This window comes from Acinetobacter sp. 251-1, assembly GCF_030329305.1.
Taxonomy (GTDB): Bacteria; Pseudomonadota; Gammaproteobacteria; order Pseudomonadales; family Moraxellaceae; genus Acinetobacter; species Acinetobacter piscicola_A.
The window spans coordinates 2,050-57,900 of sequence record NZ_JACANS010000021.1 but is presented as its reverse complement, the minus strand read 5'-3'; the positions used below and the strand labels follow the sequence as shown (position 1 = coordinate 57,900).

55 protein-coding genes are annotated in these 55,851 nt (G+C 38.0%); 41 read left to right on the top strand and 14 right to left on the bottom strand.

Annotated features, from left to right (window positions below; all coding sequences use genetic code 11):
* Positions 1-250: 250 nt before the first annotated feature.
* Positions 251-646 carry a hypothetical protein gene (locus tag HX129_RS15450; RefSeq protein WP_286436329.1) on the top strand — a complete coding sequence of 132 codons (396 nt, stop codon included), beginning with the start codon at positions 251-253 and terminating at the stop codon, positions 644-646.
* 340 nt (positions 647-986) lie between these two features.
* Here the strand turns inward: HX129_RS15450 and HX129_RS15445 are convergent, their stop codons facing one another.
* The 4 genes from HX129_RS15445 to HX129_RS15430 form a co-directional block, all read right to left on the bottom strand.
* The gene (locus HX129_RS15445) at positions 987-1,730 is read right to left on the bottom strand and encodes an amino acid ABC transporter ATP-binding protein (protein WP_174492124.1); all 744 of its coding nucleotides are present in this window, start codon (positions 1,728-1,730) and stop codon (positions 987-989) included.
* A gap of 11 nt (positions 1,731-1,741) precedes the next feature.
* Positions 1,742-2,419, bottom strand: coding sequence for an amino acid ABC transporter permease (locus tag HX129_RS15440; protein ID WP_130075045.1), 678 nt, complete (start codon positions 2,417-2,419; stop codon positions 1,742-1,744).
* A 2-nt stretch (positions 2,420-2,421) separates the two neighbouring features.
* Entirely contained in the window at positions 2,422-3,264 is an 843-nt protein-coding gene (locus HX129_RS15435) for an amino acid ABC transporter permease (protein ID WP_286435118.1), read from the bottom strand.
* Positions 3,265-3,355: 91 nt separating this feature from the next.
* On the bottom strand, positions 3,356-4,255 hold the full coding sequence (locus tag HX129_RS15430) for an amino acid ABC transporter substrate-binding protein (protein WP_286435119.1): 900 nt from the start codon (positions 4,253-4,255) through the stop codon (positions 3,356-3,358).
* 426 nt (positions 4,256-4,681) lie between these two features.
* Here HX129_RS15430 and HX129_RS15425 point away from each other — a divergent pair, with 426 nt between their 5' ends.
* The 7 genes from HX129_RS15425 (at position 4,682) to hisC (ending at position 11,829) form a co-directional block, all read left to right on the top strand.
* Complete coding sequence (locus HX129_RS15425) at positions 4,682-6,130, top strand: RNA polymerase factor sigma-54 (RefSeq protein WP_130075048.1); 1,449 nt, start codon at positions 4,682-4,684, stop codon at positions 6,128-6,130.
* A gap of 191 nt (positions 6,131-6,321) precedes the next feature.
* Positions 6,322-6,660 (top strand): ribosome hibernation-promoting factor, HPF/YfiA family, encoded by a 339-nt coding sequence (gene hpf / locus HX129_RS15420; protein WP_130075049.1) that lies wholly within the window; start codon positions 6,322-6,324, stop codon positions 6,658-6,660.
* A gap of 143 nt (positions 6,661-6,803) precedes the next feature.
* Complete coding sequence (gene ibaG, locus HX129_RS15415) at positions 6,804-7,055, top strand: BolA family iron metabolism protein IbaG (RefSeq protein ID WP_111859958.1); 252 nt, start codon at positions 6,804-6,806, stop codon at positions 7,053-7,055.
* Positions 7,056-7,061: 6 nt separating this feature from the next.
* On the top strand, positions 7,062-8,321 hold the full coding sequence (murA, locus tag HX129_RS15410; RefSeq protein WP_130075050.1) for a UDP-N-acetylglucosamine 1-carboxyvinyltransferase: 1,260 nt from the start codon (positions 7,062-7,064) through the stop codon (positions 8,319-8,321).
* Positions 8,322-8,325: 4 nt separating this feature from the next.
* The gene (hisG, locus tag HX129_RS15405) at positions 8,326-9,027 is read left to right on the top strand and encodes an ATP phosphoribosyltransferase (protein ID WP_130075051.1); all 702 of its coding nucleotides are present in this window, start codon (positions 8,326-8,328) and stop codon (positions 9,025-9,027) included.
* A gap of 320 nt (positions 9,028-9,347) precedes the next feature.
* Positions 9,348-10,637 (top strand): histidinol dehydrogenase, encoded by a 1,290-nt coding sequence (hisD, locus tag HX129_RS15400; RefSeq protein ID WP_286435120.1) that lies wholly within the window; start codon positions 9,348-9,350, stop codon positions 10,635-10,637.
* Between the two features lie 94 nt (positions 10,638-10,731).
* Positions 10,732-11,829: a histidinol-phosphate transaminase gene (gene hisC / locus HX129_RS15395; RefSeq protein ID WP_130075053.1), complete on the top strand. Its 1,098-nt coding sequence runs from the start codon at positions 10,732-10,734 to the stop codon at positions 11,827-11,829.
* Positions 11,830-11,894: 65 nt separating this feature from the next.
* On the opposite strand, the gene HX129_RS15390 is transcribed toward hisC, so the two are convergent.
* Positions 11,895-13,253 (bottom strand): anthranilate synthase component I family protein, encoded by a 1,359-nt coding sequence (locus tag HX129_RS15390; RefSeq protein WP_286435121.1) that lies wholly within the window; start codon positions 13,251-13,253, stop codon positions 11,895-11,897.
* Between the two features lie 248 nt (positions 13,254-13,501).
* Here HX129_RS15390 and filA point away from each other — a divergent pair, with 248 nt between their 5' ends.
* The 6 genes from filA (at position 13,502) to filF (ending at position 21,633) form a co-directional block, all read left to right on the top strand.
* Positions 13,502-14,422, top strand: coding sequence for a putative pilus system protein FilA (gene filA, locus HX129_RS15385; RefSeq protein WP_286436328.1), 921 nt, complete (start codon positions 13,502-13,504; stop codon positions 14,420-14,422).
* Between the two features lie 199 nt (positions 14,423-14,621).
* Positions 14,622-15,455: a putative pilus system C39 family peptidase FilB gene (filB, locus tag HX129_RS15380; protein WP_130075056.1), complete on the top strand. Its 834-nt coding sequence runs from the start codon at positions 14,622-14,624 to the stop codon at positions 15,453-15,455.
* Positions 15,456-15,503: 48 nt separating this feature from the next.
* Positions 15,504-16,718, top strand: coding sequence for a putative pilus system protein FilC (gene filC / locus HX129_RS15375; RefSeq protein ID WP_286435123.1), 1,215 nt, complete (start codon positions 15,504-15,506; stop codon positions 16,716-16,718).
* A 12-nt stretch (positions 16,719-16,730) separates the two neighbouring features.
* Positions 16,731-18,395: a putative pilus system OmpP1/FadL family transporter FilD gene (gene filD / locus HX129_RS15370; protein WP_130075057.1), complete on the top strand. Its 1,665-nt coding sequence runs from the start codon at positions 16,731-16,733 to the stop codon at positions 18,393-18,395.
* Between the two features lie 28 nt (positions 18,396-18,423).
* Positions 18,424-19,671 carry a putative pilus assembly protein FilE gene (gene filE / locus HX129_RS15365; protein WP_286435124.1) on the top strand — a complete coding sequence of 416 codons (1,248 nt, stop codon included), beginning with the start codon at positions 18,424-18,426 and terminating at the stop codon, positions 19,669-19,671.
* A 12-nt stretch (positions 19,672-19,683) separates the two neighbouring features.
* Positions 19,684-21,633 carry a putative pilus system protein FilF gene (gene filF, locus HX129_RS15360; RefSeq protein WP_286435125.1) on the top strand — a complete coding sequence of 650 codons (1,950 nt, stop codon included), beginning with the start codon at positions 19,684-19,686 and terminating at the stop codon, positions 21,631-21,633.
* A 71-nt stretch (positions 21,634-21,704) separates the two neighbouring features.
* Here filF and HX129_RS15355 read toward each other — a convergent pair whose 3' ends face one another.
* A complete protein-coding gene (locus HX129_RS15355; protein ID WP_286435143.1) occupies positions 21,705-22,253 on the bottom strand; it encodes an NUDIX hydrolase in 549 nt (182 codons plus the stop codon).
* 126 nt (positions 22,254-22,379) lie between these two features.
* Between HX129_RS15355 and HX129_RS15350 the strand changes: the two genes are divergently transcribed.
* The 9 genes from HX129_RS15350 (at position 22,380) to HX129_RS15310 (ending at position 30,811) form a co-directional block, all read left to right on the top strand.
* The gene (locus HX129_RS15350) at positions 22,380-22,994 is read left to right on the top strand and encodes a CoA pyrophosphatase (protein ID WP_174492135.1); all 615 of its coding nucleotides are present in this window, start codon (positions 22,380-22,382) and stop codon (positions 22,992-22,994) included.
* Positions 22,995-23,032: 38 nt separating this feature from the next.
* Positions 23,033-23,563, top strand: a complete 531-nt coding sequence (locus HX129_RS15345) for a gamma carbonic anhydrase family protein (RefSeq protein WP_286435126.1) — start codon at positions 23,033-23,035, stop codon at positions 23,561-23,563.
* 141 nt (positions 23,564-23,704) lie between these two features.
* Positions 23,705-24,370, top strand: coding sequence for a tRNA (adenosine(37)-N6)-threonylcarbamoyltransferase complex dimerization subunit type 1 TsaB (gene tsaB / locus HX129_RS15340; protein ID WP_130075062.1), 666 nt, complete (start codon positions 23,705-23,707; stop codon positions 24,368-24,370).
* Between the two features lie 15 nt (positions 24,371-24,385).
* The gene (locus HX129_RS15335) at positions 24,386-25,210 is read left to right on the top strand and encodes an undecaprenyl-diphosphate phosphatase (protein ID WP_130075063.1); all 825 of its coding nucleotides are present in this window, start codon (positions 24,386-24,388) and stop codon (positions 25,208-25,210) included.
* The gene (locus tag HX129_RS15330; protein WP_286435127.1) at positions 25,204-26,010 is read left to right on the top strand and encodes a class I SAM-dependent methyltransferase; all 807 of its coding nucleotides are present in this window, start codon (positions 25,204-25,206) and stop codon (positions 26,008-26,010) included. The genes HX129_RS15335 and HX129_RS15330 overlap by 7 nt, the downstream gene beginning before the upstream one ends.
* 133 nt (positions 26,011-26,143) lie before the next feature.
* Positions 26,144-27,586 (top strand): C13 family peptidase, encoded by a 1,443-nt coding sequence (locus HX129_RS15325; RefSeq protein ID WP_130075065.1) that lies wholly within the window; start codon positions 26,144-26,146, stop codon positions 27,584-27,586.
* Positions 27,587-27,596: 10 nt separating this feature from the next.
* Positions 27,597-28,430 (top strand): S-formylglutathione hydrolase, encoded by an 834-nt coding sequence (gene fghA / locus HX129_RS15320; RefSeq protein ID WP_180045840.1) that lies wholly within the window; start codon positions 27,597-27,599, stop codon positions 28,428-28,430.
* 162 nt (positions 28,431-28,592) lie between these two features.
* Positions 28,593-29,696: a YjgN family protein gene (locus HX129_RS15315; RefSeq protein WP_180045838.1), complete on the top strand. Its 1,104-nt coding sequence runs from the start codon at positions 28,593-28,595 to the stop codon at positions 29,694-29,696.
* Between the two features lie 20 nt (positions 29,697-29,716).
* On the top strand, positions 29,717-30,811 hold the full coding sequence (locus tag HX129_RS15310; RefSeq protein WP_286435128.1) for a M48 family metallopeptidase: 1,095 nt from the start codon (positions 29,717-29,719) through the stop codon (positions 30,809-30,811).
* Between the two features lie 49 nt (positions 30,812-30,860).
* On the opposite strand, the gene HX129_RS15305 is transcribed toward HX129_RS15310, so the two are convergent.
* Positions 30,861-31,139, bottom strand: a complete 279-nt coding sequence (locus HX129_RS15305; RefSeq protein ID WP_286435129.1) for a DUF2218 domain-containing protein — start codon at positions 31,137-31,139, stop codon at positions 30,861-30,863.
* A 190-nt stretch (positions 31,140-31,329) separates the two neighbouring features.
* Here HX129_RS15305 and rpe point away from each other — a divergent pair, with 190 nt between their 5' ends.
* The 10 genes from rpe to HX129_RS15255 all read left to right on the top strand — a co-directional run bounded on the left by rpe (position 31,330) and on the right by HX129_RS15255 (position 40,166).
* Positions 31,330-32,016 carry a ribulose-phosphate 3-epimerase gene (gene rpe, locus HX129_RS15300; RefSeq protein ID WP_130075070.1) on the top strand — a complete coding sequence of 229 codons (687 nt, stop codon included), beginning with the start codon at positions 31,330-31,332 and terminating at the stop codon, positions 32,014-32,016.
* Positions 32,017-32,506: 490 nt separating this feature from the next.
* On the top strand, positions 32,507-32,914 hold the full coding sequence (locus HX129_RS15295) for a hypothetical protein (protein ID WP_228257108.1): 408 nt from the start codon (positions 32,507-32,509) through the stop codon (positions 32,912-32,914).
* A 54-nt stretch (positions 32,915-32,968) separates the two neighbouring features.
* The gene (locus HX129_RS15290; RefSeq protein WP_286435130.1) at positions 32,969-34,852 is read left to right on the top strand and encodes a copper resistance system multicopper oxidase; all 1,884 of its coding nucleotides are present in this window, start codon (positions 32,969-32,971) and stop codon (positions 34,850-34,852) included.
* Positions 34,839-35,792: a copper resistance protein B gene (locus tag HX129_RS15285; protein WP_286435131.1), complete on the top strand. Its 954-nt coding sequence runs from the start codon at positions 34,839-34,841 to the stop codon at positions 35,790-35,792. The genes HX129_RS15290 and HX129_RS15285 overlap by 14 nt, the downstream gene beginning before the upstream one ends.
* A gap of 236 nt (positions 35,793-36,028) precedes the next feature.
* Positions 36,029-36,346, top strand: coding sequence for a quaternary ammonium compound efflux SMR transporter SugE (gene sugE, locus HX129_RS15280; RefSeq protein WP_130075073.1), 318 nt, complete (start codon positions 36,029-36,031; stop codon positions 36,344-36,346).
* A gap of 84 nt (positions 36,347-36,430) precedes the next feature.
* Positions 36,431-36,748 (top strand): quaternary ammonium compound efflux SMR transporter SugE, encoded by a 318-nt coding sequence (gene sugE / locus HX129_RS15275; protein ID WP_130075074.1) that lies wholly within the window; start codon positions 36,431-36,433, stop codon positions 36,746-36,748.
* A gap of 25 nt (positions 36,749-36,773) precedes the next feature.
* Complete coding sequence (locus HX129_RS15270) at positions 36,774-37,253, top strand: methylated-DNA--[protein]-cysteine S-methyltransferase (protein ID WP_174492146.1); 480 nt, start codon at positions 36,774-36,776, stop codon at positions 37,251-37,253.
* A 16-nt stretch (positions 37,254-37,269) separates the two neighbouring features.
* Positions 37,270-38,085, top strand: coding sequence for a hypothetical protein (locus HX129_RS15265; RefSeq protein ID WP_174492147.1), 816 nt, complete (start codon positions 37,270-37,272; stop codon positions 38,083-38,085).
* A 65-nt stretch (positions 38,086-38,150) separates the two neighbouring features.
* Positions 38,151-38,813 (top strand): nuclease-related domain-containing protein, encoded by a 663-nt coding sequence (locus tag HX129_RS15260; RefSeq protein WP_286435132.1) that lies wholly within the window; start codon positions 38,151-38,153, stop codon positions 38,811-38,813.
* 186 nt (positions 38,814-38,999) lie between these two features.
* Complete coding sequence (locus tag HX129_RS15255; protein WP_286435133.1) at positions 39,000-40,166, top strand: GGDEF domain-containing protein; 1,167 nt, start codon at positions 39,000-39,002, stop codon at positions 40,164-40,166.
* A 64-nt stretch (positions 40,167-40,230) separates the two neighbouring features.
* Here HX129_RS15255 and HX129_RS15250 read toward each other — a convergent pair whose 3' ends face one another.
* Positions 40,231-40,998, bottom strand: coding sequence for a hydroxymethylpyrimidine/phosphomethylpyrimidine kinase (locus tag HX129_RS15250; RefSeq protein WP_286435134.1), 768 nt, complete (start codon positions 40,996-40,998; stop codon positions 40,231-40,233).
* Positions 40,999-41,099: 101 nt separating this feature from the next.
* Between HX129_RS15250 and HX129_RS15245 the strand changes: the two genes are divergently transcribed.
* Positions 41,100-41,756 carry an HAD-IA family hydrolase gene (locus tag HX129_RS15245; protein WP_174492151.1) on the top strand — a complete coding sequence of 219 codons (657 nt, stop codon included), beginning with the start codon at positions 41,100-41,102 and terminating at the stop codon, positions 41,754-41,756.
* A gap of 78 nt (positions 41,757-41,834) precedes the next feature.
* Here the strand turns inward: HX129_RS15245 and HX129_RS15240 are convergent, their stop codons facing one another.
* Entirely contained in the window at positions 41,835-42,581 is a 747-nt protein-coding gene (locus HX129_RS15240) for a sporulation protein (RefSeq protein ID WP_180045819.1), read from the bottom strand.
* A 132-nt stretch (positions 42,582-42,713) separates the two neighbouring features.
* Between HX129_RS15240 and HX129_RS15235 the strand changes: the two genes are divergently transcribed.
* The 4 genes from HX129_RS15235 to HX129_RS15220 all read left to right on the top strand — a co-directional run bounded on the left by HX129_RS15235 (position 42,714) and on the right by HX129_RS15220 (position 46,978).
* The gene (locus tag HX129_RS15235) at positions 42,714-44,045 is read left to right on the top strand and encodes a hypothetical protein (protein ID WP_286435135.1); all 1,332 of its coding nucleotides are present in this window, start codon (positions 42,714-42,716) and stop codon (positions 44,043-44,045) included.
* Between the two features lie 30 nt (positions 44,046-44,075).
* Positions 44,076-45,191, top strand: coding sequence for an acyltransferase family protein (locus HX129_RS15230; protein WP_286435136.1), 1,116 nt, complete (start codon positions 44,076-44,078; stop codon positions 45,189-45,191).
* Between the two features lie 369 nt (positions 45,192-45,560).
* Positions 45,561-46,007, top strand: a complete 447-nt coding sequence (locus HX129_RS15225) for an ABZJ_00895 family protein (protein WP_286435137.1) — start codon at positions 45,561-45,563, stop codon at positions 46,005-46,007.
* 77 nt (positions 46,008-46,084) lie between these two features.
* Positions 46,085-46,978, top strand: coding sequence for a TIGR01777 family oxidoreductase (locus HX129_RS15220; protein ID WP_286435138.1), 894 nt, complete (start codon positions 46,085-46,087; stop codon positions 46,976-46,978).
* 13 nt (positions 46,979-46,991) lie between these two features.
* Here HX129_RS15220 and thiO read toward each other — a convergent pair whose 3' ends face one another.
* Complete coding sequence (thiO, locus tag HX129_RS15215) at positions 46,992-48,107, bottom strand: glycine oxidase ThiO (RefSeq protein WP_286436327.1); 1,116 nt, start codon at positions 48,105-48,107, stop codon at positions 46,992-46,994.
* Positions 48,108-48,377: 270 nt separating this feature from the next.
* A complete protein-coding gene (gene hemB / locus HX129_RS15210; RefSeq protein ID WP_130075088.1) occupies positions 48,378-49,391 on the bottom strand; it encodes a porphobilinogen synthase in 1,014 nt (337 codons plus the stop codon).
* A gap of 103 nt (positions 49,392-49,494) precedes the next feature.
* Between hemB and HX129_RS15205 the strand changes: the two genes are divergently transcribed.
* The 3 genes from HX129_RS15205 (at position 49,495) to HX129_RS15195 (ending at position 53,020) form a co-directional block, all read left to right on the top strand.
* Entirely contained in the window at positions 49,495-50,025 is a 531-nt protein-coding gene (locus tag HX129_RS15205) for a thioesterase family protein (protein ID WP_130075089.1), read from the top strand.
* Positions 50,026-50,332: 307 nt separating this feature from the next.
* Entirely contained in the window at positions 50,333-51,487 is a 1,155-nt protein-coding gene (locus HX129_RS15200; RefSeq protein ID WP_286435140.1) for an HlyD family secretion protein, read from the top strand.
* Positions 51,488-51,493: 6 nt separating this feature from the next.
* Positions 51,494-53,020 (top strand): DHA2 family efflux MFS transporter permease subunit, encoded by a 1,527-nt coding sequence (locus HX129_RS15195; protein ID WP_180045805.1) that lies wholly within the window; start codon positions 51,494-51,496, stop codon positions 53,018-53,020.
* Between the two features lie 106 nt (positions 53,021-53,126).
* Here HX129_RS15195 and HX129_RS15190 read toward each other — a convergent pair whose 3' ends face one another.
* From HX129_RS15190 to HX129_RS15180, 3 genes are all read right to left on the bottom strand, one after another.
* The gene (locus tag HX129_RS15190) at positions 53,127-53,765 is read right to left on the bottom strand and encodes a 3-oxoacid CoA-transferase subunit B (protein WP_130075092.1); all 639 of its coding nucleotides are present in this window, start codon (positions 53,763-53,765) and stop codon (positions 53,127-53,129) included.
* A gap of 3 nt (positions 53,766-53,768) precedes the next feature.
* Entirely contained in the window at positions 53,769-54,473 is a 705-nt protein-coding gene (locus tag HX129_RS15185) for a CoA transferase subunit A (protein WP_286435141.1), read from the bottom strand.
* Positions 54,474-54,611: 138 nt separating this feature from the next.
* Positions 54,612-55,493, bottom strand: a complete 882-nt coding sequence (locus HX129_RS15180) for a LysR family transcriptional regulator (protein WP_286435142.1) — start codon at positions 55,491-55,493, stop codon at positions 54,612-54,614.
* Positions 55,494-55,851: the final 358 nt, after the last annotated feature.

Genomic DNA, 55,851 nt, shown 5'->3' with positions numbered 1-55,851 from the left:
TAGCGCTGATGGTAGTGTGGGATTACCCATGTGAGAGTAAGTCATCGCCAGCTTTTAAATTCAAAACACCCTCAACCGAAAGGTTGGGGGTGTTTTTTATTGTTGTGAGGTTTAAGGCAAATTAATCAAAAATATGTAGTATATGCTTAGAACTATATTAATGATTTATTATTTTTTGTTGTCTAGTATTTGTTGTGTAAAAAATAATCAACAAGAATTTGAGAATACTAAAATATATCAAGGTGAATATATGAATGAACAAAAAAATGAAATAATGACTGTACAAATGTTTTTAGAAACAGTAAAAAATAGAATCCTAAATAGGGATGAACAGCATGATTTTCTTGCTGAAGCAAAATCAGTTAACATGACTGATGGTGGATTTTGGTATGAATATACAGAAACACTTAGATCATTACCTCCTTCCAATAATATGGATTTAAGACCAAATGGTTCTTTAATGGCGGCAGAATATGCATCTAGCCGTTGTTATGAGCTTATGCCGAATATTCCTGGTGCATTGGCTGAAAGAATCTTAGTTTTGGAAATGCTTACTTATGGACTGGGATCAGTGATTAGTACAGGTTTTAATCCCTTTGCAGAAGATTTGCAGAAGATACGCCTCATTTTCATCAACGGTTTTTAAATGCACGTGATGCGTATAGAGCAATTGTGATTGATGCAACACAAAAAATTCCTGAAGATGCTTGGTTTCTTGAAAAGAAATTACAACTTGAAGAAGATTATGGATTAGGAGAGTAAAATAAGTCATTCATTATCAAATGAAAGTGAACAAGCCTTTAAAAAAATTTGAATTAATAAATAGGTAGGAACATTGTTAATCTTAAAAAAGATAAGCTTTAAATAAATCATCTGAAAAATGATAGTCCACATTGATGGTGAAGTGGTATTTTGCAGTGTGATCAAATCAATATAAGGAAAAACCCCGAATAAATCGAGGTTATTATTTTACAAATTAAAAGTAATTAATGGACTGCCGATATTTTCTCTAAGAAAAATTTGGTGCGTTCGTGACGTTCTTCAGGTTTGTGGAAAAAGTCATTGGTTGCACAATCTTCTAAAATTTTACCTTGATCCATAAAGATGACACGATTTGAAACTTTACGGGCAAAGCCCATTTCGTGAGTGACGCACATCATGGTCATGCCTTCTTTCGCAAGTTGGCTCATCACTTCTAAAACTTCACCCACCATTTCAGGGTCAAGTGCAGAAGTTGGTTCATCAAATAACATGCAGACGGGATCCATACAAAGTCCACGTGCAATGGCAACACGTTGTTGTTGACCCCCTGAAAGCTGACCGGGGAATTTATTTTTATGGGCAGCTAAACCAACACGATCTAAATATTGTAATGCTTTCTTTTCAGCGTCTGCTTTAGAACGATTTAAAACCTTAATTTGTCCAATGGTTAAATTATCCAAAACTGTCATATGTGGGAATAATTCAAAATGTTGAAACACCATACCAACACGAGAACGGAATTTAGCTAAATCAGTTTTTGGGTCTTTGAGTGCAGTGCCATCAACGATGATATTGCCTTGTTGGAACGGTTCTAAAGCATTTACAGTTTTGATTAATGTTGATTTTCCTGAACCTGATGGACCGCATACAACGACAACTTCTCCTTTTTCAATTGATGTGCTGCAATCTGTAAGGACTTGAAAGTCACCGTACCATTTTGAGATTTGTTGTATTTCTATCATTGGCATATGGATTCTCCTTATCTGATGATTGCTATTTTTTGATGTAAGCGTTTCACTAAGCGTGATAGCGTAAAAGAAATACAGAAATAAATGACTGCAACCAATAAATAGAACATTGCTTTTGTTTCTGAGCCATATGTGTTGGCTAAAGTATTGGCATTTCCTAAAAAGTCAGGTGCACTGATCACATAAACTAACGATACATCTTGGAAAAGAACGATAGATTGAGTGAGTAAAATGGGAAGCATGTTGCGGAATGCTTGCGGTAAGATTACATTGGACATGGTTTGTCCGTAAGTGAAACCAAGTGCATAGCCTGCATTCACTTGTCCTTTAGATACCGATTGAATCCCTGAGCGGACAATCTCAGAAAAGAAAGCTGCTTCAAAAATTGCAAATGTTACGACACTCGAAAATAATGGCCCCCAGTAGGTATCTGATTGAAATTCAAAAAATTTAGGTAATAAAAAGTAGAAAATGAAGATGACTTGAATTAGTGGTACACCACGAAAGAAATCTACGTACACTTTTGCAAAATTACTCGCAACTTTATTATTTGATAAGCGCATCATTGCTAATGGTGTGCCGATCAGAATCCCACCAATGATGGAAAGAATAGTCACTGTTAAAGTAAATTTAAACCCAGCAATGAGTGTTTGAATCACATCTTGATTTTGTAATACACTGAAATCCATGACTATTTACCTCCCGAACCTAGGCCAGGAACAGCCATTCGTTTTTCAATCCAAGCCATAATGAGTTTAATGGTATAGGTGATTACGAGATAAACTGGAGTCGAAAGAATTAAAATGACAATATCTTGAGAGGTTTCTTCACGCATGGTTTTGGTATAAGCAAAGAAATTTAAAATACTGAGCGCATAAAGTACGGCAGAATTTTTGAAAATATTCATTGCTTCAGAGGTTAATGTTGGCCAAACGATGCGATATGCGATAGGTAAAATGACATAACGGTAACTTTGACTTTGATTTAAACCAATGGCAAAAGCAGCATTTTTTTGACCACGTGAAACCGTATTAATGCCTGAACGTACTTGCTCTGCAATACGTGCAGCAGTATAGAGACCTAATGCGAATACCCCGACCACTGCGGGATTATCATTCAGTAGGTTTTGCCACCATCCGCCATGTACCATTTCTCCGCTGCCTGTACTTAGACTGAGCGGTAATAGTTCAGGGAAGACAAAAGCCCAAAAAAATAGTTGAACTATAAGTGGAATATTTCGGAACAATTCGACATAACAAGTCCCCATAAATGCCAATGGTTTATTGGGAAGTGTGCGAAGAATACCGATTAATGAACCCAGAATAAAAGCGATAAAAAAAGCAGCAACGGCTGTCCAAACCATTGTCCAAACACCTGAACCGAGCAGTTGTAACCAAGTTGGTGCATCTGCGACAGGTGAATAACTTTCACCTCCAATGACTTTACAGACGGATTCAGCCCAAGCAGATTTATCTAAACTATATTCATTTGAGGGAAGGCAATAAGCCGTCCAATTAAGTGAGCCAACTGACATGTGTGCTCCTTTGATTTTATAATTTTGAAATAGATATAGATCAACATACAAAAATGTATATTGATCTATAAGGTTTATTTTTTATAAAGTATTAATTAATACCCGTATCATTTGGTTTTGCCATCAGGTTTTTATACGAAGAACTCATTGGCATATTCATATTGACATTTTTCGGTGGAATTGGTGACAAGAACCATTTTTTATACAATGCTGCCATTTGCCCATTTTTCCACATGCCTGTCACCACACGATCTGCAATCGCTTTGTATGCAGCATCACCTTTTGGAATCATGATGCCATAAGGCTCAGAAGATAATATAGGTCCTACAATTTTGAAATCTTTAGGATTTGATGATTTTGCAATTAATCCTGCCAAAATATTATCATCCATGACAAAAGCAGCAGCTCGACCAGAAGTCACCATAGCGAATGAGTCAGAATGGTCTTTGCCATAGACATTGTTGACATTCACTTTTTGACCTTTTTCCCCCATTTTGATGTATTTATCAGAGGTTGTCCCTTGAGTAGTCACAACTGCTTTGCCATTTAAATCAGCAATAGTTTTGATTGGGGAGTTGGCTTTGACAACCATACGTACTTCGGTTGCGTAATAGTTGGTTGAAAAACTGACCTGCTGTTGGCGCTGAATAGAGTTGGTGGTTGTACCACACTCCATGTCAATGTTGCCTGCAAGCATTTCTGGAATACGCGTTGAAGATGTAACAGCTTTATATTCAACTTTTAAATTGGGTAATTTGAGATCTTTTTTCAGTTGATTTACGAAGTTATTACAGATATCAACGGCATAGCCCAATGGTTTGCCACCTACAACATAGGAGATTGGATCGGAGGATTCACGATATCCAATCACAACTTTGCCTGAAGTTTTGATTTTAGCCAAAGTATCTGCTGCTTGTACTTGAGAAAATGCACCGCCTGCGATCAAAATACCTAATGTTGTTGTAAATACTTGCTTTGAAATTTTTTTCATTCTGATCTCTCCAATCATATTTATTTATGTCATGCATAGATGCTGCATTAAAAATAAAGCATTTAACATGCCAATCATTTTATTTAGAAATATAGATCCTTGATATTTCTTTATGCATTCATTTTTATACGTTCATTTCTCAGAAGTAAAGCGATAAAACATATAAATTGTGTGCTTCTTTAGTCGAAAGAAGATCAGTCTAAGTGGTGTTGAATGTTTTTAAAATTGAGAAATCATATGTTTTGGATCTTTGATTTGCAAAATAGGATGAATTTTCCATTTATTTTGAATAAATGATTCATTTTATAGGTAAAGCTTTTGGTGAAAGGAATGATTTTTGCTAGGCGCTGTTGAATTCTTATGCTATAACAATAAAAAGGCATGATTTTTGCTTAGTATAGAATGTGATTTTGAGGGTGTCGCTAAATGAAGTTATCAGTCGGGTTAAAAGTTGCAAATACGTTGTCATTAACACCACAACTGCAACAAGCAATTCGATTGTTACAACTGTCGAGTTTGGAACTTGAGCAGGAAATTCAAATTCAGCTCGATAGCAACCCTTTACTTGAAAAAGTAGAGGAAGAATCATCCACTGAAAGTTTAGAACAATTACAAGAACAAGATTCAAAAGATTTAACCAATGAATTAAATGCAGACCATCTACCTGATGAATTACCTGTCGATACAGAATGGGATGATGTTTATACCCATCAATCCACTGCGATGGAGCGTCCAGAATTTGAAGAACGAGAAGATAATCGTGAAGGCCATACATCACTGAAAGAGCATATGTTGGTGCAAATTAATTTACTACACTTTTCACCTGTGGATAAATTAATCGCCTATTGTATTGTCGATGCATTGGATGAAAAAGGCTTTTTGGATGCTACAATTTCTGAGATTATACAGTCGGTTGCGCATATATTGACGCAAATGGATTATGATATTGAAGTTGAAGAAGATGAGGTTTTAGTTGTATTGAAGCATATTCAACGTCTAGAGCCAGTAGGGGTGGGATCACGTCATTTGGCTGAATGTTTGTCTTTGCAAGTTGAAGCTTTACCGCATGGGACATTGTATAAAAATGAAGCCGCTATCTTATTAAAATATTATGAACTTTTGGTCAATAATGAATTACCAAAATTACTTAAACAAACAGGTTTAAATACCGAGCAATTAAAATCTGCCGTTGAGTTGTTAAAAACTTTAAAAGCTTATCCAGGGGCAGAGTTTGCCGAAAAAGATTCAGATTATCAAATTCCTGATGTTGTTGTATCAAAAAAAAATGGGCATTGGCATGTGCAGTTGAATCCTGACATTTTGCCTAAGTTGCGAATTAATTCATTCTATTCAGGTATGATTAAGCGTGCTGATCAAAGTGATGATAATCAATATTTACGCAATCAAATGTTGGAAGCGAAAAACTTTATTAAAAGTGTAGATGAACGTCATAAGACTTTATTAAAAGTTGCAAGTTGTATCGTGCAACATCAACGTGAGTTTTTGGAAATTGGTGCAGAAGGGATGAAACCTTTGGTACTGCGTGATGTGGCAGAGGAAGTAGAGTTGCATGAGTCTACGGTATCTCGTGTCACGACCAATAAGTACCTGCTTACGCCTCGGGGTTTATTTGAGTTGAAATATTTCTTTTCAAGTCATGTAGGGACGACTTCGGGTGGCGAGGCATCTTCTACTGCGATTCGAGCAAAAATTAAAAAATTAGTTGCCGAAGAAAATCCACGTAAGCCTTTGTCTGATAATACAATTGCAAATATGTTGAAAGAGGATGGGATCGATGTAGCACGTAGGACAGTTGCAAAGTATCGTGAATCTTTAAATATTCCATCATCTTCTGATCGAAAAGTCTTGATCTAAATTTAAAAATGTGACTATTCTAGAGATTCATTATGACGATTTGACGAAAATAATGAATCTCTTTTTTAGTTTTGGAGTAGCCTAAATGATTGCATGATGTAATAAACGCAGAATTTTCCTAAGTGAATTCTGTCATTCGATCATTTCGGCTATGACGTGTCACATCCTTTGGTAAGGAGAGGGTTATAATTATGCAAATTACAATTCGTGGACATCATTTAAGTATTACACCCGCGATTGAGGATGATATTCGTGGGAAATTTGCTCAGATGGTGAAGCATCTTGATCAAGTGAATAGTATGCAAGTCAAACTGAGTAAAGATCACCAATTAGACAAAATCTCTAAAAAAGGCAGTGCCAATCATATCGCTGAGGCAATTGTGCGTTTACCTGGCGTAGAGTTATTTGCGCAAGCAACAGCAGATGATATGTATACTTCTATTAAAAAATTAACTGAAAAATTAAAAAAACAATTGCAGCGACATCGTAAAATGCAGCTCGATTATTCACCTATTTTGATTGCAGAATGATCAATATATTCACTTGCAAAAGAGGTTGAAAAAGACCTCTTTTTTTTATCAATAATTTTTGTACAAGATAATGAATTATTTTGATGAGTTTATAGTAAAATACTCGGTTTTTACACTGACAGTCCTATAATGAGGTCGATGCCATGAATAGTGAACAGCTCACTGAAATCCTTAAAGCAGCTTTTCCTGATGCTGAAGTCGCTGTCAGTGGACAAGCAGGTAAGTTTGATCTACGTATTGTCGATGAGCAATTTGAAGGTAAACGCCCAGTTGCTCGTCAACAAACTGTTTATCAACCGCTCAATTCTTATATTGCGAGTGGTGAAGTACATGCTGTAACTATTCGTGCAATGACTAAAGAAGAATGGCGCAAAGCCAGTATGTTTGGAGCTTAAGCGTCAATGGATAAATTTGTCATTCAAGGTGGTGCAAAGATTGAAGGTGAAGTGCGTATTTCTGGTGCGAAAAATGCAGCTTTACCTTTGTTGGCGGCAATGATTCTTGCTGATACCCCTATTACGCTCAAAAATGTTCCAAATCTAAAAGATGTGAGAACATTGGTTAAGTTAATCAGTGGTTTAGGTATTACCATGAGCTATGAAGGCGAAACGGTTATTGCAGACACGTCTACTTTAGATAATCAGTTTGCACCTTATGAATTGGTTAAAACGATGCGTGCATCAATTTTGGTGCTCGGTCCATTATTGGCACGTTATGGTAGTGCGAAAGTTTCATTGCCAGGCGGATGCGCGATCGGTTCACGCCCTGTCGACCAGCATTTAAAAGCATTAGAAGCTTTAGGTGCACACATTGAGGTTGAAAATGGCTATGTCATCGCGAGTGTTGACGGTCGTTTAAAAGGTGGTGAAGTTATCTTTGATATGGTGACTGTGGGGGGGACGGAAAATATCCTCACTGCTGCAGTGCTTGCAGATGGTGTAACGACGATTCGTAATGCGGCACGTGAACCTGAAATCACAGACCTTGCACAAATGCTTATTAAAATGGGTGCGAAAATTGAAGGTTTAGACACAGATACTTTAGTCGTGACGGGCGTTGAAAGCCTACATGGTTGTGAGTATTCAGTGGTTGCTGATCGTATTGAAACAGGTTCATATTTAGCTGCTGCTGCAATTACAGGCGGTAAGGTAAAAACCACACATACAGATCCAAACCTACTTGAAGCTGTATTAGACAAGTTTGAAGAAATGGGCGCAGAAGTGACCCGTGGTGATGATTGGATCGAATTGGATATGATGGGTAAACGTCCAAAAGCGGTGAGCTTTCGGACTTTGCCGCATCCAGATTTTCCAACAGATATGCAAGCACAGATCATGGCAGTCAATGCGATTGGTCGTGGTTTTGCAACAATTTCAGAAACGATTTTTGAAAATCGTTTTATGCATGTGCCTGAGTTGGCACGTATGGGTGCAAATATTCAGGTCGAAGGTAATGATGCTGTAGTCACGGGTGTGGAAAAATTATCTGCAGCACCTGTGATGGCAACAGACTTGCGTGCTTCATTTTCTTTAGTTTTAGCAGCTTTAGTTGCTGAAGGTGAAACCACAATTGATCGTATTTATCACATCGATCGTGGCTATGAGAATATTGAAGCAAAATTGCAAGCTCTGGGTGTCCAAATTAAGCGAGTGAGCGAGTAAGTTAATGAGCGATATGAGAAACGATGATCCAAACTTTGACGTCATGGGTAATTTTGATCATGGTTTAACTTTAGCATTGAGTAAAGGTCGTATTTTAAAAGAGACATTGCCTTTACTTGAAACAGCTGGAATTAACTTATTGGAAGATCCTGATAAATCTCGTAAGTTAATTTTTCCAACGACCCATAAACAAGTGCGTATCTTGATTTTACGTGCTTCTGATGTACCGACTTATGTCGAAAATGGTGCAGCGGATATTGGTGTTGCAGGTAAAGATGTATTGATGGAGCATGGCGCGCAAAATGTGTATGAACCATTAGATTTAAAAATTGCCAACTGTAAGTTAATGACAGCGGGTAAAGTTGGCATGGTTCGTCCGAAAGGTCGTTTAAAAATTGCCACTAAATATGTCAACTTAACTCGTCAATACTATGCAAGCTTAGGTGAGCAAGTGGATGTGATTAAACTTTACGGCTCAATGGAATTAGCCCCACTGGTCGGTTTAGGTGATTACATCGTCGATGTGGTGGATACAGGAAATACTTTACGTGCCAATGGTTTAGAGCCTTTGGAAGAGATTTGCAAAGTATCTTCACGCTTGATTGTCAATAAAGCTAGCTTTAAACGTAAACAGACGTTGTTAAATCCAATTCTTGCACAACTTGAAAAAGCTGTTGAAGAACGTGAAAATGCGAAAAAAGCTTAAATAGATTTAAGTGTAAATGACCGTCCAAAAGGGCGGTTTTTTATTGTTTTAAACACTTATGAAGATGAAATAAAGTGGTCATTTTCATTGAACTCATCTGTTATTGTTGGAAGGTATGATGCTTTGAAGTGGTGAATGTATTCAGAAGATGAAAGAGATCATCCTGATACGCATGCATAATTTTAATAGAAATAGATATTTCCTATTTAATGAAAAGCATTTTCCTGTCACATTCCTTATTTTCATGATGAATCCTTACCCACAAATCACCTAAAACAAGGTAAACTAAATCTTTACTAATTAACCTTGTGGGTAAATAGATGCGCCGTTTATCGACTCAAGAGCAGAACTTCAAACAAGTCTTTGCTGATTTGTTGGCTTTTGAAACAGTGAGTGATCCTGAGCTTTTAAAAACAGTAGACCAAATTATTGCAGATGTACGCCAACATGGTGATGCACATGTACTGAAACTCACTCAACAGTTCGATCGACATCCAGCGCATCAATTTTCAGATTTAGAACTGTCACAAGAGCAACTTAAGGCTGCATTTGAAGGTTTAAGTACTGAAGTACGTGAAGCTTTGGAAATGGCTGCTAATCGTGTACGTGAATTCCACCAAGCCCAAAAGCAAGATGGTTGGACTTATGTCGATGCTTTGGGTAATACACTCGGTCAAAAAGTTACACCTTTAGATCGTGTGGGTATTTATGTCCCTGGCGGTTTGGCTTCTTATCCATCTTCAGTGCTTATGAATGCTGTACCTGCACATGTAGCAGGTGTGCAAGAAATTATCATGGTGGTTCCAGCACCAAATGGAGATTTAAATCCATTAGTATTGGCTGCAGCATATCTTGCAGGTGTGCATCGTGTATTTACTATAGGTGGAGCACAAGCAGTTGCTGCACTCGCTTACGGTACTGAAACTATTCCTCAAGTGGATAAAATCACAGGGCCAGGAAACCGCTTTGTGGCTGCGGCAAAACGTGCCGTGTTTGGTCAAGTTGGTATTGACATGATTGCAGGGCCTTCTGAGATTTTAGTCTATGCGGAAGGTAAAAATAACGCTGAATGGTTGGCCATGGATTTATTGTCGCAAGCTGAGCATGACACAGTTGCGCAAGCAGTATTCATTACACCTGATGAACAACTTTTAACTGAAGTTGGGCAATGGATTGAAAAGCATTTAGAAGCATTACCAAAGGCCGATATTGCACGCACATCGATTGAAAACCGTGGTGCATTGGTTCTCGTGAAAGACCGAGCTGAAGGTGCGGAGCTGATTAACCAAGTTGCACCTGAACATTTGATGCTCTGTCTAGATGAAGCTGAACTAATGTCAGAAAGCATTCGCCATGCAGGTGCGATCTTTATGGGGCGTTATACGCCTGAAGCGATTGGTGATTACTGTGCAGGGCCAAACCATGTATTACCAACATCTGGTACAGCACGTTTTTCTTCACCATTGGGAGTATATGATTTCCAAAAGCGTTCAAGCTTGATCATGTGTTCTGAGCAAGGTGTGAAAACTTTAGCCAAAACTGCAGATATTCTTGCGCAGCAAGAAAACTTGGATGCACACGCGAGATCTGCACGTTATCGTTATAAATAAGTTATTACCTAAATAATGAAGTATTGAGTGTTCCTGTCCCTTTAGGATGAGTAGCGAAGCTACGCAAGAGGAGAGGGAACATAGAGAAAATAAAATGCCAAATATTACCTCTGAACAAATGCGTTTTTGGAGTCCTGACGTACGTGAGCTAGAGCCGTATACGCCTGGTGAACAACCAAAAATTCAAAATATTTTAAAATTGAATACCAATGAAAATCCATACCCGCCATCACCAAAAGTAGTTGCTGCAGTGCAAGCGGTATTGGAAAATTCAGCGGATGCCTTACGTTTATATCCAGATCCTGATGCAACAGCACTAAAACAAGCTATCGCAAATCAACAACATGTCGATATTTCAAATGTCTTTGTTGGAAATGGCTCGGATGAAGTCTTAGCACATATTTTTAAAGCATTTTTTGTGCAAGATAAACCGATTTTATATCCAGATATTACCTATAGTTTTTATCCTGTTTATAGTCAGTTTTTTGGTATTGCAACGAATACTAAAATTTTGCCTTTAAATGATGATTTTGAAATTGTTGTAGATGATTATAAGCAACCGAATGGTGGCATTATCATTACTAATCCCAATGCACCAACCAGTATTGCATTAGGATTATCTGCAATTGAAGAAGTTCTACAAGCAAATCCTGATTCAGTGGTTTTGATTGATGAAGCTTATGTAGATTTTGGTGCAGAATCTGCGGTAAGTTTAGTTGAAAAGTACGAAAACTTAGTGGTATGCCAAACAACGTCTAAATCACGTTCATTGGCAGGATTGCGAGTTGGTTTTGCCATTGCACAACCGCATTTGATTGCAGCACTTGAAGCAGTTAAAAATAGTTTTAACTCCTATCCGATTGATCGCTTTGCTATCGCTGCGGCTGTGGCATCATTTGAGGATCAAGCTTATTTTGAACAACAAAATCAAAAAGTCATCGATAGTCGTGAGAAATTGACGGCTCAATTGGTTGAAATTGGCTTTAAGGTTCTCCCTTCAAGTGCGAACTTTATTTTTGCATCTTTGCCAACGAAAGATGCGGGCGAATTAGCAGGCAAATTGCGTGAACAAGGTATTATTGTGCGTTATTTCAATAAACCACGCATCAACCAATTTTTACGTATCACCATTGGTACGGATGAACAAAATCAACGCTTAGTCGATACGTTAAAAAAAGATATTTTAGCTTGAAGTTTAAGGCTTCCTAAAACTTTTATTACAATAAAAAAGCGAATCCCAGGATTCGCTTTTTTATTTTAAGATTCAGGTGTATACCATGTATTCAGTAGATCGAGCATCGCAGAAACTTTGTCAAAACATTCCTGATATTCAGCATCACAATCGGATGCGATTGTGATGCCACCGCCTGCCCATAAAGATACATCTTCTTGATATTTTTGAACTGTACGAATCAAGATGTTCCAAGAGCCTGTGCCATCAAAATTAAAATAACCCATTGAACCACAATATGCCCCACGTGGTGCACCTTCGAGTTCTTCAATGATTTGCATGGCACGAATTTTAGGGGCACCTGTAATGGACCCTCCTGGAAGCGCAGATAGCAACATATCAAAGGGATTAACATCATTTTTTAAGGTTGCAGTGACTTCACTGACCATATGGTGCACTTGATTAAAAGATTCAATATTAAACAGTTTAGGGGTTTTTACTGTACCTGTTTCAGCATAAACACTCAGATCATTACGCAATAAATCGACAATCATGACATTTTCAGCCTGATCTTTTTGTGAATGTATTAAGGTGTTTTTTGATTGTTCGTCTAATATTGGATCATCATAGCGTGGCATCGTACCTTTAATGGGTTTGGTTATGATTTTTCGATGGGATTCAAAATCAATAAATAATTCAGGGGAACAACTTAATAATTCAAACTCATTGATTTTTAAATAACCAGAATAAGGTGCATGAGTTAATGTCCAAAAATGATCAGCTGTATCAATTAAACGACCTTGAGCTTTAGCTTTAAACTCTTGTGTAAGATTAATTTGATAACAATCACCTGCTTTAATATAATCATGTATCTTATTAAAATTTTGATTATATTGTTGTTTTGACCATCTTGCTTGGCAGCTCTGCATTAATTTAAATGCATGAATATGTTTTTGCTGAGAGTTTAATTTAGCTTGAATAATGTCAAAAATATGTGCTGCATTTTCTTCGGGACTATAAAAAATCCATTTTCCCTGAATGTATTTTAAATAACTTTCATATTGACCTAAAAATAAATTTGGCTGTGATTTTAATTGATTATTAATATGAAGTTGGGCGGATAAATTATAATCAATAAATCCAATATATCCGCCATTAAATTGTTTGTTATCAGATGAGTTTGTATTTATATTTTTAAAATTGATAAAGTTTTTAATATTTAAAATACTACCTGTGAGAAGGTACTCAAAATGAGTGGTTCGTTCATAAATGCTATATTGTCCCGCTTGTTTTATAACATACTGAACAGGTAAAACGGCAATGATAGGTTGATGATTATTTTCTAAATAAACACAACCCAATAGATCATTCAGTTTTTGTAAAATAACAGCGGGTGTTAAATCTGTGATATCTAAATTTTTGCAGAAAATAGATTGAGTTAGCATCTTGTCAACTAATAAAACGGTTAATGAGATTATACGATATTTTTTGTACACTCGGTCACAAAAATACCGCTTATCGGGAACTTTAACTTTTTAGCAGACAACTATTGAACAAAAAATAACATAAGGTTAATTTAATAGGGCAAATCGGACTACTCAAGGAAGAAAGTTTCTGTTGTAAAAAAATAAAAACAACGTGAGACTGCGGCGAGTGGTTAAAAATGAAAAAAAATGCTCTTGGGAGAGTACAAATGAAATTATTTACTAAAGTTGCTTTAGTTTCTGCTGTAGCTGTAAGTTCAAATGCAATGGCAATGCAAGCGATGGATGATGCTGCATTAAGCGCTGCAACAGGTCAAGACGGTATTTCGATTGGTATTGATATTTCTAAAGTTGATATTGCAAAACTTCATGTTTTTGATGGTGATGGCTTACCAACAACTGCAGGTACACCTCCAACAACTACAGCTGGTAAAGCAGGTGCAATTACTTTAAATAATGTAGTGTTAACGAAAAGTGCTACATCAGCATTAACAACAGGTAACTTAGCTGATCTTGTTATTGATACAGATGGTGGTACTGGTACACCTGCAAAACCTTTCTTAAATGTTGCTGCTAACGTTGGTGGTTTGAATATTTCTTTAGGTAAAATTGAAGTAAATGATGCTACTGGTACTGCTGGTGCTTATAAAGTAGGTACAGCTTCTGCGGAAATTTTAAGTGGTTTATCTTTAACTACGGGTAAATTAAGTGCAAATATTCAGTTAGGTAACACACCTCAAGGTGCGATGATTAAATTGAATGGTTCTATGATTGGTGGTTTGTCAATTAATAACTTGGCAATTAAAGATGCTGCTGCTGGTGGTTACATTTCACTAGGTGGTATTAAAGTTAATGACAATGGTAGTGCTGATCTTGCGATGGATGCAGATGTCGCTGTTAAGCCAGAAGGTTTAGCAATCACTGCACTTAAAAATGCAACAGGTACAGATATTTATATCAAACAAGTTGTATTAGGTGGTGGTACTGGATTTGTTGCACCTACAGGTGGTAATCCAGCAACTCTAGGTACAGGTACCGGTTCTGGTTCAATTGGTGATGTTGCAATCTCTGGTATGAAAATTACGAACAGTGCTGGTGTTGGTGCTGTAATCAAAATCTCTGGTCACTAAGTTGATCTGATTTGAAAAAAGACGCGTGAATATCACGCGTTTTTTTTATTCAAATGGCAAAATCAAACAAAAGTAAAAAAAAGCTATCTTTTTCTGAAAAAATAGGTATCTTAAAGGTACATGGAAGTAGAGTGTTCACTCTAAAAATAAAATTAACACTTCGGGCAGTTTATTGCCGATACTTGAACAGTTCAAAAATATGTTAGAGATTACTTTAGGTTCGGCACTAATTTACTATTTTGCCAGCCATGCATTAGACATTAAAGAAAAACCTACTGATGCTGTGTATTATACAGAGCTTGCTGACCCTCGTAATGCTTCCTTCTCTCGAAATCATCGTGAGATGGTTCAAATTAAACCTGCTTTAGAGAATCAATTTAGAGGCATTGTACGTCAAGCCTATGATTATAGTTGTGGTTCTGCAGCCTTAACCACATTATTAAATGGTTATGTAGGAACGAGTTTGACTGAGCAGCAGACCATGGAAGGTTTATTGCGATATGGTGAATATAATCGTATTATTGAGCGCCGCAGCTTTTCATTGCTCGATATGAAGCGTTTTGTGACTGCTATTGGTTTTGAAAGTGGTGGTTATAGGGGCGAGTTTTCTGATTTGGTGAAGCAACAACAACCGGCAATTGTCCCGATTTCTTATGCGGGCTTTAAACATTTCGTGGTTTTTAAAGCATATAAGAATGGGCGTGTTTACGTTGCTGATCCTGCTTTAGGGAATATCAGTTTCGATCAAGAGCGTTTTAAAGAAATTTGGGAAAATAATACATTATTCTTAATTAATGTTCCCAAAGATCAACAAAAGGAATTTTTAGCACTACAAGATGCGGATTTAAGGCATGTTGAGGATGCAACAATTAATAGATATGCTTTGGTTGATGCACAGTATTCGTATGATTATATTAATAAAATTGCAGATAAAGCATCTACGATGCGTCGAGTAATTGACCGTGGTGATAATTCAGATACCAAAGGTCAGCCAATTACATCATTCATGCGACTATATTATAAACGTAAGTAAAAGCAGATTAGAAAAAATCGAATAATCACACTTTTAGGTAGGAATAAAATGAATAATCATTGGATGAGACGAACTTTACTAGCCGTTAGTATTCAACTTGCGATTGGTGGAGTATATGCTGCGGAAACTTCAGAAAAGGTCACAGATACAACTGAAGCCGCTCAAAATGTCGGTCAAGTCGTAGATGAATCTGATGCTACAGTAGATGCAGCAAATACTACAGCTGCTGAGCCTGTAGCAGTCGAAGCCGCATCTCAACCCGCTGTAGAAGTTGATAAAGACGCAACGCCATCCTTAGTGCCGCCTGCTGGTTCGCAAGCTGCAAGTGCTTTACAGCAAAAAGAAGGTGATGCAACACAAGAAACCAATTTACAAGAAGTATTTACCTCGAATGAACGCCAATATTCTTTGATTAAAAAAGGTGAATTTTCAGCGTTTTATGATTTAGATTATTCTTATTATCGTGATCAACAAATCAATGCTGCAATGAATGATGGTGATTTGTATCAACTACGTGTGGATGAAGATGCGAGTCATACCATTACCAATACCTTTACTGCGCAGTATGGTGTATTGGATAATTTAACTTTTAGTGCTTCTCTTCCTTTCGTTGCAAAGTCGGATAATATTAAAGATACAACAGCAGCAGGTTTGGGAGATATTAATTTAGGGGCACGTTGGGAGCCTTTCCCATTAAAAGCAGGACGTTTGCCTCTTATTTTATTTGGTAATGTTTCGACCAAAACGGGTGATAGTCCATACGAAATTAATCCAACCACTGATTTATCTACAGGTAAAGGTTATTACTCTGTAGGTGTTGGTGCAAGTACCCGTAAATATATCGACCCAGTGGTATTATTTGCTTCAATTTCAGGAAATTATGGTTTTAAAGAGACAGGTCTAAATCAAGTCCGTGGTGGTGGTGATGCAGGCCCCCGTATTTTAGATGAGTTTGAACCAGGTATTACAGGTGGCTTCTCATTTGGTTTTGCTTATTCATTTAACTATGATGTCTCGATGACCATGTCATATCAGCAAACCTTTAATACAAATACATCATTTACATATACAAATGGCGAGTCTTATAAAGCCGCTGATCAATCAAGTGGTATGTTTTCAATTGCATTAGGGGTACGTGTATCGCCTGAAACGATTGTGAATGGTACTTTAGGAATTGGTTTAACGGAAGATTCACCTGACATTTCTTTAGGTTTATCATTCCCACTTGATATTTTAGGTTTTGGTAAGAAAAAAGCAAGCTAATGGAGAGCTGGTATGAAATACCCACGCTTACGCCCGTTAGTGACTGCTATTTTTTTAACGGGTTGTTCAACACAAGTCTTTGCACATTTAGGTTTAAACTTATCTGTTGATATTCGTTCTTTATCTATGGGAAATGCAGTCACTGCGGATCCACCAGGGATTAGTGCAATTCACTTTAACCCTGCTGCATTGACAAAGTTAAAAGGTTTGCAAACGGATGTTCAAGGGATTGTTGCGAACTTTGATATACAAAAAGAATTTTCTGCGCCAGATGGTTATAACGTTTTTGGTTATTCTGATGACCCCTTAATTTGTAATGATGCACCTGATAATCCGTCAAATTTATGTACAGATTATAAAGGGTCAGTGAGTGGTGATGTTGAATATGCAAGTTTATATGTCCCAATTTTAAAAAAGGTGGTGGACTTAGGTCCAGGTTGGCCTGTTTTAGCACCTACGGGAGGCGTCTCTTATAATCCACCAGGTTCAAAATTAACATACGCAACAGCCGTTTATGCACCTATGGTGGCGGGTTTTGGTTCAGAAAATGGCAATCCTGGAAACTTTATGGGACAGCAAGTTGCCATTGAGCGTATTACCTATTTGTCGCCTTCGATTGCGTATGAAGTTAATGATGAGCTGTCGATTGGGGCGTCGATTGGGATGTCATATAATGCGGTTGCTTTAAAAACTGATTTACGTTTCCCGAATGAAATGGTCGGGGTATTGCGTATGGTGGATGAAGCTGTTTGCGCACCTTTTAGAGAAAACTCTAATGTGATTACTGACCTACTTTTATTTGGTCTATGTAATGCAAATGAAGCGGTCAGTCCATTTAATAAGTTTGCTGCAATGGAAGTTTCATTAGAACAAAGTTTAAGTCCAAGTTATAACTTAGGTATGCTTTGGGAGCCAACTGAAGAATTTGGCTTCGGGATGGTCTATCAAAGCGCAGCTAAAATGCGGATGAAAGGAAAGTATTTTATTGATACTGCCAATGCACCGAGAGAGTTAATTAAAGGGTTGAACTCATCTGCAACAGGACAAATTTTAGCAGCAATTTTAGGTTTCCCAGGCTATATTCCACCAACTGAATCAGGCTTGATTGCGATGGATTTAGAATATCCTGCACATTTCCAAGCGGGTATTAAATATAAAGTATTACCTGACTTACAAGTGAACTTTGATCTAGGTTGGACAGATTTTAAAGCGTGGGAGAAATTCCAATTTGAGTTTGACCGCCAAATCTCTGCACTTAAAATTGCAAAATTATTGTCGAATGAAGTTTCGGATAGTTCATTATCTGTGCCTTTAGGCTTTAAATCACCATGGAGTTGGGGAGTTGGTGTTGAATATTCAGCAACAGATCGTTTGAAGCTCCGAGCAGGTTATGAGCCACGTGCAAGTGCAATTCCAGATGATAAGCGTAATAGTTTAGTCCCAATTAATAATGCGCAATTGTTTGGTTTAGGCTTAGGGTATCGTTTTGATGAAGATACTGATATCGATTTATCTGTGGGTTTTTTGCGTAGCCGAGACAATATTCCTGCCTGCTCAAGCTCGATGTCAAATGCATGTGGGGTAGATAATCTGATTTTAAACCCTTATGCAGGATTAAATGTAAAAACCAATACGAAAGTGACTATTTTAGGTTTGAACTATAGAACAAGATGGTAAGGTCATTGCAGAATAAGGGAATAGCAGTATGAGATTAACTTTAATATTTTTAGCAATGAGTATTGTTCCTGTCACTTATGCTGCTAATTTCTATACGATTATCGGACCTGATGGACGACCTATGGTGGTCCAAAAAACGATTGAAACTGAAAAAAAGGAAAAAATAAAAGTTCAGGCTGAGCAAAAAAATAATGCTACGGTAGTGCAAACACCACAAATAGTGCCCCAAACGCAAACCGTTTCACCTACGCTTACTGTACAACCGAAACAGCCTCCACAGATTATAGAAAAACCTGAGGTTGTTTTGCAAAATAACGAGCGTGCTCCAAATTCTCATATTGTGTTATCACCAGTTGCAGTTACGCAACAAGAGCCGCTGCAATCCGTTGAAATGATGCCAAGCCAAATTAAGCAGAAAATACAAACTCAACCATCACCTCAGCAAAGAGAGGCACCTGAAACAATAATAGCAAGTCCTGTTTCTGAAAAGGCAACAACCATTTTAGTTCCAAAACAAGAGGTACAGCAAGGTACAAAAACAGTAGATGATCTAAAAAAAGTTGAAGAGAGCGCAAATCCGAATCGTAATATTACTGAAATTGACGGTGTTCAATATGTCAATAATGAATATTTGGAAGAGCATGAATTTAATTTAGAAGGCAAAAAACGCTTTTATGTCATGCCTGAAACAGGGGGGATGACAGGAGGACGTTTTGAAACGGTTGAGCGGCAAAAAGGGTTGAGTAAAAGTTTACTTGATCGTATTCGACAGCCTAAGCCTTTAGAGCATAATCCAATTGTACTTGCAACAACATATTATCGTTTACCTAAAGAAGAAGTTGTAAAAACGTTAGAACAAGCATGTTTTACAGGTAAAAAAATGGATAAAGCCAAAACAATGTCCATGAAGAATCAAGAAGTGAGTTTTTTCCCAGTTGCACCGATTAAGGAAAACTTTTCTTATGAAGTGGTGAAATTAGACCCCGCGATTCAAAATATTTTGTTTTCCTCTTTTGCTTCTTCACAGAAAAAACCAAGTTACTACTGGCCTTTAGCGGTATTTTTAGATGAAAAAGGTTGTGTAGTTGAAGGTGTGAGTGGATTTAAGAATGAAGAACAAAATGAAAGTTCAACACATTATGCATCGCTTGAAGGTGTGCTCAAGAAACCAGATTCAGCACATTATTTATTTATGACACCTCTTTCGCAAGCGATTGATATTCAAAATCATGAATTAACAAATCAAGGACAAATTAAACTGAGTGTTATTCAGTAAGGATCGTCAACCATGAACAAGAACATAATATTACCCTTTGCTTTAACAGGCTTAATGGCTGCACTAACGGCATGTGGGGGTGGTGAAAGTGCTACGATTCACGAAGACCCAAATAAAGGTGTTACAACCTCAACCAATGGTTGTGAAGATATGGTTGATAACAAATGTCAATCTTTTGTGGTGGATTATCCTGTTGCAGGTTTAAATTTTGATTGTAGTAGCGATAAGAACAATCATTTTGTCACTGAAATCGTGAGTAGTGTGGCAATGGGTGCTTGTCCATCTGGCGATAAAGTAAATTTCTATATTCAAGGTGCACAATCTGCTCGAAAAATTGAATTGGGTACTGTGGATTTAGCGAAGATACGTCCATTAAAGGTGAATGGTCAGCCTGCGCAAATTAGCTTGATGGACATGGCAAGTGGTTTAACAGGAAAAGGCATTAGCAGTGCAAATGGTAATGATGAAACCTTTAGAGTCTTAACGGCATTGGTTCGTATCTTGCAAACTGCAGGAATTCAGCAAGATATAGATGCTGTTGAAGGTGATATTCAGCCTGTGACATTATCAAAAGATTTAAAAGAAGATTTAAAAAATATTCAGTCAGATGTGACTGCACAAAACTTTAAGGATGGGACGTATCTTGCTCTCATTAAACCATGGTTAGATGCTTCTACAATTACAGAGACATCGGCACAACAAGCCGCAGCACGTTTAATTAAACAAAATCAGGTCGGTATTTACACTACAAATTTCTTATATTTTACGAATGAGAAAGTAAACATTGATATTCGTGGTTTTAGTGGTAAGAGTACAAGTAATAGTAAAAAGGAAACCATTGCCAATATGTACTTACTCACGACGCGTGATGGCTATAGTACAGGCTATACAATACAGTGGATGGGTGTTCCTACAGTGAAGGATTCATTACCAACAGGTAGTGAATCATTATTAAAATATGCACTTTTGACACAAGTTGAACCGAAGAAATTAAATGCAGATGCACAAGATGCATTACTGAATGAATTTAATAATAAAATTACTCAACCATTTATTTTCAAAGCTGCGAATAGTACAACTGATAATTTACAGCTGGTACAAGGTACTCTAGTCAATGGAACTAATATTGCGGGTACAGCAGATATGTACAAGCGAATTTTACGTATAGATAAAGCACCTACTGATAAAACCGTGTATGGCGAATGGCGCCAAACACACGGGAGTGAAAACTTTACAGGTACTATTGATATCTATAAATCTAATCCTGCAACCTATTTAACCAATAAAGTTTTCCGTACAGTAAATACGGTGAAAAAGGGACAGAAATATATTTTCCCATTGTATGCAAATATTATCTTTAATTTTGAGGATAAGAGCGTCGCACCTGTGAAATTAGGGATTGTGATTGATGAAAATGGTGATATTCGTACCAATATCGGGGCAAATCCTACAGCAAATAATTTGACTTCTGATAAATGTAATAATATCAATCCATCAACTTATAAAGATGATGATGGTGTGCAGCAATATCGAATTGGGACTACAGGTGCGGCAAACTACACCACGACTGTTCCAGATAAGTCGATTACCATTCGTATGATTTTAGCGAATCCAATCTTTGGTAATATTGATGGTGCATTGGTCGGGTTAAATGATGCAATTATTTATTTGCCGGGAGCATCGATTACAGATGACAATACATTAGTACCAGGTGGTGTACGTTTAAATTTACAAAACTTATTGGTCGATGGAACTACCGCTCGCGGTATTAATATTACTGGTTGGAATGGTAATCAGGCGATTGAAGCACAATGGGCAAATATGCAAGCTGTGTATCAAACTATCTATAATGCAGCCAATAAAGATAAAGTAAATGATGCGCAAAAAGCGTTGGCAAAACGCACTTTTGGTAGCTTACAAGTTGAATTACCAAGCTGCTATCAAATTAAAACTAAGCAATAATCTATCTATTGGTTGAAATAAAAAAACCATCTTTAAAGATGGTTTTTTATAGTTTAAGATTATTTATATCATTAGCCTGTATGGTCTAAGCGTGTGCCTAAAGTTTCTAAATGCGTTGGGAATACATTCTTTTGACGATCTGCAAAATAGTGGCGTAAAGTCCGTTCTACACTTGGAAAGGCGAGTTCATTCCAAGGAATATCTTTTTCTTCAAACAAACGGCTCTCGATGGTTTCTTCACCTGCACCAAATTGTCCATCAATGATATTGCCTTTGAATAAGACATAGATTTGCCCAATTCGCGGGATATTGTACATACAATAGAGCTGTTCAATGTCAATTTCGGCTTCAGATTCTTCACGTGTTTCGCGTGCTGCACCTTGTTCCATGGTTTCAAACAATTCCATATAACCAGCAGGAAGTGTCCATAAACCATAGCGTGGTTCAATTGCTCTACGACACAAGAGCACTTTATTTTCCCAAAGGGCGAGTGCACCACAAATCACTTTGGGATTGACATAATGAATCGTACCACAATGGGTACAGACCTTTCTGACTTGATGATCACCCAAGGGAATTTTATCTATTGTTGTATGCCCACAGGCTGTACAAAAATGCATAGGCTTGATTGAAATAAAAAGATAACTCAGCATAACTGAATTTTAGTACTTTCGCATCATTTATAACCTTCTGTATAAAATTTCATATATGATGTAAAAATAACAAAAACAGCCAAGTGAGGGATTATGCAGGAGCAATTATTAACACAGGTATTGCAACAACGATTACGTTTTGCAAAAAGGACGTATCCTGCTCAAGCTGCTGTGTTAATCGCCATTACCCATGAAAAAGATCCTAAAATTTTATTAACCCGCCGTTCTGTATATTTAAATAATCATGCAGGTGAGGTATCTTTCCCGGGTGGAAAACGGGATCCAAATGATACCAGTAATATCGTGGTGGCTTTACGTGAAGCATGGGAAGAAACAGCTTTGAGCCCTTTTCAAGTGACTTTGCTCGGTGATTTACCCATGGAGCGGGCACGTAACGGAATGACGGTTAAGCCTGTAGTGGGTTTGATTCCACCTGATATCAATTTAATTGCACAACCCACTGAGATTGATCGTATTTTTTATGCACCGCTGAAAAAATTAATGGAATCTCAACCCATCCCATATGAAGTACGTTTGGCGCATCAGTCGGTTTATTTTCCGAGTTTAAGAGTTGAAAATGAGATCGTTTGGGGCTTAACTGCCCGTATTTTAATATCATTATTTCAATATGGTTTGGACTATCAAAAAAATTGGCCATTTTTATTAAATTCGCCAAACTTTCATTCCAAAATGATGAATAAAAAATAGAATTTTAAGACAAGTGCATCGGCATAGGAAGATTCACCATGATGTATAAATTTAAAGGACATTCACCAAAAGCGTTGCAAGTGCCATTTGATGGTTGGGTTGCTGATAATGCAACTGTGATTGGTCAAGTGGAACTTGGACAAAGAGTCAGTGTTTGGTTTGGGGCGGTGGTTCGTGCTGATAATGCTAAAATTCATATTGGGAACTTTAGCAATGTGCAAGAAAATGCTGTGTTACATACAGATGCAGGGATTGAACTCACGGTAGGAGAGTATGTCACAATTGGACATCAAGCCATGCTGCATGGTTGTACTATTGGTGATAATAGCCTCATTGGTATTAATGCTGTGGTTTTGAATCATGCAGTGATTGGGAAAAATTGCATTGTGGGAGCAAATGCATTGGTTCCTGAAGGTAAAGTGATTCCTGATAATTCTTTGGTGGTTGGTTCGCCTGCACGTGTGGTTAAAACCTTGGATGCACAAGCCGAAGTGCGTTTGAAAATGAGTGCAATGCATTATGCTGAGCATTTTCAAAATTTTATAGATTTAGAAGAAGTGCATTTTTAATTTGAATTTTTAAGCTCATTTTAGCCAAGTTGATCCTTGGCATTTGTGTATTTTGCATGTCGGAATGTGATGGGAAATAGTCGCATGAATGATATGAGTGGAGTATCATAGTCAACATTTTTAAGACTGATTAGGTTGTGCATGAAATTGCTGGCATTGGAAACTGCCAATGAGCAGTGTTCCGTTTCAATTGTTGATGAAACAAAAACACTTTTTTTTCAACTTGATACGCGAGCGAAAGCACAAACTCAAACCATTTTGCCCATGATTGAGCAAGGTTTTGAGCAAACTCAAATACAAAACGCTGATTTGACTGCAATTGCTTTTAGTCGTGGTCCAGGCTCATTTAGCGGTGTACGAATTAATGCAGCAGTGACACAAGCATTGGCTTGGGCAAATGATATTCCTGTGATTCCTGTGTCTACTTTACAAGCTTTGGCACAGGCAGCTTATCGCTTTCATGGTTTAACTGAAGTATCTGCGGTATTAGATGCACGTATGAAAGAAGTGTATATGGCAAGTTTTCGTTTAGATGAAAATAACATTATGCAACTTGTAGATGAAGAAAAATTACTAGATTATCAGCAAGCTTCTGAGTATCAAAAATTTACCTTAGTGGGTTCTGGTTCATCTTTAGTTAAGGATGATGCAATAGAGTTCCAAGGTGTGATTGCAAATGCTGAAGATATTGCAACAATTGCACGGCAACAAGCGCAACAAAAACATTGGTTGAGTGCTGACTTGGCATTGCCTGTTTATTTGCGTGATGACGCATGGAAAAAAATTCCAGAACAAGGTAAACCTTAATTTTTAGGATTGAATATGGATCTTTTACTGCTCTTAAAAGCAGCCATTATGGGGATTGTTGAAGGGATCACAGAATTCCTTCCAATTTCAAGTACAGGGCATTTAATTCTGGCATCAGAATTGATGAACTTCTGGACGAAAGAAAAAAGTGATTTATTTGTCGTTGCAATTCAGATGGGAGCAATTATTGCTGTTATTTATGAATATTGGGGCAAATTATGGGGTGCAGCAGTAGGATTATTCTCTGGTGAGCCTAAAGGTCGTCATCTTGGGATCAGTTTAATTTTAGCTTCTATTCCAATTATGATTGTGGGGTTGACCTTCGGTGATACCATTAAGGCATTATTGTTTAATGATGTTTCAGTTGCAATTGGTTTAATTGTTGGTGGTTTAATCATTTGGTGGGTTGAAAAAAATCCGCCTAAAATGGATGCACCAGAAGTGGAAGATATTTCCATTAAACAAGCCATTTATATTGGTTTGATTCAAGTCTTGGCTTTGATTCCGGGAACGTCACGATCAGGTGCAACACTTGTTGGCGGTATGATTCTCGGAGTTTCACGTAAAGCTGCAACTGAGTTTTCATTCTTCTTAGGGATTCCTGTACTTGTTGGTGCGGGTGTACTTGATCTATTAAAAAATCATCAGATTTATCAAACAAGCCAAGACTGGACAGTATTTTTTGTTGGTCTCGTGGTGTCTTTCGTTGCAGCATTGATCTGTATTCGCGTACTCGTTGCTTATGTGGCAAAACGTGATTTGATGGTATTTGCTTGGTATCGTATTGCATCAGGTTTGTTAATTTTATTGTTTGCATTTACAGGTTGGAAATTATGGTAAGCGAAATTCGCTTATTTACAGAATCCACATTTTTAGAGAAAGCACAGTCTTATCAGTCTGTGCTTTCTTTACGTGGAGTGGTTGTTCATATTGAAATTGTTGAAAAAATCAATGCACGTTTTTTAAGATTGCATCCTGAGTTAGCCTTGTGTGTGGATGATTTAGGCTTAAGTTTATCTGCCAATGGCATGAAAATGCAGCCCGATTGGAAAGCAGAAATTCCACGACTCAAACGTGCGAGTTTAAAATCTGAAATGATTGCTCGCGCATGTAATCTTTCAGAAAAACCTAACCTGATTGATGCAACAGCAGGTTTAGGACACGATACATTGCTCATGGCACACTTAGGTGCAACAGTCACTTTGATTGAGCGTCATCCAATTTTATTTACTTTATTAGAAGATGCAAAAAATCAGGGTGAATCTGATCCATTTCTTGCACCTGTGGTGAGTAGAATTCAATTGGTATTTTCAGACTCTAATACATATCTGCAACAGTGTATTGATGAAAATAATAGCGTTGATGTGGTGTATTTAGACCCAATGTTCCCCCAACGAGATCAAAATCAACAAGCAGTAAAGAAACAAGCACAAGTGAAAAAACAAATGCAATTGCTGCACATGTTATTGCCTGAAGAGGGTGAAATGGATTTAGGTGATCGTCTTTTAGTCTTAGCTCAAGCAATTGCGAAGCGTGTTGTGGTAAAAAGACCAAGGCTCGCCGTTTTTTTGAATGACCAGCAACCTGATCATCAATGGCAAGGAGATGCGTGCCGCTTTGATGCCTATTTTAACGGATAGCTTATAAGGAGTTTGGTAACTGTTTCAAAAAACATCAAAAAATTGTTATATAGTCGTATTATACATTGATAATATTTTAAGCAAGCATAAACTAGCTATGCTGATTTAAGCCACCCGCAATTACAGAATCTTTATGATAGACCTCAAACCTTCCATTAATTTTTGGCATGATTTAAAAAGTAATCAACGTGCAGGACTTTGGTTGTTTCTAGGGTCTCGTAAGGCATTACAAATAGTTCGACCATCCATTTTACAGCTTATTTTTTGGGGCATTTTGGGTGGTTGTGCGAATACATTATTTAGCTGGCTGGTGGCAGGCGAGAGCGGCGTTTTTAATCGGCAAGGTCTAATTAGTTATGCGCTATGGCCGTTTATTGCGTTAATTGTTGGGATTTTTTTGTCTCAGCGGACGGAAAATCCTCGTTTGATGCTTGTGCCTGCCTTGTTGTGGTTGGTCTTAGATACACATATTGCATTTTTGCAAAGTTTTATTCAGTTTTTAGGTTCACTCGACTATCTGCCTAATTTCACCTATGACTATTTGCCCATCATATTCATGGTACTTTTTGTTTGGCAAAGTTTGGCGGTGGTTTGGGTTTTTGCACGTGAGTTGCAATGGCCTTGGTGGGAACGTGCGCTGATTATTTCAGCGACATTGTTTACATTAGTCGTTTGGCAGACCTCAATTCAAGATCAACCGATTTGGAAAGTTGAAGAAGTTCCACCTACTTTTGCAGAAAATGCATTTTATGCGCAAAGTAATCTGTTAAATAAAGCATTAGAACAAATTCAATATGGTGAATTTGCTGAGACACATTGGTATTTCTTGGGTGTCGCGGGTGTCAGTTATCAAGATGTTTTTAAATATGAAATTGAACGAATTAAAGAGCAATTTGATACACGTTTTGGTACTTTTGGACGCTCGATTGAACTGATTAATAACCCTGAAACACGTACAACTGTTCCATTGGCATCTAAAACCAGTATGGAGCTTGCATTGCGCCGTATCGGTCAGCAAATGAATCGTGAAAGTGATGTTTTATTTTTATATATGACTTCACATGGTTTGCAAAATCAGTTTGAAATGGAAAATGACCCACTTGATTTAAATGATGTTGATCCTAAATGGTTACGTGATACTTTAGATAAATCAGGCATTCGTTGGAAAGTGATTGTGATTTCAGCGTGCTATTCAGGGAGTTTTATTCCTGCACTACAAGCACCAGACACTTTAATTATTACGGCTTCTGCCGCAGATCGTGCTTCATTTGGGTGTTCAAATGAAGCGGATTACACCTATTTTGGACGCGCGTTCTTTGATCAGGCGATGCGTGAACAAACCTCATTGAAAGCGGCATTTCAGCAAGCTGCTGAAACTGTGGCAAAATGGGAAAGTGCACAAGGTTTTGAACCTTCTGAGCCACAATGGGTGATGGGAAAAAATATTGAATTGGTCTTGCCGCAGTTAGAACAGCATTTATTTCCACGACAAAATGTGACTTCTGCTGTGAGTTCAACACCTGTGAAATCAACAGACGATAAAGCAGCACAAACGCTTGCCGTTGCCGCACAGTAGGGAATACGCCATGGAATTATTACAAAAAAATAAATGTTTTGAGGGTGAGCAACGCATCTATCAAACAGATTCGAAATACTTAAAGCATCCAAGTAAATTTGGGGTATTTATACCGCCACAAGCGACCACGCAGAAATGTCCTGCTTTAATTTATTTAGCGGGTTTAACTTGTAACGAAGAAACGTTTGTTATTAAAGCACATGCACAGCGTTTAGCTGCACAATTGGGCTTAATCTTAATCACCCCAGATACCTCACCACGTGGTGAGGATGTTCAGCAGGGGGATTCATGGGACATTGGGCAAGGTGCTGGATTTTATCTGAATGCAACACAACAACCTTGGGCAGAACACTTTCAAATGGAAGCTTTTTTGCTTGAAGAGTTGTATCCCTTATTGTTACAAAAACTACCGATTTTAAAGCAAAAAATTGGGATTTTTGGGCATTCTATGGGCGGGCATGGTGCATTAACTTTGGCGTGGAAATATCCTGAAAAATTTAAATCGGTTTCGGCTTTTGCACCCATTTGTGCACCCAGTGCATGTCCTTGGGGGGAAAAAGCATTTTCAAATTATTTAGGTCATGACCAAGCTGAATGGGCAAAGCATGATGCAACACAATTAATTTTAGCCAAAGGCGCATTATTTACTGAAGTGCTCATTGACCAAGGGACAAATGACCAATTTTATAGTCAATTGCATCCTGAAGCCTTACAACGTGCATGTCATCAAGTTGGACAAAAACTTACTTTACGTATGCAGAATGGCTATGATCATGGTTATTTCTTTATTCAAACTTTTATGGATGAGCATTTGCAGTTTCATGCCACACAATTACAGAAGTAATTAAAAAATGTCGAGTCATTGATTGTAGCGATCATGACTCGAACAAAATATCGGCTATTTATTTTAATTAAAAAACGCTATACACTGATTTTGTTAACATTGAAAACATATTGTTGCCGAATTGTCTTGATGATACTGACATATTAAAAATAAGAGAAAACGATGCAAGAACAAACACCACCACCATTTTCAGGTCAGGGAAGTCTCAGCCTGACCAAAAGCTCAGAGCTTCCATCTGAAAATAATGTACCAACACCAGCATTTTCTCAAGTACGCCGTTTTAAATTTCATGGCGATGCGATGGAGTATTTTGGTATTTGGATTGTAAATATTTTACTGACCATTGTGACGCTCAGCTTGTATGCACCTTGGGCGAAAGTGCGCCGTTTACGTTACTTTTATGGTAATACTGAATTTTTTAGACGACGCTTTGATTTTACAGGTGTACCGAAAAAAATTCTGATTGGACGTTTGATTGCACTGGGAATTTATGGAGCAATTTCGGCAATTTCGCAATATTCGTTAACGGCAACCTTGATTGGTTTTATTGTTCTTTATCTTGCCGTGCCTTGGTTGATTCGTGCCACACTGCGCTTTACGGCACGTAATAGTAAATATGCCAATAGCCGTTTTTATTTTGCAGGGACAAGTAAAGAAGCCTACAAAGTATTCTTAAAATGTATTGCAATTTACATTATCAGTTTGGGGTTATTTTATCCTGTGCTGATTTGGTTATATAAGCGTTATTGCATCGATCATTTATACGCAGGACAGCTAAAGTTTAAATTACAAGCAGATTGGCCTGATTATATGCGTGCGGTCTATATTCCAACCTTTATGTTTATAGGCATTATTTTGGTCGCTGCCATGATTGGTGGCGTCTTGGGTAGTCTTTCTCGTCCTGAAGTATTTGCAGGGGTGTTAGGGGTGGCTTATATCGTGGGCGGTTTGTTTGTTTTCCCATTGATGAGTGCGCGTATTTTTATCACCACGTGGAATAATACTGTGATTGGGAACAGTAAATTTGCCACAGACTGTAATCAATGGCGTTTTGCATGGATTGTTGGTACCAATTGGATCGTTAAAATTTTGTCTTTGGGGCTTATGTCTGCATGGGCTGCAATTCGTATCTATCGCTATAAGGTTGACTCACTTAGCCTGACTTTACTTGATGATCCTGATCAAATGATGAATTTGGCACAGGCGGATCACAGTGCCTTAGCAGAAGAGATTAGCGATATTTTTGATATAGATGTTTCACTTTAACTGAACGAGCTGAAAACCACATGACACAATCTGCACAAGTCATTTTTTATGATGGTGTGGTGTCCAAGCCACACCAAGCCCAAGTTTTTGCCGTGGATGCGCAGACGGTACAAGTACGTTATGGGGAAGATCAGCGCTTAGTGCGGCATTATCGCTATGCAGATATGCAGCTGATTGGGGCTTTGGGGCAACTTAAACCTGCAGTTGAGCTCAATGATGATGCCCGTATTGAATTTTTAGATCATTTACCTGAATGGTTTCATTTAGACGGTAAAAAAGCCTATCGTTCGATTTGGAAATTAGAACGTTCACCTACACTGATTTTGTTTAGTGTGGTGTTTGTGGTTTTTTTGGGTTTTGCTTTAGTGAAATGGGGTATTCCTGCTGCTTCGCATTATATTGCGTTTCAATTACCTGAAAACAGTATGAAACGTTTAGGTGATGAAGCTGAAACCTATGTTGATCAATATTTGACTGCACCGAGTCAATTGGCAAAGGGGCAACAAGAACAAATTCGTAAGCAATATCTTGAAAAAATTGCTGAGGGACGCCCTGCAAAATTATTGTTTAGGAAGGGCAGTAGTCTAGGTGCAAATGCGATTGCTTTGCCGAATAATACCATCATTGTTACAGATGAATTGGTTGAGTTAGCACATAGTGATCAAGAAATTTTAGGGGTGCTTGCCCATGAACAAGGACATTTGATAGAGCGCCATAGTTTACAACAAGGCTTATCAAGTTTAGGTATGAGTGCATTATATATTGCGATTACAGGTGATAGCTCAGACCTCTTTAGCTCCTTGCCAGCAGCGATGTTGAGTGCAAAATACTCGCGTAAATTTGAACAGCAGGCTGACTTATATGCTTTAAATTTGATGGATCGTCAGCATATTGAAGTTGCACATTTTGCTAACTTGTTACAGCGTTTGAATGATGAATATGAAAAAACAGACAGTAAAGATGATAAAGAACAGTCTGAACAGGCACAGAAAAAGTCAGATGAAGGCACGAGCGACTCACAAATAGATCGAATTTTTGAAGTATTTGAGTCACATCCTGCAACGCAAGAGCGCATACAGATGGTTCGTGATTTTGAAAAACAACAGAAAAAATAGCCATAATTAAAAGGCTATTCTTTTATTGAGTACTTTCATTTCATTTATTTTAAGCCTGATGTTGCCATTGAACACTAAACTGTTGCTGTGCCATTCGATTTAAATGATCAATGATAACATGCTGTAAATGGGCGTCATCTTGTTGCTTTGTTTCTAGATCGACAACGAGACGCTCAGATTGTGCATGTAAAATGACTGTAGCATCAGGCATAAAAATACTGAATTTTTCATCTGTTTCAGCGACTTCAAATTTATGTTTCCAATGATTGAGTAAGCGTTTAGCAATGCGCTTTGCATCATGGGTTAAAATAACAGTATTGCTTTTCATTCTCATTTACTCCTTGGCTTGCTTAAAGCTAACAAAAAATGACGTACGAAGCTGTCATTTAAATAGAACGCTTCGTTGCATTATTGCAATGCTGAGTCGAGTTTCATGTGCGATTACAGGCTTTTTCAGCAAAGTTTAGTCAGAAATTTGCTATAATTGAGTAAATCCATATTTCAAGCTAGGTTGATCCATGTCCAAGCCATTTTTAATTGCACCTTCTATTTTATCTGCTGATTTTGCTCGTTTAGGTGAAGAAGTAGACAATGTTTTAGCAGCAGGTGCGGATGTTGTGCACTTTGATGTCATGGATAACCACTATGTACCTAACTTAACTTTTGGTGCAGGCGTGTGTAAAGCTTTGAAAAAATATGGCATTAAAGCACCGATTGATGTGCATTTAATGGTTTCACCTGTAGATCGCATGATTGGTGATTTTCTCGAAGCGGGTGCAGATATCATTACTTTCCACCCAGAAGCAACGGATCATATTGACCGTTCTTTACAGCTCATCAAAGATGGGGGTGCACAAGCAGGTTTAGTGTTTAACCCTGCGACCCCTTTGCATTATTTAGACTATGTCTTGGACAAAGTTGATCAGGTGTTATTGATGAGTGTAAACCCTGGTTTTGGTGGACAAAAATTCATTCCGATGACTTTGGAGAAATTACGCCAAGCACGTAAAATCATTGATGCATCAGGTCGTGATATCCGTTTAGAAGTAGATGGTGGTGTAACACCTGCAAATATTCGTGCAATTGCGGAAGCGGGTGCAGATATGTTTGTTGCAGGTTCTGCAATTTTTGGTAAACCTGATTATAAAACTGTGATTGATGAAATGCGTGCTGAATTGGCATTGGTTGGTTCACAACAGGCTTAGACTTTTACACAATAATATCGATAAAATTGTGGATAAGTTTGATGATAACTCTATGGATAACTGTGTAGATAAGCTTGCTGATAAATTGTTTAGCATTTAAGCGAAATAAGATCAATCGCTTATGAATTATACAAAATAAGTTTAAAAAGAGTCCAAATGGGCTCTTTTTTTATTGGAAATAGAATTATATTTTCGCTTTATTTTTAGTCGTTTTCTTGTGGTGATGCTGTTTAATAATTATGCATCAGGATATGGGAAATCGCGGCATTGCAACATTTTTAACTGAAGCATTGAATGGATCACTGATGAGCAGTGAGTAGCACTTTAGATAGAAAAATAATCTTGAGTTCAGGGCTTCATTTGCTACTGCTTAAATTATTGGGTATGCTAAATCGGTATTTATTTTTAATTGACTGCTGACATGTTCACACAACTCTGCAAACAAGCTTGGTTTGTTTGTCTTATGGTATTTGCCATAGGATGGAGCAGTGTGTCTGTTGCTTCTGTGAAAACCATGCAGATAAGCATGCAGATGCAACACCAGCCTATACAAAAGCAGAAAAATAGCAGTCATGCAGCAATGATGCAAAACATGTCGCTGCAAGAGATGAAGCAACATTGTGCCGATTTAGCAGCGCTAGAGCTTCAGAATAACGAGTTGGCACAAAATTCAAACGATTGTCATCAGCAATTGATTCAAGTTCAACAAGTAAAGCATGCCGATTGTCAGCATTGTGCATTGTTCTCTTGTCAGTCTTCAATTGTTTGGTTTAATACCGATATTCCCAAATTGATTGTTCCTGAAGATCATCTCGAACAAAATTCACTACAAGCTCATTACCAAGCTCAGCATCTTGCAGGGTATTGGCAGGAAATTTTACGTCCTCCTAAAGCTTAACCCGTTTTTCCGAAGCATTATTTTCAAAATAATTTCAGAAATTTAGGTTGAGTTATGTCTATTCAATTTTCAAAAAGCGTTATCGTCGCTGTGGCTGTGTTGTCTTCAACATGGAGTTTTGCAGCGGTTAAGGAATATCACCTAAACATTGATGAAGGAATGGTCAATGTCACAGGCAAAGCGGTCAAACGCATCACTGTCAATGGCAAGTTTCCTGCGCCTTTACTTGAGTTTGAGGAAGGCGATGATGCAGTCATTCATGTGCATAATAATTTAAAAAATCAAGATTCTTCAATCCATTGGCACGGGCTGTTATTGCCTGGCATTATGGATGGCGTTCCAGGCTTTAATGGTTTTAACGGGATTCGACCGCAAGGTGATTTTGTCTATAAATTTAAGGTTCGCCAAAGTGGTACGTATTGGTACCATGCCCACTCTAAAGGTCAGGAACAGGACGGTTTATATGGTGCTTTGGTGATTTATCCGAAGGAAAGAAAGCCACTCGCTGCACATGAACAAACCGAGCGTGACTATGTGGTGATGCTGTCCGATTTTCATGACAAAACCAGTGATCAAATTCAAAAAGATCTGAAAATTTCGGCTGAATATTATCAAGATCGGCGTGAAACTTTGGGCGATGTGTGGAAGCAAATTCAACGTGATGGTGTCAAAGCCACATGGTCTGACCGCAAAATGTGGAATCAGATGCGTATGCTGAAAACTGATCTGTCTGATGTCACGGGTTATACTTTTTTGATCAATGGTAAAACCCCTGAACAAAATTGGACAGGCATGTTTAAACCGAATGAAAAAGTCCGTTTGCGTTTTATTAATGCTTCAGCCATGTCCTTTTTTGATGTGCGCATTCCGAACTTAAAAATGACCGTGGTCGGTGCAGATGGTCAGCCTGTACAGCCTGTGCCTGTAGACGAGTTTCGTATAGGGACAGCCGAAACCTATGATGTGGTGGTTGAACCAAAGAATGAACATTATCAGATTGAAGCGGAGTCGATTGACCGTTCAGGTTTTGCCATTGGGACGTTGCACAATGAGCTGACAGCAAATATGCATGGGATTCATCTGCCACAGGCACGTCCTCGCGCCATTTTAAATATGGCAGACATGGGGCATGGCAGTGCTGATATGCAAGGTATGGATCATTCAGCTATTCATCAAAAAGCAGAGAATCATGGTGATATGCAGGGCATAGATCACTCGAAGATGAATCATGGTGATATGCAGGGCATAGATCACTTGAAAATGGATCATGGTGAGATGCATGGCATGGATCATTCGAAGATGGATCATGGTGAGATGCATGGCATGGATCATTCGAAGATGGATCATTCAGAACATCAAGCAACGACAGCAAAATCTGATGTTGTGGTCGAAGGTTGGGCAAATGCATCAACTCCGCAAGGCGACAAAGCTTTGCAATATAGTGATCTGAAATCCTTAACCCCACAACCCGATACCCGTGAAGCGACAAGTGAATTGGTAATTCGTTTGGGTGGCACCATGGAGCGTTATATCTGGACGATTAATGGCAAGAAATTCAGCGATGCTGAACCGTTAAAAGTGAAGTACGGCGAGCGGATTCGTATTAAATTTATCAATGACAGTATGATGGCGCACCCGATGCATTTACATGGCATGTTTATGCAACTGGAAAATGGTCAGCCTGCGGTAGATATGCCAAATAAGCACACCATTATTGTGCCGCCTGCAAAAACCGTGACTGCATTATTAACCGCAGATGAGCTAGGAGAATGGGCGATTCATTGTCATTTGCTCTATCACATGAGCGCAGGCATGATGAATAAAATGATTGTTGCCAATGTTTCCGAAGGAGAAACCAGCACCACACCGATTCAAAAATCGACGACAAACACTTCGAATCAAGCTGAACAGCAAGGAGATCAACATGCACACCACTAAGTTATTTCCACACACTGTTTTGGCAAGTTCATTATTGATGATGAGCAGTTGGGCAATGGCGCATGAAGGACATGACATGATGTCAGCATCGCCAACCACAACGACGTCAAATAGTGAAATGGTTGATCACTCGCAAATGAATCATGCAGGAATGGATCATTCGCAGATGAATCATTCAAAAATAGATCATTCACAGCATCAACAAACGACTGAGCAAGTAATACCTCCACAAGCAACTGCACACATAGAACATCAAGGATATGACCATCGAAAGGAACATGGCGCACAAATTTATACCGTCAGTACTGTAGATACAAAATGGCTGCTCAATGAAGATGGTGAAGGTGCATTAAAGTCCGAAATCGAAACCCGAATTGGGACGGATGAAAATAAGCTCTTTATTAAAGTTCATGCGGATAAAGCAGAATCTCATGATGCGCACGTTGATGCCAAAGTTTTATATAGCCGTATGATTTCAGATTTTTGGGATGCGCAAGTTGGTGTGCGTTACCGATCTGAAAAAGTCGAGTTAAAACATCATGCTAAAGATAGCGAAGAAAAACTCGATGCGGTGATAGGTTTGCATGGCATGGCGCCATATTTCTTTGAAACCGATGCTTATCTCTATACAGGAGAAAACCAGTATTCAGGTTTTAGTCTAGAGACAGAGCGAGATTTGCTGTTGACGCAAAAACTGATTTTTAAACCCTATTTGAATCTCGATGTGGTGTTCAGTGATGATTCTAAATATGCCAAAAAATCAGGTTTAAGCAGCCTGACCACAGGTATTGAAACCCGTTATGAAATCAGTAAAAAAGTCATGCCATATTTGGATATTGCCTATGAGTACAGTAAGGGCAATGATGAAACTGCATGGCAAGTCAAAAGTGATGCTGAAAAGGGTTGGCGCTATGGTGCAGGGGTGCGGTTTAAGTTTTAAACTTTAAGTTTGATGTTTTAAAGCTTGCTTTATTTTAGGGTTTTAATTTTAAAACCCTAATTTTTCTCGGTGTATTTTGGGTCAAATTTTGTAAAACATGCTCAGTTATAGAGCGAAATACGTTAAAATGTGTTTATTCAAAGGAGGAACGACCTCCCTTTGTGCGATATCATCAAAATCTGCACCAAGAAAACTCGTCAGGACGACCTGACTCTAATTTAAATTTGGAGCTGGTCATGGCTTGGGTCATTCTTGTTTTTGCAGGCATCTTTGAAATTGTTTGGGCATATACCATGAAAATGTCCGAAGGTTTCACAAAGCTCACCCCGAGCGTCATTACGATTTTCTTTATGATCCTGAGTTTTGGTTTATTGGCTTATGCCATGAAATCATTGCCTTTGGGAACGGCTTATACGATTTGGACAGGAATCGGGGCAATTGGTTCATTCCTTGTGGGTATTTTTATTTTAGGTGAACCGACCACTGCCATGCGAATGTTGGCGGCGGTACTGATTGTATCGGGTTTAATTCTGATGAAACTGTCTTCTTCTTAAAAAACCTATTTTACGATCCAAGTTGACTGATGTGGTTGACTTGGATTTTTTGATTTTAATACATTGATTTTTAGGAGTATTGGTATGGCTTGGGTGTTACTCGTAGTGGCGGGTTTATTGGAAGTGGTCTGGGCATACTTTATGAAAGTGTCTGATGGCTTTAGCAAACTCACGCCCAGTATTTTGACGATTGTGTTTATGATCGCAAGTTTTGCGCTATTGTCCTATGCCATGAAATCTTTGCCTTTGGGTACAGCATATACGGTTTGGACAGGAATCGGTGCGGTTGGCTCATTTGCTGTGGGGATTTTCTTTTTGGGTGAACCTGCTACTGCCATGCGAATGTTGGCTGCAGTTTTAATCATTTCTGGGTTAATATTAATGAAGCTCTCATCATCTTAAAACGTATTCGTTCAAGGAGAAGTCGATGAAATTATCATTTATGGAAATGCCTTCTCCTGTGGGCGTTTTAAAATTGGTCGCAACGGACACCGCTTTGGTGGCAGTCCTTTGGGAAAATGAAGACCCTAAACGTGTGCGGTTGGCTGAGTTGATTGAAAATACACAGCATCCCATTTTGCTCGAAACACAAAAGCAGCTTAATGAATATTTTGCAGGGCAGCGTCAAAAGTTTGACGTACCTTTAGACTTTGAAGGGACAGAATTTCAACAAAAAGTCTGGCAAGCATTGCTTACCATTCCATTTGGAGAAACCCGCAGTTATAAAGACATTGCTGAACAGATCGGCAATGTCAAAGCCGTTCGTGCGGTGGGTGCGGCAAATGGTAAAAATCCTATTTCAATTATTGCGCCGTGTCATCGGGTGGTGGGCGCAAATGGCAAATTGGTGGGCTTTGCTGGTGGGTTGGAGAATAAGGATGTTTTGTTAAAGTTAGAGTCGATTTAATATTGGATGATACAAAATGGAATGGATTGAACCATGGCATCTTATTGATTTAGATAAGCAAGAATTATTTAATGCCGAATTAGAAAAAGAACTTCATCCTGCTCACATTTTATTTAATTCGAAGTTAAATGCGATTGCGAAAAGTAGTGCGAATGACGATGTTTTATATGCATTTACTGATGGAACGATACGAGTTGCAGATGTTCATTTGACATGGAAAGGGCGTACAGAAATCTCTCAATATCCTATTTCTATTATTTATTGTAGTTTAGATAAATGGAAAAGCTTTGTTCTTTATGATGAAGTATTACCACTAGTAGATTATTCCAATACTATTTGTATGTTGGGATATTTTTTAATGAATCATCTTGAATATGAGGATTATTTTAAATGGGCTGAAAAATTAGTAGAGCAAAATTGTTCATTGGATGAGCTTGATATTTTACTGAGTTATTCTTTAGATGAGCATATTCAGTCTGTTGAATTTTTAGATTTTATTGAGTGCTTTTTTAGAAAATTGGGATTTAATCTTAAGCATACTGAGCAATGTTTGTATGAGTTTATAATGTATTTATGTGATCGTATCATCGTAGATTCAAGTGAGTTAGATGACGCGATTCGAATATTTAAAAAGCTAGATCAAATATTTGGGGATGGGTTTGATTTTATTGTTGAGTGGGCGCGTTTAAGAATTGATTTATATAATATTTATACTTATGAGGAAACAGTCTACTTTAAAGAGCTGTCATTGATGAATTATCAGAATTTTGCGATTGAATTTGCTCAACGTTTTAAAGAAAAAATAATGATTTCACAATTAAATAGATTTTGATTTATTTTAAAAATATATAAATTACAATAAAATAGATTTAATTTTTAAAAGTCATAAAATTTTAAATGGACATTTCTCAAATCATCGCCCCCATTTTTTCGCAACTATGGTGGATGATTCCATTATTTTTGATTGCTGGGGCAATCAAAGCATTCAAACCATTTTTAAAAGGCAAAATAGGTGAGTTTGCGGTGAGTACGCATGTCAAACTTTACTTGGACAAAGAAAAGTACATTTTGTTGAATGATAGTACCTTACCTGATGAACAGAACACGACAACACAAATTGATCATATTATATTGAGTCCTTATGGCATTTTTGTTGTTGAAACCAAGAATTATAAAGGTTGGATTTTTGGTGGTGAACGTCAGAAAACATGGACGCAAAAAATCTATAAAAATAGCTATAAATTTCAAAATCCACTGCATCAAAATTATAAACATCAAAAAGTTTTGGAAACTATTTTGGCAGATATTGTGGACCCTACTTTGATTCATTCTATTGTGGTTTTTATGCCTGACTGCGAGTTTAAAACACAAATGCCTGCTAATGTATTTCGAGGGGCAGCGTGGATAGATTATGTGAAAGGCTTTAAAGATGAGGTTATTTCATCCAAAAAAATGAAACGTGTTCAGTTACGTATAGAAAAAGAAGTATTGGAAAAATCATGGAAAACCAATCGTCAGCATGTGCAGAATTTAAAAGATAAACGGACTGAAAATAGATAAGTAAATGCATTATGAGTAGTCAGTTTTTTTAATATTTGGGCGTGATTATCTATGTCTATTGGTTTTAAAAAAACAGATGATCGAAAGATGAAGAATTAAAAATTGAACTTGATCAAATTTTAAAACTAAGGTATCAACGTTTTAAGGGACTTATAATATCTATAAAATGAGGAATTAGGGGGGGATTTGAAAGAATTTTTTTCTAAAATATTTAAAAAAATAAAGTTTCAATTGTTTGAAACGGATGACTTAATCATTAATTGGAATGATTTTGATAAAGGCGTCTTGTTGCTGTTTTTTGGTGCGCTAAATCAAAGCACTTCAATACTTTGGTATTGGCATAATGTAAAAATAAAAAAGCAAGTACAGTGGTTAAATATTGATTTTTATCCTTCGAGGATGACCAGTTTAATTATTTGTACCATGCTTTTTTCGGTCTTATTGATCCTGTGTCACTACTTTAAACATAATCAAAAATTTAGAACATTAATCTCTTATTCTTCTCCTGCGCTGTTTGGTATGGTCATGATTTATGGGGGATACACTGTAGGCATTTATAGTGTGCCAACGGTTTCAGGATTTGTTTGTATCGTGTTGGTTGGGCTAGTTTTTTATAATCGAAAAATTTTATATGGTGTCGCGATTCCAATCGCCATCTTTACAGTGATTGTTTGCTACCAAAGTTCCAATAACATGATTGCGTATGCGCCTTTATTTACCGAAGAATTAAATCATACGCAAGTTTTTGAAAATGCATTTTGGGTAAGAAGCATGGCAGAGCTTTTCCTGCCAATTTTATTGATTAGTATTTTATTCTTTGAAGTTTTACTGTCGCAATGGCGTAGACGAGAGAAAAAAATAGAATACTTAAGTACCACCGATGCACTGACTGAAATATACAACCGTCGTTATATCGGTCATCAACTTAATCATATTTATACAGATGCAGTTTCAGTCATTATTCTGGATTTAGACCATTTTAAGGCCATTAATGATGGCTATGGTCACCATGTCGGAGATGAAGTGTTGTGCCGCGTTGCACGAATTTTAGAGTCAAACATCAGACAAAAGGATATTGTTGGTCGCTTTGGTGGTGAAGAATTTATTGTGTTGCTGCCCTATGCCGACTTGAAACAAGCACAGGAAGTTGGGGAACGTTGTCGGGAAAAAATTGCTCAGGAATTGATTATTTTAAAAGATACACGGCAAATTTCGATTACTGCTAGTTTTGGTATCGCAAGTTCGACGGGGGATTTAAGTCAAGAAGAATTAATTCGCTTAGCTGATCAAGCGCTTTATTTGTCTAAACAAAAGGGCAGAAATTGCGTCAGTCATTATTTAGAAATCAGTTAACTTTTTAAAGTAGCGATTTACAAGTCCCAATTTAACCTTGAAACTTGTAAATGTCATGCTTCATTTAAAACCGTTTCGGTATTTTCTGACCACCTGCAACAGGGGTTTCAGCATTTTTTAACACGCCAAATAACCAAGTTTCTGCATGATTCACCGCAACATTTAAAGCATCGCCCAACGCTAAACGACCTGCAATAAAACTTGCAAGCGAGCAGCCTGAACCATGATACTCACCGTCTAAACGTGGACATTTGGTTTCAGAAATCATTTCACCATTGACATATAAAGCATTACGAATATAGTCAGGCGTATCTTCATGTCCGCCTTTGACCAATAGTGCTTTGGCACCCATTTCAAACAGCTTAGCTGTGGCTTTATCTAAATCTTGTTCACCTGTTAAAGCACGTAATTCAACGGTATTTGGCGTTAACACCGTAGCTAAAGGAATCAGCTCGACAAAGGCTTTGACTAAAGTCTCTTGATTGCCCAATGAACCACCGCTATTTGCCACTAAAACAGGATCAAGAACATATAAATAATCAGGATGTTTACGTAAAAATTCAGCCAATGCTGCAATATTTTCCGTAGTACCAAGCATGCCCGATTTGACTGCTTTGATAGGTAAATCTTGAACAACGGCATTGGCTTGTGCCAGCAGTAAGTCTTTAGACGTTGCTTCAAAACCAAAAACCTGTTGCGAGTTTTGAATGGTCAGCGCCGTACAGGCAATTGCTGCATGTGCGCCACTTTGTCCAATGGCTTCAATATCTGCTTGCAAACCTGCACCACCAGAAGGATCGAGACCAGAAAAACACAATACAGTAGGGCGCACGATGATGTCCTTAAATTGATAAATTTGAGTTAGTATAGGCAACTTTAGCAAAACTCTCGACTGTAATTTTGCATTGCTTGAATTTAGTAAAAGGTAAATCTGTGCTTAAAAATATTCTGATTGATTTAGACGGAACGTTGACCGATCCTAAAGTTGGTATTACCACTTCTGCACGTTATGGTTTGGCAAAAGTCGGGCATCCGATTCCTGAGTCTGAAAATATAGATTGGATTATTGGTCCACCGCTGAAGGCTTCTTTGGCAAAATTACTGGGTGTGGATGTTCAGGATGTGTTGGCTGAACAGGCATTACTCGGTTATCGTGAGCGCTTTGCGGTGACGGGTCTATTTGAAAATCATGTTTTTGAGGATGTGGCACAGACGCTCGACGCTTTAAAGCATCAAGGTTATCGCCTATTTTTAGCTACAGCGAAACCTGAAGTTTATGCACGTCAAATTTTAGATCATTTTAATTTATTACCATATTTTGAATATCCGTATGGTAGCGAGCTGAATGGCGAACGTACCAACAAAGGGGAGTTGATTGCTTATATTTTAGAAAAAGAACAACTCAAGCCTGAAGAGTGTTTAATGGTGGGTGACCGTGAACATGATATTTTGGGTGCACGTCAAAATGGCATTGAAACCATTGCTGTAGAATATGGTTATGGCTCAACAGCCGAGTTAGATGCCGCCAAACCTAAAGCACGAATTGCAAAATTTGCTGAGATTTTAAAGATAGTAAACGTGGATGTTTAATCATAAAAATATTGATAAAAGTTGATGGTATTTGCTATGAAAAAAGCTGCTAAGTTTTTAATTTAGCAGCTTTTTAAATTAAGTAATATTCAAAATCTGTTTAATATTTTGTACTAAATTTGGCACTGAAACGCCCTGATTCGGAATGCTTATACTACGCAATTGATCACCACGAAATTTACGATCAACTTCAAGCATGACGTGGGTTTGATGTTCTTGAGCGACAAATGAGACTTCCACTTCATTGATGCCACTAAAATGCTGTTTTGGTAAAAATTCAAGCTCTTGGTAACAACCAATAGTCGAAAAATAGTGACCACCACGCAATTGACCTTTTTCTACATCCGCAGTTGCTAAAAAGAAACCACATTGTTGCATCGCTTGCAAAAATGCTTGCATGGCAGGTGTCGGCAGAATACGCAAATAATCTTGATCGGTTGCATCCAACCCCCAGTCAACATCTAAATGAGTATGTAACCACACACGGGTTTTATTCTGATGACATTGCACTTCGGTGATTGGCGTTTCAAAAGGCAATTGGATTGAAAATGGAAAGCTATGAGATTGATTAGCTTTCAGTTCAAATGCACCGCTAATATGCCACTGTGCGATGGTCAACGCTTGGTTAAACTCATGATCACTGCTTTCAACTTCAGCAGTTGTCATGAGTTTGAGATAGATGCCATTAATATTTTTATTGGATGCAGCCCCTTTAAAAATTACTTCACCGTTGACAACTTGACCTGCTTGAGGTGTCGAAGTGTAAATACAAGTGTTGACTTCAACACCCTGTAATCCCAGATTTGATATGATTTTATTGAACATTTTTGTAGATGACCAAAAATTAGCGTTGTTAAAATTCATGCTATTGAAATGGGATTCTAACGATGTGTCAATGTTATGATTGTGATTATTTTTACGATTTTACGATCCATTTTTTGATGTGATGACAACATAATGACGATACGATTAAAAAAAATGTGTTTGGGGTTGTTTGGGTTTGTTTTACTGCTGAGCGGACTGGTTTTCGGGTTGATCCAAGATGAACCGATTTCACAGAACGCTACAGCACTTTTAGCTGATGTCCGTTTGTATGAGACAGATTTAAAACAAGACCCGTACTTTTTATGGTTGGGTTTTGATGCAAAAACCGATGCTGAACAACAGCTTTTGGGGCAAAAGATTTATCATCGTGATTGGAAAAATTTCTATCAAACCAACAGTGTTTATATTGATGAACCGATTGAAAAATTTAGCGAACTGCAGGGCGATTTTTTAACTGAAGCAGATGAAAAAGTGTTTGAACAGTTAATAAAAGATTTACAGGTCGAGATTGGGATTGAGGCTTATCAAAAACAACAAAGAGCTTTAGAAGAGATTTATAGCCGTCAAAGCGTGTTAAATGCACGTTGGCAAGCTCTGCTTCATCAAGCACCGACGCAGAAAGTGCTCGTGTTGAGTGTAGAAGGAGCGATCCCGAATTTTACCCTGATGATGAAAATTCACCGCTTATATGTGGCACATTTGCTGTTTCAACAGGATGTTGCAGCTTTGGTGCGTTATACCGAAGCCTTGATTGCCAAAGATCAAAGTGCAGTAAGCTTGCTAGATAAAATGATTATGTTGAATTTAATTTCAGATAATATTGAATTGATTCATCAGCTTAATCAGCGTTTAGGGCAAAAACATACGCTCTCTGAGTTGTCGCTCGTACAAATGTCGATGCGCTTTCCTTTTGCCAGTGAAACTGCTGTGATGCAACAGGTGACCAATCGACTTGTTGATCGACAAAGTCCACAAGGCTTGTTTGATTTTATTTATGAAGATGCAAGTCAGCAAAAAAGTGTTGAAAAGCATCCTATTGCAGATTTTTTTACGCCGTTATTATTGCTTAAAAACCAATCGCTGAATCGTTATGTGTCTTATATTTACCCCACTTTAGTGATTTCTGAATTACCTAATCCTCAGTTTAAGCAAGCTTTGCAACAACCGCATGACAGTACAGTAAAACGCAGTTGGCTGAAAAATTTTATGGGCAATAAATTGGTTGATGTCGCCTTACCACGTTGGGAAACTTATGCCATACGTCCACGTTTAATCAATCAAAAAATTGTTCTACTGAATGTTTTGGCACAACATCAAGCGATTGATTTGGCGAGATTAAATCAAAATACACAAGGCTATGCGTTTTATCAAACCAAAACGGCGCTGTGTATTAAAACGCCAAATCCTTATTTGGATGAGGAAGAACAACGTAAATATGGCAGTTGTTTAAAATTAGAAGATTAGAAAAGGAAAAAATAATGACAGAGTGTTGCGATGCGTAATATTAAAATTGATGTTTTACGTGGCATTTCAATTCTTTTGGTGTTGCTCCACCATTTTAATATTCCCTACAAGTTGCATGATACTTTTTTGGGCGTGCAGATTTTTGGGGAAAGTCTCAGTACTTTGATTGCGCGTAATGGCAATTACGGTGTGACAATGTTCTTTGTGATCTCAGGTTTTTTAATCACTCAGCATACTTTGCAACGCCACGGCTCATTGGCACAAATAAAGCTTAAAGATTTTTATATGCGTCGTATTGCGCGCATTATGCCATGTTTGGTTTTATTGGTGGCTATGGTGACGGTATTGGGAAGTTTAGGGTTAAAACCTTTTATGAACCAAGTACCGAATGGCATCGAAGTGTCTTATGCTTTAACGGTTTTTTCAGCCTTCACTTTTTGGATGAATATTCTGATCATTGAAAATGGTTGGGTGAATTATGCTTTGGGTGTGCTGTGGTCATTGTCTGTAGAAGAAGTTTTTTATCTCGTATTTCCACTTTTATGTTTGCTTTTAGGGCGTAGTCAAAAACACTTTATTTTACTGTTGCTTGCTCTTATTGCTTATGCACCGTATTTCCGTTCACTGCATTTTGGTGCAGAAAATGGTGCTTATCTTTACCATTACTTTTCCAGTTTTGATGGAATAGCAATGGGTTGTTTAACGGCACTCATCGCACAGCATTTTAAAATCAATGTGCAAACGCTGAAAGTGATTATGCCTATCGTTTCGGTATTGATGATTGCACTGTATTTTTACGCACCTATCAAAGAAGTCAGCACATGGGGGATTTCGCTCTTTGCCCTATGCACTGCAATATTAATTTTTTGTTTTTCGCAAAATGCTCCATCAGAAGCATCTTCGATCACCTCAAAAGTGATGGTTTGGATTGGGCAACGTAGTTATGAAATGTATCTATTTCATTTAATTATTTTAGGCTTATTTAAAGTGATTTATTTACCTAAAGAAACCTTGCCTGCTGAAAAATTGATGTTATTGCCGATTTATTTTATTTTGGTGTTTATGTTGAGTTGGGCCATTGAAAAATATTATTCAACGCCTTTAAATCATAAAATTCGGCAACGTTTTATACGCTCAAGCTCTTAGGAAATAAGAGCTTATAGGCGCAATCTTTGAGTTTGAGTGATTCGATGAGAAAATGATTGAGCATCAAAAAACAGAATCTATAGACAAAAATAAACCGACGATTCGAGTGATGAATAAATCGTCGGTTAAGATACTTCGCTCAATTTGATTTAGGCTGCTGTTCCAAATCAAATTGTAGAAGCATGAGTTTATAGGTCTCATGGGATAGAAGGTTACCGAGTCAAATCTGCGGATGCCAGTGCAAATTGTTCGCGGTTGCTGCAACCTTATACTTATATAACGACAGTCTTTTTGATTTGGTTGACAAGAAAATTAAAAAAAATTAAAAAATTTTCCTATAATGTATTTTTAAGTTGTGGAAATACTGCTATGGCATCGCTAAGTAAATATTTTTTATGGTTTTTTGTACTTTGTTTGGTGTTGACAATGGTGGTTGGTGTTTTGGTGGCTTTACTACCGAGTCAAATCGCAGGGATTCTAACGGCTTTACCTTATCTAATTTCTATGGTGATTGTTTTACAACTTTTTTTAAAGCAACAAAAACGTGCACCTAGTAAAAGCGAGCAGAAAAAGTTCTCTATTGGTTTTAGCCTGATTTTTTGGATATATAATTTAATTGGCATTTTCATTGGGGTGATGATTTTTGCACGTCATGATGCTGAAGTATGGAATAATTTTCTGCTCTATATGCAAAGCCCACAATTTCTCATGGTCTCTGGCATGATGTGGTTAATGTTAGCGATCCCATTATTTCTGATTACTTACTGGTTTTATGGTAAACAGGCACAGCGTATGGCCGCGAAAATGTTTTCATAAGTAAATAATGCAGCTTTGTGAGTGTTTAAAAAGTATGCTTGAATGGAGTTTATAATAATCAAAAGAGTGTTTCATTCATGCAGACCGTTTTAGTCACTGGTGCAACAGGTTTTATTGGCAGCCATTTGTTACGCTATTTGTTACAGCATGATTTTCAGGTCATTGCATTGTCACGAAAGATGCATATTTCAAACCATGCAAACTTACAATGGATTGACTCATTCACTGCACTCGAAAATATTTCACTAGATTATGTGGTGAATTTGGCAGGTGAGAGTATTGGTCAAGGTCGCTGGACAGAAGCACGTAAACAAAAACTGCTGCAAAGCCGAGTCGATACCACAAAAAAATTGTATCAAGCACTCACACAATATCAAATTAAGCCTAAATGCATAATTTCAGGTTCTGCCATTGGTTATTATGGGGTGGATTTTACTGAGCAGTGGTTAAATGTTTGTGATGAATCTTCACCTCCTCAAGCGATTTTTATGTCTGAACTTTGCCAAAAATGGGAAGCAGTAGCATGGTCTGATCCATCGCAAAACACCAAAATTATGCGTTTAGGTGTTGTGTTTGGAAAAAATGGTGGCATTCTTCCGCAAATGTTATTGCCAATTAAATTAAATTTAGTCGGGCGAATTGGATCAGGACGCCAGCCGATGACTTGGGTGCATGTAGATGATGTCATTCAAGCGATTTTATTTTTATTTCAAAGCGCATCAGACCAAAAAATTTATAATGTGGTTGCACCTGATCATATTGACCAAATGCAATTTGTAAATGTTGCTAGCAAATTATTTAAGCGTAAACCATTTTTGCCATTACCGGGTTTTGTGATGAAACTCTTGATGGGCGAGCAGTCTCAATTGGTGTTAAATGGTCAATATGTGCAACCCAAAGCCTTACTGAATGAAGGCTTTAAATTTCAATATATAGACTTGGACAGTGCCTTAAAACAAATTATCCATTGATGATTTTGCATCATCATACTGCGTCAAGTTGGGTTAAACGTTGAGTTGAATAGGCATGTGGGTCGACTATAGTGTCTTGTTTGAGCATCATCTGACGCAGTAAGCGTGCTGAAGCGGGACCCATACAAAGCCCATTACGATAATGCCCAAAATTTGCCCAAAGGTTTTCTATGTCAGGCATTTGTCCAATATAGGGAATGCCTGTCGGTGAACTTGGTCTTAAGCCTGCCCATTGTTTCACAATAGGGAAATTTGCCAGTTCAGGTACCATTTCCGTACAGGCTCTATAAATATTTTGCTGTGTTTGTATACTTGGACGTTGGTCAAAACCAAGATGATCCATGCTCGAGCCACACACGACATGACCATCCATACGTGGAATCAGGTACATGACATTGTTCATACACATGGTGGGCAACCAATTTTCAGGCGTTTTAAACAATAACATTTGCCCTTGTACAGGCTCAACGGGAATGCTGCATTTTAGCTGTGTTGACCATGTATTTGACCAAGCACCTGTCGTCATCACAAATTGATCTGCTGCACAATGTTGACCATTTGAGCTTTGAATAGACTGAATTTGATTATTTTGAAGATTAAACTTTTCAATCCAAGTATTTTCAATCACTTCGACATTAGGATGCTGTTTTAAATATGAAATTAATGATTTGAGTAATCTTGGATTACGCACATTTGCCAAGTGTGGGAAATAAATTGCATGTTGGAATTGTTCGGCAATATGTGGGTTAACGGTTTCTAGTGATTCGCGTTGTAAATATTCACAATGTTGCATTGGTTCTTGATATTGGTCTTTGTAATTGAGTCCAATTTCAAAATCAGCTTCATCAAAGATCAGCATTCCTGTTTCATGAATTTCAAAATCGATGCCTGTTGCAGGCAAAAGTTTTTGATTCCAATCTTGATAGAGTTGTTTACCATGTTGTGCAAGATAGTTCACTTCTCGTGGATAGCGCCAAGGATACATGGGTGAAAGAATGCCTCCACCTGCCCATGAGGCTGCATGACCTGCGTGTTGTTGGTCAAATATGGTGACTGTGCAACCTTGTTCAACAAGTTCGAGGGCGGTGAGTAAGCCACTTACTCCTGCACCAATGATGGCGATATGCATGAAAACCAATACCACTTTTTTAAGTTGAAATGATCTGAATGATGTTTCAACGCGTAACACTAAAAAATGAGCACAACCACAAATATTGATTTGAGGGCATGTACCTTTGAGTAGGTAATTCCTTACTTTTCAAAGATGAAAAGTAACAAAAATCTTTTGTTGGACTGAGAGGAATTCCCTTTCCTCCAGTCCAACGGTGGCATCCATGCCACCTACCGCGAATTAAATACTGAGTAGAATTTAAATTAAAAAAATAAGAAGTAGAAAGTCTTACTTCATCTCTTTTAATTGGCGTGCTGCTTGTTCTGCATAGTACGTCCAAATTCCATCTGCACCTGCGCGGCGGAAACACATGAGTGATTCCATAATCACGCTTTCAGAAAGCCAACCATTTTGAATGGCAGCAGCTAACATGGCATATTCACCACTGACTTGATAAACAAAAGTAGGAACGCCAAAGGTGTCTTTGACTTCACGTACGACATCAAGATAAGGCATACCAGGTTTAACGATCACCATGTCAGCGCCTTCTTGAATGTCTAAAGCGATTTCATGTAAAGCTTCTGCACGGTTACCGACATCCATTTGGTAGTTGTATTTATTACCACCTTTAAGGTTTGATGAAGAACCGACAGCATCACGGAAAGGGCCATAGAAGCTAGACGCATATTTTGCTGAATACGCCATAATACTAGTATAAATATGACCATTGCTTTCTAAAGCTTGACGAATTGCCCCAATACGCCCATCCATCATGTCACTTGGCGCAATGACATCGGCACCCGCTTCAGCATGACTGAGGGCTTGTTTGATGAGGCATTGTACAGTTTCATCATTGAGCACATAACCTGTATCGTCAATGATGCCATCTTGACCGTGTGTGGTATATGGGTCGAGTGCGCCATCTGTGATCAGCACCATCTCTGGTAATTCTTTTTTAAGTAAACGTAAGGTGTTTTGAACTAAACCGTCTTCATGCCATGCAGCTTCTGCGGTTAAGCTTTTATCTTCTTGGGGTGTTACTGGAAATAAAGCCAATTTAGAGACACCAAGCTCAAGCAATGTTTCTGCTTTTTTCAACAATAAATCCGCTGATAAACGTTGAATATTTGGCATACTAGCCACATCTTGGGTTTGGTTTTGTCCCGGCAGTACAAATACTGGATAAATGAGATGATCTGCTGTCAGTTGTGTTTCTCTGACCATGGCACGGAGCTTGTCGTTTTTACGGATACGGCGCATGCGAGTGGCTGGAAAAGCAGGACGATTGAACGTATAAGTCATAACAATCTCGATATTCAGTATTAAACTAAGTCACTCATTGTAGCCCTTTCATCTATTTTTTTGCAAAAAGCTGAAAGTTTTTCTCTGTATTGGTTTTTAAATTATGACGATTGATTCTCCCAAAGATGATTCAAATAAAAGTGAATCACCAAAAAAGTGGACTGGAAATTTACATCTAGGCGCTAAAGCTGATTTAAATGTTGTTCTCAGTCAACTCACCAAAGCTTTTAATACATCACCTTATTTTTCACATAATGCAATGCAAATGCGTGTAGTCAATGATGAAATTGAAGGTTATATTGAAATGCAACCATTTTTGATTGGCAATGTTGCATTTCAAATCTTACATGGTGGTGTCGCTGCAACTTTACTTGACAGTATTGGTGGAATTGTGGCGATGGGCGAGCTTTATAAAAAAGCAGAGCCTGAGCAACTAGCAGACACGTTGAAAAAAGTTTCTCGTTTGGCGACCGTAGATATGCGGGTGGATTATCTTGCACCAGGTCGTGGTCAATATTTTATTGCCAAAGCGGAAACTTTGCGTATGGGGCGTAAGGGTTGCACCATGCGCATGACTATGGTCAATGATGAAGGTAAGGCAATTGCGACAGCGATTGCATCTTATGCATATTGATTGATTTGACTAAATGTACTCAGTAGTACACTTTGTATGATTTATGTCAATATAGAGCATTAAAATAATGCTTTTAATGCTCTATTTTTTATTTAAAAAATATAAATATCAATAGTCTATATATAAAAAATGAAGTTAAACTCTTGAGTAATATTTTTATTCTCACGATATGATTTTTATCTGTAAAATTGACCCCCACATTTTTAAAAAAGCTTTATTGCATCAGTTTGAATCTTGAAATCGTGATTCATTTCTATTTTGTTTGGTGCAATGAGGTGATTAGGTTCATAAAAGCTAGGAATATGCGATGACCGAAGCGCAGATGACGAATGCATCCCCAAATGAAACTCCATCTCAAGCAGACGATGAAGCCAAAAAAAAACGTAAAAAAATGCTGAAAATATTTGCATTATTGGTGATAGGAATTGCCATTTTGTATGCCATTTGGGCATTGCTATTTGGTAATAAGGTTGAAACTGACAATGCTTATGTTGGCGCAGAAACTGCTGAAATCACCTCAATGGTCAGTGGTCAAGTTGAAAAAGTGTTGGTGAGTGATACACAGCAAGTCAAGAAAGATGATGTCTTAGCGATAATTGACAATCGTGATGCCAAAATTGCAGTTGCTCAGGCAGAGGCAGAGTTGACGAAAGCAAAACGTCAATATACACAAAGCTCAGCAAATAGCAGTTCATTGTCTTCACAAATTTTAGTCAGTGCCGATGATATTAACAGCGCAAAAGCACAGGTGGCACAAGCTGAAGTCGGGTATCAACAAGCACAGCAAGAATTTGCCCGTCGTCAACAATTGAGTGCTTCAGGAGCGATTTCTAAAGAAGAATATACCAAGTCGCAAAGTACTTTAAATAATGCCAAAGCCAGTGTTGATGTTGCTAAAGCTGCTTTGGCACAAGCAGAGTCAAAACGTAAAGCAGCGCAAAGCAACTTAGATGCCAATGAAGCTTTAATCAAGGGTACATCACAAACATCAACACCAGATGTTTTAGTGGCTCAAGCCAAACTTGATCAAGCACTTTTAGATTTAGAGCGTACAGAAATCAAAGCACCTTTGGATGGTGTAATTGCACGTCGTAGTATTCAAGTTGGACAGCGTATCGCACCGGGTACAAGTGTGATGAAAATCGTACCCTTATCTCAGCTCTATGTAGATGCGAATTTTAAAGAAAGCCAATTAAAAAATGTGAAAGTCGGACAGAAAGCCACTTTAACTTCAGATTTATACGGTAAAAAAGTTGAATATCATGGCACCGTGATCGGTTTCTCTGGGGGCACAGGTTCGGCATTTGCTTTGATTCCTGCACAAAATGCTACAGGAAATTGGATTAAAGTGGTACAGCGTTTACCTGTACGTATTCAGTTAGATGCAAAAGAGTTAGCAGCGCATCCTTTGCGTGTAGGATTATCGATGACAGTTGAGGTTGATACCTCATCAGCGAAGTAATCGCCTATGAACAGCTCAACATTTCAAGGTGAGTTAAAAGGCGGTAAATTATTACTTGCCGCCTTTTTCCTTGCATTGGCAAATTTTATGGTTGTGTTAGATATGACCATTGCCAATGTATCTGTTCCTCATATTACAGGCAGTTTGGCAGTTTCAAGTTCACAAGGAACTTGGGTGATTACCTCCTATGCGGTTGCTGAAGCAATTTGTGTTCCATTAACTGGGTGGTTGGCAGGGCGTTTTGGCGCTGTTCGTGTTTTTAGTATTTGCCTGATTGGATTTACGACATTTTCAATTTTATGTGGTTTATCGAACAGTTTAGTTATGTTGGTGATCTGTCGTATTGGTCAAGGTTTGTTTGGTGGGCCGATTATGCCACTCAGCCAAACTTTGCTGATGCATATTTTCCCTCCCGAAAAGCATTCTCAAGCCATGGGAATGTGGGCAATGACGACTGTTGTGGGTCCGATTTTAGGACCGATTTTAGGCGGTACGATCAGTGATAACTGGTCATGGCACTGGATTTTCTTTATCAATATTCCTGTAGGCCTACTGTGTGCTATAGGGGTCATGCGTCTGCTGAAAGTTGCTGAAACACCAACTGCAAAACTACCTATTGATGGGATTGGTTTGGCTTTACTGATTGTTTGGATCGGCGCTTTACAATTAATGCTTGATTTAGGGCATGAACGGGACTGGTTTAACAGTAATTTAATTTGTGTTTTAGCCGTTATTTTGGTGGTTGGTTTCATTGCTTTCTTTATTTGGGAATATTACGAAAAACATCCAATTGTGAATATTCAAATCTTCCGTTATCGAGGATTTACCATTGCGACCTTATCTCTTGCGTTTGCCTTCGCCGCATTCTTTGGCAGCATTGTACTGATCCCACAATGGTTACAGATTAACTTAGGATATACTGCATCATGGGCAGGTTATCTGACTGCAACCATGGGGTTTGGTAGCTTGATGATGTCACCTATTGTGGCAAAGTTAGCCACCAAATATGACCCACGAGCTTTGTCGAGTTTTGGTCTCATGATGTTGGGTGGGGTGACCTTGATGCGGTCATTTTGGACCAGTGATGCTGATTTTATGGCATTGGCATTACCACAAATTATCCAAGGTTTTGCGGTACCATTTTTCTTTATTCCGCTTTCAAATATTGCATTGGGTGTGGTAAGACCTGATGAAGTCGCTTCAGCAGCAGGTTTAATGAACTTTATGCGAACAATGGCAGGCGCGATCGGGGCGTCCATTGCGGTAACGATTTGGGATGATCATACCAAAATAGCACGCAGCGAAATTGTTTCTACAATGCATGTGGAAGAGACTCAGCGGAATTTGGTCAATAGCGGCTTTAGCCCAGAAATGGCGCTCGGTACCATCTCAAACTTGGTGGATAAAGAGGCTTTAACCATTTCAGTGAATCATGTGTTTTTAATCTTTGCGATGGTTTTTATTTTCGCAGGTTTCATCATTTGGTTATGCCCAAGACCAAAAGGTAATGTGGGGGCAGGGCATTCACATTAATCAACGGTTGTAGCAAGCCCGATATTTATCGGGCGTACTTTTTGTCTCGGAATAAAAACTGAGGTATTTTGACTACATGCTCATATGAGCATTGAATTTTAAAAATTTATAGATCAGATGTAATCAGCTTCAAACCTGTCACACGCTGAATGTATTCTAAACTCACGCCATTTGCTAACTCGATCAATTTAACACCTGCACTTGTAATATCCATGACACCTAAGTCACTGATAATACGACTGACTACAGCTTTGCCTGTAAGTGGTAAACGACATTGTTCTACAATTTTCGGGCTGCCATCTTTGGCGCAATGTTCCATTAAAACAACGACTTTTTTAACACCTGCTACCAAGTCCATGGCACCGCCCATACCCTTGACTTTTTTGCCGGGAATCATCCAATTGGCAAGGTCACCTGTTTCGGAAACTTCCATTGCCCCTAAAATCGCAATATTGACATGACCACCACGGATCATGGCAAAGGATTCAGAGCTTGAGAAAAAGGAGGCCCCCTGACGTGCAGTCACAGTTTGTTTACCTGCATTAATCAAGTCTGCATCGACTGTATCTGCGGTTGGAAATTCATCTATACCGAGTAAGCCATTTTCCGACTGTAACCACACATGTATGCCTTCAGGAATATAATTCGCAACCAGCGTTGGCAGACCGATCCCCAAATTGACATAGAAACCATCTTCAAGTTCAAGTGCTGCACGTTGTGCCATTTCATTGCGTGTCCAAGCCATGTTTTAAGCCTCCACTGCTTTTAAAGTCATTTGTTCAATGCGCTTTTCAGGGTTAGCATTGAGCACGATTCGGTTGACATAAATGCCGGGCAAATGAATATCATCAGGGTCGATTTCACCAATTTCTACAATCTGTTCTACTTCGACAATGGTGAATTTTCCTGCCATCGCACAGTCAGGATTAAAATTTCGTGCAGTTTTACGGAACACCAGATTACCTGCTTTATCTGCTTTATAGGCTTTAACCAAAGCAAGATCTGCGGTGAGTGACGGCACTAAAATATAAGGTTTTCCATCAAATTCACGGACTTCTTTGCCTTCTGCAATCAACGTACCGACGCCTGTCTGTGTATAAAATGCGGGAATACCTGCACCCCCTGCACGGAGTTTTTCGGCTAATGTCCCTTGTGGTGTCAGTTCAACTTCTAGTTCGCCTTGCAAAAATTGACGTTCAAATTCTTTATTTTCACCGACATAAGATGAAATCATTTTTTTAATTTGTTTGGTGGCAAGTAATTTACCTAAGCCTATGCCATCTGTTCCTGCATTATTAGAAATACAGGTTAAACCTGTTACACCCGTATCCATTAACGCATCAATTAAAAGTTCTGGGATACCACATAAGCCAAAGCCACCTACGGCAATGGTTTGATGATCTTTGACCACATCTGCTAAAGCAACGTGTGCATTGGTAACCACTTTATTCATTGTGCTGACTCCATGTCCTTTTACTTATTATTAACATTGCAGCAAGCGCATGAGAAATTGAAAGATTTAAAGGATTAATGAGCAAAACTCATTAATCAGCAAAATTGCTTGAGTCGTGTGTAAATGCATGCCGCTTTTTTAAAATGAATATGCAGTGACAATTTCAATAAATTGAGCGGAAATATGTGAAAGTTCCGTGTCTTTTTTATACATCAATCCTAAATTAAGCTGTACATTGCCTTCATTGATTTCAACGAGGACATTATTTTTTAAATCAATAAATTGCTGAAAATGTCGTGGAATTGCACTGACGCCCATGCCATAGGCAACAAAATGGGACAGCGAACTGATTTGATGACATTCCAATTTTAAGTCCAAAACCAAGTTGTTTTGTATGCAGCATTCTTCAATCACATGACGAATGATGGACGGTTTTTGTAAAGTCACAAATGGGGAGCTACACAGCGTTGCCATACTGATGGATGGATGTTTTGCCAGTGGATGATCTTTGGGAACAACGGCGACAAAATCTTCTTTAAATAAAGGCTCAAATACCATTTGATGATGAAATGGCGGTTCGAAGCAAATCCCAATTTCAAATATACCTTCCTGAATTTTTTCAATAATTTTTTCATTAGGTACATCATGAATAGAAAAATTAATATTCGGATGCTGTTTAGAAAACTCATTCAAAATGGCAGGTAAGACAGTATGGGTGGCAAAGGGCATGGAGGCAATATTTAAGTTGCCACGATGTAACTGAAAGCGTTGTTTGACATCTTTTTCCATGTCTTCCCAATTGGCGAGTAATTTTTTGGCATAGGGAATTAAGGATTGTCCTTCAGGGGTCAGGTTGACCAGACGGGTGGTACGTTTAAATAATTTTCCACCTAATTCTTCTTCTAAAGCTTTAATGGTCGAACTCAAGGCGGACTGACTCAAGCACAGTTCATCCGCGGCATTAGCATAATTTAAAACACGTGCAAGTACCAAAAAGGCTTTGAGTTGTTTGAGGGTCATGACGAAATTAGATCACCTTTTTAATGATACTTAAAGGTTACAGTATTCAATCAAAGTATAAATGTCCAATAAAACAATCAATACGTTGAACAAAAGCATGGGGCTTTTCTGACTTTGAAAAATAGAAGTAATGAATCACATTTGAGCCGATCTAATTTTTGATCATCCTTGATTGAACATTCTATCATCTTGCTATTTTTTAAAGTGAAGGTCCTATTACACAATGAAAATTTTGACAGAATTATTTGCTGTCATTTTTAAATTTGTATAAGGATATTCATTATTCATTATTCATTATTCATTATTCATTATTCATTATTCATTATTCATTATTCATTATTCATTATTCATTATTCAT

Coding starts and splice junctions, on each gene's coding strand:
- HX129_RS15450 (WP_286436329.1), top strand. CDS start 251: ATGAATGAACAAAAAAATGAAATAATGACTGTACAAATGTTTTTAGAA.
- HX129_RS15445 (WP_174492124.1), bottom strand. CDS start 1,730: ATGCCAATGATAGAAATACAACAAATCTCAAAATGGTACGGTGACTTT.
- HX129_RS15440 (WP_130075045.1), bottom strand. CDS start 2,419: ATGGATTTCAGTGTATTACAAAATCAAGATGTGATTCAAACACTCATT.
- HX129_RS15435 (WP_286435118.1), bottom strand. CDS start 3,264: ATGTCAGTTGGCTCACTTAATTGGACGGCTTATTGCCTTCCCTCAAAT.
- HX129_RS15430 (WP_286435119.1), bottom strand. CDS start 4,255: ATGAAAAAAATTTCAAAGCAAGTATTTACAACAACATTAGGTATTTTG.
- HX129_RS15425 (WP_130075048.1), top strand. CDS start 4,682: ATGAAGTTATCAGTCGGGTTAAAAGTTGCAAATACGTTGTCATTAACA.
- hpf (WP_130075049.1), top strand. CDS start 6,322: ATGCAAATTACAATTCGTGGACATCATTTAAGTATTACACCCGCGATT.
- ibaG (WP_111859958.1), top strand. CDS start 6,804: ATGAATAGTGAACAGCTCACTGAAATCCTTAAAGCAGCTTTTCCTGAT.
- murA (WP_130075050.1), top strand. CDS start 7,062: ATGGATAAATTTGTCATTCAAGGTGGTGCAAAGATTGAAGGTGAAGTG.
- hisG (WP_130075051.1), top strand. CDS start 8,326: ATGAGCGATATGAGAAACGATGATCCAAACTTTGACGTCATGGGTAAT.
- hisD (WP_286435120.1), top strand. CDS start 9,348: ATGCGCCGTTTATCGACTCAAGAGCAGAACTTCAAACAAGTCTTTGCT.
- hisC (WP_130075053.1), top strand. CDS start 10,732: ATGCCAAATATTACCTCTGAACAAATGCGTTTTTGGAGTCCTGACGTA.
- HX129_RS15390 (WP_286435121.1), bottom strand. CDS start 13,253: ATGCTAACTCAATCTATTTTCTGCAAAAATTTAGATATCACAGATTTA.
- filA (WP_286436328.1), top strand. CDS start 13,502: ATGAAATTATTTACTAAAGTTGCTTTAGTTTCTGCTGTAGCTGTAAGT.
- filB (WP_130075056.1), top strand. CDS start 14,622: ATGTTAGAGATTACTTTAGGTTCGGCACTAATTTACTATTTTGCCAGC.
- filC (WP_286435123.1), top strand. CDS start 15,504: ATGAATAATCATTGGATGAGACGAACTTTACTAGCCGTTAGTATTCAA.
- filD (WP_130075057.1), top strand. CDS start 16,731: ATGAAATACCCACGCTTACGCCCGTTAGTGACTGCTATTTTTTTAACG.
- filE (WP_286435124.1), top strand. CDS start 18,424: ATGAGATTAACTTTAATATTTTTAGCAATGAGTATTGTTCCTGTCACT.
- filF (WP_286435125.1), top strand. CDS start 19,684: ATGAACAAGAACATAATATTACCCTTTGCTTTAACAGGCTTAATGGCT.
- HX129_RS15355 (WP_286435143.1), bottom strand. CDS start 22,253: ATGCATTTTTGTACAGCCTGTGGGCATACAACAATAGATAAAATTCCC.
- HX129_RS15350 (WP_174492135.1), top strand. CDS start 22,380: ATGCAGGAGCAATTATTAACACAGGTATTGCAACAACGATTACGTTTT.
- HX129_RS15345 (WP_286435126.1), top strand. CDS start 23,033: ATGATGTATAAATTTAAAGGACATTCACCAAAAGCGTTGCAAGTGCCA.
- tsaB (WP_130075062.1), top strand. CDS start 23,705: ATGAAATTGCTGGCATTGGAAACTGCCAATGAGCAGTGTTCCGTTTCA.
- HX129_RS15335 (WP_130075063.1), top strand. CDS start 24,386: ATGGATCTTTTACTGCTCTTAAAAGCAGCCATTATGGGGATTGTTGAA.
- HX129_RS15330 (WP_286435127.1), top strand. CDS start 25,204: ATGGTAAGCGAAATTCGCTTATTTACAGAATCCACATTTTTAGAGAAA.
- HX129_RS15325 (WP_130075065.1), top strand. CDS start 26,144: ATGATAGACCTCAAACCTTCCATTAATTTTTGGCATGATTTAAAAAGT.
- fghA (WP_180045840.1), top strand. CDS start 27,597: ATGGAATTATTACAAAAAAATAAATGTTTTGAGGGTGAGCAACGCATC.
- HX129_RS15315 (WP_180045838.1), top strand. CDS start 28,593: ATGCAAGAACAAACACCACCACCATTTTCAGGTCAGGGAAGTCTCAGC.
- HX129_RS15310 (WP_286435128.1), top strand. CDS start 29,717: ATGACACAATCTGCACAAGTCATTTTTTATGATGGTGTGGTGTCCAAG.
- HX129_RS15305 (WP_286435129.1), bottom strand. CDS start 31,139: ATGAAAAGCAATACTGTTATTTTAACCCATGATGCAAAGCGCATTGCT.
- rpe (WP_130075070.1), top strand. CDS start 31,330: ATGTCCAAGCCATTTTTAATTGCACCTTCTATTTTATCTGCTGATTTT.
- HX129_RS15290 (WP_286435130.1), top strand. CDS start 32,969: ATGTCTATTCAATTTTCAAAAAGCGTTATCGTCGCTGTGGCTGTGTTG.
- HX129_RS15285 (WP_286435131.1), top strand. CDS start 34,839: ATGCACACCACTAAGTTATTTCCACACACTGTTTTGGCAAGTTCATTA.
- sugE (WP_130075073.1), top strand. CDS start 36,029: ATGGCTTGGGTCATTCTTGTTTTTGCAGGCATCTTTGAAATTGTTTGG.
- sugE (WP_130075074.1), top strand. CDS start 36,431: ATGGCTTGGGTGTTACTCGTAGTGGCGGGTTTATTGGAAGTGGTCTGG.
- HX129_RS15270 (WP_174492146.1), top strand. CDS start 36,774: ATGAAATTATCATTTATGGAAATGCCTTCTCCTGTGGGCGTTTTAAAA.
- HX129_RS15265 (WP_174492147.1), top strand. CDS start 37,270: ATGGAATGGATTGAACCATGGCATCTTATTGATTTAGATAAGCAAGAA.
- HX129_RS15260 (WP_286435132.1), top strand. CDS start 38,151: ATGGACATTTCTCAAATCATCGCCCCCATTTTTTCGCAACTATGGTGG.
- HX129_RS15240 (WP_180045819.1), bottom strand. CDS start 42,581: ATGTTCAATAAAATCATATCAAATCTGGGATTACAGGGTGTTGAAGTC.
- HX129_RS15235 (WP_286435135.1), top strand. CDS start 42,714: ATGACGATACGATTAAAAAAAATGTGTTTGGGGTTGTTTGGGTTTGTT.
- HX129_RS15230 (WP_286435136.1), top strand. CDS start 44,076: ATGCGTAATATTAAAATTGATGTTTTACGTGGCATTTCAATTCTTTTG.
- HX129_RS15225 (WP_286435137.1), top strand. CDS start 45,561: ATGGCATCGCTAAGTAAATATTTTTTATGGTTTTTTGTACTTTGTTTG.
- HX129_RS15220 (WP_286435138.1), top strand. CDS start 46,085: ATGCAGACCGTTTTAGTCACTGGTGCAACAGGTTTTATTGGCAGCCAT.
- thiO (WP_286436327.1), bottom strand. CDS start 48,107: ATGCATATCGCCATCATTGGTGCAGGAGTAAGTGGCTTACTCACCGCC.
- hemB (WP_130075088.1), bottom strand. CDS start 49,391: ATGACTTATACGTTCAATCGTCCTGCTTTTCCAGCCACTCGCATGCGC.
- HX129_RS15205 (WP_130075089.1), top strand. CDS start 49,495: ATGACGATTGATTCTCCCAAAGATGATTCAAATAAAAGTGAATCACCA.
- HX129_RS15200 (WP_286435140.1), top strand. CDS start 50,333: ATGACCGAAGCGCAGATGACGAATGCATCCCCAAATGAAACTCCATCT.
- HX129_RS15195 (WP_180045805.1), top strand. CDS start 51,494: ATGAACAGCTCAACATTTCAAGGTGAGTTAAAAGGCGGTAAATTATTA.
- HX129_RS15190 (WP_130075092.1), bottom strand. CDS start 53,765: ATGGCTTGGACACGCAATGAAATGGCACAACGTGCAGCACTTGAACTT.
- HX129_RS15185 (WP_286435141.1), bottom strand. CDS start 54,473: ATGAATAAAGTGGTTACCAATGCACACGTTGCTTTAGCAGATGTGGTC.
- HX129_RS15180 (WP_286435142.1), bottom strand. CDS start 55,493: ATGACCCTCAAACAACTCAAAGCCTTTTTGGTACTTGCACGTGTTTTA.